Raw genomic sequence first — 57671 nt, 5'->3', positions numbered from 1 at the left:
CTCCCAATTACTCTGTTATCAAGGACGACCGCACACAAAGTTAGACTAGAGCCGGACTGGCCCAAGGAGGATTAAATATGTCGTCTGCATCGGGAAAGATCGAGTTGTGGCGCCGTATCGCTTTATTGTTTGGTATTTTGGTTGGAGTTGGTCTGTATTTTTATGTAACCCCGTCTATAGTCAGTGTTACTGCGGTGGATTGGGAACAAGAACAGGCTGGTGAACTGCAATCATTAACCGGTTATGTATCTGAGAAAGACAGACGGCTCAACCAATTGCCCCTGGACGACTATATAAAGGAAAAGACTGGCGGAAATGTAACCCTAGTTAATGCCGGGCAGTGGGATGCCTTTTTCCAGCAGGTGCAGTTGGCAAGTTTTGGCCAGTATGCCCGTTCCATCTATGGTGACAGGGTGAGCGAGCAGGATAAAGATGACTTTTGGAAACCACAGGTGCCGGTGCCGGTATTCTTTAAACCCGGGGAACTTCCTTTGGAACAATGGAGGCTATTCCCTCAGGCAGGTGAACAGGTATATATATGCAGCACTGCTGGAGGAAAGAATAACTATCTACTTCTGGAGTATGAAGATTATCAGTCATCGGTGACAGCCATGACCAAACCTTATCGCACGGCACCCGAATGGCTCTATCATCCATATCGTTCAATCGGTCTGGCAGTCATAGCAGTTGGATTGCTGCTTTATTTGTTCTTGCCTCGACGCAGAAACAAGCCTGAAGATATTGCTTATGCCGGAGGGCGACTGGTGGCGGGAGATATTGTGGCTTTAATTATCCTGATGACTTTTTACAGCCTGCCTTTTGTTGTTAACGGTGGTACTATTCAGTCGATCACTTCAATGTGGTTCGTTAGTGTATTCATGTGGTTCCTTGCACTGTTTGGCGTAGTGGTGCTGTATTACTCCGCCTGGTACGCGACGTACCGTATTGAGCTGACGCCAGATGCATTGTACCTAATTAACTATAAAGGGGTTCGGGAATGCCGCTTTGCTGAAATGGCCTCTGTCGAACAGGTTTCCTTAAGAAACCCGGGCTGGTTTCGTAAGCTGTTCATGGCCTTGGCCTTGCTTTCATTTATAGGGGGACGCAGTTCACCTCAACCGGTTGGAGCTGCTCTTTTAGCAGCCAGTGCAACTTATAGCGGGTTGGAAATTCGGGGTTGTGGTAAACCCCTATATATTTGGTTTACCGACCAATTGGGGAATGTAATTATACCCAATTTCAATCGTGTGCCGGAGGCCATCCGCTCAGCTGGTATACATATTAACCAAGAACCCAGGGAAATAGAAGGATTTACAATGTTTATGTAGTGTTAATAGAAGTTAATTTTGCAGAGGTTAATAACCTAAAGTTGTTAGGATGAATAAGTGAATTTTCAAAAAGGGAGGATTAAAATGCTTACTGGAATGATTACATTGGTTGCTTTGATGTTATTAGTGGCCGTTTTTCTGATCGCCACCTATAATAAGTTGGTTAAGCTGCGGCAAAGGGTTCAAAACGCCTGGTCTCAGGTGGATGTCCAGCTTAAAAGACGTTATGATTTAATACCTAATTTGGTTAATGCTGTCAAAGGGTATGTTCAGCACGAAAAAGATACATTGGAAAGAGTAACCCATGCAAGAAATATGGCCATACAGGCCAGTAATATTACAGAGCAATCCAATGCGGAAAATATTTTGACTGGTGCCTTAAAGTCCTTGTTTGCTGTGGCTGAAGCTTATCCTGACCTGAAGGCAAATACTAATTTTATCCAACTACAGTCTGAGTTGAGTGATACCGAAAACAAAATCTCGTTTGCCCGCCAGTTTTATAATGATACAGTGCAGATTTTTAATACCACAATTGAATTATTCCCGAATAATTTGGTTGCCAGTATGCTAGGTTTTATAATGGTTGATTATTTTACTCTCCAGGGGGAAGTTGAAGCCAGGGAGAATGTTAACGTTAGTTTTTAAAAGGGGCTGCAGATATTATGAAGAGAAACAACAGAAGCGAGTTGAAATATAAATGCGGCCTGTTTACGCTCATTTTGGCGTTGCTTCTGCCGTTGGTGTTTACTGATACAGCCCGGGCAGAGCGCAGTTTTGTTATGCAGCAGGTAGTAGTTGAAGCTGAAGTGCTGCCGGATGCTTCCATGCAAGTTACAGAAAAGCTAACAGTTGATTTTTCCGGCCACTGGAACGGCTTTTTTATCAGTATCCCCCGGGGTGACACACCGGTCAGTGATGTGGTGGTGTATGAGAATGGCCGGCCTTATACCTTCAATCAAGGGAGCAGTTATGGTCTTCCCGGCACTTACATCGTAAAAAATGAAAACAGTAAAACGACTATTGATTGGAGCATCGACGCTTCTGACGAAGTCCGTTCATTTGACATCTCCTACCGTGTTATCAATGCAGTTAAGGTGCACAGTGATGCAGCCGAACTTTACCGCAAATTCATAGGTTCAGACAATTCCCAAAGGGTTCGTGAAGTGCAGGTGAACCTGAATCTGCCACCGGGTGCCGCAAATTACGAACAGGGCAAAGACATTCTAATCTGGGGTCACGGACCGCTGCAGGGTGAAGTAAACTTTACGGGTTCCGATGCGATTACCTGGCAGGTCAATAATCTCCCCGCCTATACTTTTGTGGAAGGACGGGTAGTCATGCCTCCGGCATTATTTCCTGAAGCGCCGGCTGATGCATACACCGGCCAAGTAGCACTTTCGGACATACTGGCTGAAGAACATAGCTGGGCACAAGAGGCTAACCGTGAACGTATGCTGGCGCGGGCGGAAGTAGGCGGGGCCGTGGCTATTGTACTGATGGCCCTGGGGAGTATATACCTCTTATGGCGCAAATACGGGCGCGGCTATTCTACCCAATTCAACGGCCTATACTACCGCGAGTTGCCCGGTCAATACAGCCCAGCGGAATTAAGTTCGCTCTGGAATTACAGAAAGATAAAACCACGTGATTTTACCGCTACGATACTGGATTTAGCCCGGCGCAGATTTCTGGCCATTGAGGAAGAAAGACAAGAAGTACGCAAAATATTGGGCACCAGGGAATTCAAGAGCTATCGGCTCACTTTCCTTCCTGCGCCTGAACCGGCCTCTCTCAGAAAGCCCGAGGAAGCGGTATTGCGTCCCCATGAACAAGATCTACTGGATTATCTTCAGCATACCATTGCTAACGGGCGCGGGTTTATTTATTTAAATGACATAGAAAAATACGCCAAGAAAAACGGTCAGGGCTTTTATGGTTTTTGGCAGCAGTGGACGGCAGGCTTAAACGAGCAGGGAGAGAGGTTGAACTATTTTGATTTCAACGGCAATATGCCGTTGATAACCTTACTGACTGGATTACTATTGTTCATAGGGGGAGCGGCTATCGTCTCCGAAAAGATTATATTAGGTGCGGCATTAATGCTCGCCGGGGCAATTATTGGTCTTGTTCCACGGTCCTTTAAGAAACGCTCGACCACCGGGCAGGAAGACTACGTGCGCTGGCAGGCTTTCCGGCTCTTTCTGCAGCATTTTTCACAAATGGAACGCCATGAAATACCGAGCCTAATCATATGGGAACATTATCTGGTTTATGCAGTAACCCTGGGGGTGGCACGGGAAGTAATCAATCAGCTGGAATTGGTCTTCCCTAATATGCAGGACGGTGATTACCATTTTGGCTATGGCTGGTTAAACTATTGCGCCTGGAACAGCTTTCATGATCTAAATGATTCTTTTAATGGCATTGGAACTGTGGTAGAACGCTCACTTAAGACGGCTCACGCGGCGGTTAGCAAGTCATCATCAGGTTCCGGCGGTGGAGGTGGATTTTCCTCCGGTGGCGGTGGTGGCGGCGGCGGTTCAAGTTATGGTGGTCGGTAGAAGCAGAGGGGAGGAAGGACCATGCTTTGTCCGAATTGCGGGGTAGACTCAGATAAAAGCGCTATTTATTGTATCAATTGCGGAAGCGCAATGCCGCAAGCAGAGGAAAAGAAAAAGTCTAGCCGAGAGGAATTAATCGGTTTTTCAACCCGTATTAATGATCCGGCTTTTACCCAATATATAAAAAATACTAAACGCTGGTCGTTTTTATTTGCGTCGATCATAGCTCTGGTAGCTATTATAGGCTTTTCTATTTATGGCGAAACCAGCACAGAAATGGATAATCCGGAGGCGTTCTTTATCGGGTTGAGCATCGGGGGTATGTTCCTTGCCATTGCACTGTTACAGAGCATCGGTAGAAACAGGAGCACTACCTGGGACGGTATAGTGGTGGATAAACAAATCGAAAACAAAAGACGCAAGCGCCATACCAGCAATAACGAGTATTACTGGCAGCAGTATACTTTATTCACTGTAAGCATCAAGCAGGATAACGGTAAAATATACACTACAAGTGCCGAGGATGACGATACGGTTTATAACTACTTCCGAATTGATGATAAGGTGCGGCATCATGGTGGATTAAATTCAATTGAAAAATATGATAAATCAAACGACGATATTATCTTTTGCAACGCCTGCGCCAGTTTAAACGATATCCAGGATGACTATTGTTTCCGGTGCAAGTGTCCGCTTCTAAAATAGCTCGCTTTTATATTGACCAGCTTGCGTAATGCTATCAGTGGTTTTCTAATTAACCAGATTTGGGGCATCAAACACCTTATCTAAGTTATGGCGTGAAGGAAAGAAAAAATATACTTACAAGTCATTTTCCGATCATGTAACAATTAAGCATTTAAGGTTATGGCTCAACCCGCATGGTGATATGGGTGGCTTTTTCGGCTATTCTGAGTCAAACGGCGGTTGCGCAGGCGGGCAAAGAGGGAGATACCGTTATTATTCTGGGGTGCGGCCCGGTGGGTTTATACGCGCTTACTTATACAATCTTGTAACTGAGGGGAAAATTGATTCAGGGGACGTAATAACTCATGTGCTGCCGTTAGATCAGGCCAAACACGGGTACAAAATTCTTGACAACAAATTGGACGGCTGTATTAAGGTAGTGCTTTAAGCCACAGTTGCACTAGATGTATAAAGGTCTTGAAAGTAAAGACTGCCGAAGCATGAGCTTGACAGTCTTTACTTGGCCACAAGAGTTGGTAATTTTAAATCCCTTCGTTCTAGCATTTAGGCTATTCACCTAGACAGGCCGAGCGGACTTTTTCATTTTTCCCTGCCCGTATTGGGACATTAAATAAAATTCGTTGAAAAATCTCCATGAAAAATATTGAACAATTTGCCCCAGGACACATACCGTGTCTATTTGAATGACCAGCGTTTTTATCTTGTTTTGATGATAATTGCCACCATGCGAAATTTTTAATATAATTAATCTTGTATTTTGCATAATGTCACGAATTTACCGGGAAAGGAAGGATAACCAGCCTGTGAAAATTACCGAGCAAAATGTGGAACAAGTGGCTTTGTTTAGCCGCCTTGAATTGACAGAGGAAGATAAAGCTGTCTATACAGAGTCTCTTAATACCATACTGGACTATCTGGACATGTTAGATAAATTAGATACCAATAATATAGAGCCTGCCGCCCATGTCCTGTCATTTAAAAACGTTTTTCGTGAAGACAAGCTGCAGTCTAGCCTGGCTAAAGAGCTGGTCTTAGTTAATGCCCCAGAAGAAGAAGCGGGGTGTTTTAAAGTACCCCGTATTGTTTAAGCAGGAGGTTTCTAATGCGACTATACAATTTATCAGTTTTTCAGCTTAGTGAACTCATGGAGAAAAAAGAGATCAGCTCCGAAGAACTAACTAATGCTTATCTTGAACGCATCAGCCAGGTTGAAAGTGAAACTAAAGTCTTTGTAACGCTTAGCAAAGAAACAGCTTTAACTCAGGCCAGGAATGTTGATCAGAAACGGGCGCGGGGGGAAGAGCTTTCTCCCCTGGCTGGAATTCCTATGGCCATGGACGACAATATTTGTACGGAGGGAATCAAAACTACCTGTGCTTCTAAAATACTGTATAACTTCATCCCGCCTTATGATGCTACAGTTGCTGAAAGGTTAAAGGGTGCCGGTGCCATACTGATGGGCAAATGTAATATAGACGAGTTTGGTATGGGTTCTTCAACCGAGAATTCAGCATTTTATCCTACCCAAAATCCCTTTGACGCTGAAGCAGCACAAGGCTGTATCAGCGGTGGTTCAGCAGCTGCTGTTGCCGTAGGTGAAGCGGCTTTCACTTTGGGCTCAGACACAAGTGGCTTTATCCGTCAGTCGGCAGCTTCTTGTGGAGTCATAGGACTCAAGCCTACTTACGGTCATGTTTCCAGGTTTGGCCTGATATCTACTGCCTCTTCTCTCGATCAGATTGGACCCATTACTCAGGATATGACGGATTTGGCGCTGGTTTTAAATACTATCTGTGGCCACGATGTTAAGGATGCTACATCAGCTTCAGTAGATGTCCCGGATTTTACTAAAAGTTTGGTTAATGAAGTTAAAGGGCTTAGAATTGGCTTGCCCAAAGAATATGAATCAGGTGTAGAACCTCAGGTAGCAGCCAAGCTTCAGGAAGCGATTAGTAAGCTCGAGGAGTTGGGGGCCATTTGTGAGGAGGTTGCCATGCCTCATACCGAGTATGCAGCGCCTGCTCATTACATAATTTCTTCTGCTGAAGCTAGTTCCAACCTTGCCCGTTTTGACGGGGTCAGGCATGGCTTAAGGGTGGAAGCCGAAGACGTGTCGAGCATGTTCAAAAAAACCCGCAGCCAGGGCTTTGGCGCTGAGGTCAAAAAAAGAATTATGCTGGGCACTCATGTATTGAGTACCGGTAATTATGATACCTATTATGTTAAGGCCTTAAAGGTTCGCAGTCTGATCAAGCAGGATTTTGACCGGGCCTTTGAGAAATTTGACTGCCTTTTAACTCCTACTAACCCTACAACTGCTGGCAAAACAGGTAAAAATCCAAACGATTCTTTAGCTATGCATCTGTCCGGTGTCTGTACCTTGCCGGTAAACCTAGCTGGTCTTCCCGCCCTGTCCCTACCTTTTGGCATGGTGGATGGGATGCCTGTAGGACTACAGCTTATCGCCCGGCACTTTGAGGAGGAGACCTTGTTGAGGGTAGGCTATACCTTGGAGCAAAGTACAAACCAAACCAGGCCAAAACCCGGCTTATTCCTCAAATATAATATTCATAGGGGGTAAAGATGAATAGATACGAAGCAGTTATCGGCTTAGAGGTGCATGTTGAGTTAAAGACGGATACAAAATTATTTTGCGGCTGCTCTACGGAATTCGGGAAGGAGCCTAATACTCAGGTTTGCCCAGTCTGCCTCGGGCTGCCAGGTGCTGTAGGCGTTTTAAATAAAAAAGTAGTTGAGCTAGCTACTAAAGCAGGCCTGGCTTTAAACTGCGCCATAGGTACTTATACCTGGTTTGACAGGAAGAATTATTATTACCCTGACTTACCCAAGGGGTTTCAGATTTCCCAGGTATTTCGGCCTATTGCTTATCAGGGCCACCTTGACATAGATGTAAATGGTGCGACTAAACGAGTAAACATTACCAGGGCTCATATTGAAGAAGACCCAGGGAAACTAGTCCATTCTGGTGGTTCGATTACTACCTCACGATATTCATGTGTGGACTATAATCGGTCCGGTATGCCGCTTATCGAAATTGTATCGGAACCTGAGATGCACTCTGGCGAAGAGGCTAAAGCTTACCTGGAGAAGTTAAAGGCTATCTTGGAATGCATTGGTGTTTCCGATGTAAAGATGGAGCAGGGTTCTCTGCGCTGTGACGCCAACGTCTCAGTGCGCCCAGTGGGCACCACGACCCTGGGCACTAAAACAGAAATTAAGAATATGAACTCTTTCCGTTCTGTGCAGTATGCTATTGAATATGAAGTGGAGAGACAAATAGATGTACTGGAAGACGGGGGAAGAGTTATCCAAGAAACTCGCGGTTGGGATGAAAACAGGGGAATTACCGTATCCATGCGCAATAAGGAAAACCCTGATTACCGGTGTTTTATCGAGCCAGAACTTACTCCTATCGAACTAACGGAGGAATGGATTGAAGAGGTTAAGGCCTCCATCCCTGAATTACCCGACGCGCGAAGGAAACGTCTGGTTGAGGAACATGGGCTGCCGGAATACGATGCCGGGGTAATTACCAGTTCTTTAGCTTTGGCGGAGTTTTTTGATGCCACACTGAAGGAGTTTCCCGATGCTAAATCGATTAGCAACTGGATCATGGGAGAGCTATTAAGGCTCTTGAATGCCCGCAATATGGAACTAAGTGAAGCTAAAATTACTCCCAGCAGTCTGGCTGCTCTACTGAAATTGATTGAAAAAGGTTCAATCAGCAACAAGATGGCCAAGGAAGTAGTTGAGATTATGTTTGATGAGGGCAAAGAGCCGGACCAAATAATTAAAGAAAAGGGCATGTCACAGATATCTGACGAGGGGCAGTTAGCCCAAATTATCGCTGAAGTTATTGCAAAGAATCCCAAATCCGTTGCGGATTATCAAGCAGGTAAAAAGCAGGCTATCGGCTTTTTAGTTGGTCAAATTATGAAAGCAACCAAGGGTCGGGCAAATCCCGGTTTGGTTAATACCATGCTTCGAGACAAGCTGGCTGAAGAAGCATGAGCTTAAAAAAACATAAGCACCAAATTTTTAAACCACCTTGGATGCGTCAGTATCTTCACAGGTGGTTTTTTATTTGCAAATGGCTGCACACCTACCGATTTCTGAGTATGATTATCAATATCTAATTGAGCTAATTGCTCTGAAAAATGATTGAATAATTTAAAAATTTTATATTTTTGAAAGGATATTTGAAGTTATATGTAGAATTAACCAATAAGCTAATCAGACCGAGATGTATATTAAATTGCCGGCTGATTCATTAATTTCAAAATATGATTAACGACCATTTACTGAACTGCTGTCATTCAATTAGGCCCGATCACTACCGGGCAGGAAATGATATACATGTCTAACAGCAAGAATTATTTTATGGCTCTGTACTGCAAGTTTGTGATTAGTATTAATATTTTAGCTGTTGGGTCAAAATAATATAAAAATGGAGGGAGAAAAATGCCCTGGTTATTGTTTGATTACCCTAGATGAGGCACGGTGAAAAAAGCCAAGAATTGGCTTGCTCAAAATGAGATCGCCTATCAAACTCGTCATATTGTTGATGAGCACCCCACTCGGGAGGAAATTATTGATTTACATAAGAAGAGTGGTTTAGAATTAAAAAAATTATTTAATACCAGTGGAGCAAAATACAAGGAACTGGGCTTAAAAAATATAATAAAAACCGCCAGTGCGGATGAATTGTACGATATTCTTGCTTCCGATGGCCTGCTGGTTAAGCGCCCCATCATTACTGACGGTGAAAAGGTGCTGTTTGGTTTTAATGAAAAGGATTGGGAAAGGGTGTTTGCTAAATCCGGGCAATAAGCGGTTACCATATGTCCATTTTGCCGGATGGTGTAAGCAACTACATGCCGAATCAGTTCTTATCAACGATGCAGTAAACTTTATTTAATTCTATTAAATGTATGACAGCAAATAATATGGAAAGGGGCGTGATAAAAATGATGGAGATAAAACCAAAAATTTACTGGGTCGGAATAAAGGATTGGGAACTAAGAAGATTTCACGGGGAGGAGTATTCAACCCATCGAGGCTCCACCTATAATTCATACTTAATTAAAGACAAAAAAATAGCTCTGGTTGATACGGTATGGACACCATTTCATGAAGGTTTTATACAACAATTAGACCGGGAAATCGGCCTAAAAAATATAAATCTCATTGTTATTAATCACACTGAGCAAGATCATGCGGGCAGCCTATTGTACTTGATGGAGAAGATACCGAATGTCCCCATTTACTGTACAAAAAATGGAGCCGCTATGATTAAAGGCCACTTCCATAAGGATTGGAACTTTAACATTGTAAAAACCGGTGACAGTGTAGAACTGGGGGATTATAAACTGGTTTTTGTGGAAATGCCGATGCTGCATTGGCCTGATTCAATGGCTACCTATGTGGCAGGTGCTAATGTTTTGTTATCAAATGACGCTTTCGGCCAGCACTATGCCGCACCACAGCTGTATAACGATCAGGTAGACCAGGGTGAACTATTCCAAGAAGCCATAAAGTACTATGCCAATATACTGACACCCTTTAGTGATTTAGTGAAAAGGAAGCTTAAAGAGGTTAAGGAGCTGAATATTACTATTGATATGATTGCCCCCAGCCACGGGATTATTTGGCGGGACAACCCTATGCAAATTGTGGAGAAGTACGATCTTTGGGCTAGTGGTTATCATGAAGGAACGGTAGCAATATTATATGACACTATGTGGGGAGCTACTAAGAAAATGGCCTTAGCTATCGCTAAAGGGTTAGAAAACAAAGGCATTGGCGTTAAGGTTTTTAATGTGGGCAGGATGGATAAAAATGATGTTATCACTGAAATATTTAAGGCTAAAGGAATTATCATGGGTAGTTCAACTATTAATAAAGGTATATTGAGTGACACGGCTTCTATTCTGGAAATGATTAAAGGACTTAGATTCAGAGACAAGATTGGCAGTGCTTTCGGTTCTTATGGCTGGAGCGGCGAATCTCCTAAGATAATTGAACAAAGACTAGCTGAAGCTGGTTTTGATATGATCATGGACCCGATAAAAATGAAATACGATCCTACACCAGAGGATCTTGTTGACTGTGAAACTTTTGGCGAACAGTTTGCCGTTAAAATGAAAGAGATTTTTTCCTAAGAATATCTGGAAGAGTAAAAACCGAAGGCGTTCGGTCAACTTGCCTCCGGTTTTTACTCTTCTTCTTCAGTGATTTTTTCCAAACCGATACTTTCAAGAATTTCGTTAATTAATTCTTTGGTCAGTATAATAACAAACACCTCCTTTCAGGTATTATAATATATTATCACGTACTGGTTGTCCTGTCAATTGCTAACAATCAAATAGCATAAATTAACTTTTTCTATGTTGTCGTTTCTTTTAGAGTTGTCAATTTAATTTATAAAAATTTCCCTTTAGCGGTTGATAGATAGTATAAACAACTCAAGAAAAAGCTAATGCTTTGTATTAGATGTAATATTTGGTATAATTGGTGTTAAACAGATAAGGAGTTTATTCTATATATGAATGGAGAGGTCAATAACAATAAACAAAAATTAACCGCTAAAACAATAGTTTTAATTGGCATTATTGTATTTACAGTTCTGTATTTTGCTGAAGTGATTAATACTTTAAAATATCTCTATGGGGTTATTTTCCCGTTATTAATGGGTGCCACAATTGCATACGTGCTTAATATATTGGTGTCAGGCTATGAAAAAGTATTTTTCCCCAATAGTTATAATGTAATCATCATTGGTATACGCCGGGGTGCATGTATTATATTGTCAGTTTTTACTATTATACTGCTGCTATTTTTTTTCCTGCGTATCGTTATCCCACAATTCAGTCAATCTATTGGTTTGCTGGCTGCCGGGTTCCCGGTGCTATACGATAATGTGTACGACTGGGCTAGTCAGCATGCTGATGAAATTCCAGTATTGCAGCAGAAGCTCGAAGGACTTAATATGGATGGGGCCGCAGCTTTAAAGAAAGTCGTGAATGTGCTCGGAGATTGGGCCTGGGGAACGGTTTCCTTTATGGGATCAGTATTTGGAGTAGCTATCAATGTAATACTGGCGTTTATATTTGCTATATATATCCTGTTTGGCAAGGAAGATCTCAATGATAAATTCGGCAAATTGTTGAAGGCTTATATGCGAACAGAGCGAAGAGAAAGATTATGTGAAGGCCTGCGCACAGCCGATGAAACATTTTCTAATTATATTATCGGCCAGTGCAAGGAAGCGATTATTTTAGGGCTGCTGTGCACCATTGGTATGCTGCTTTTTCGTTTTCCATATGCTACCATTATTGGACCTGTCATTGGTTTGACTGCCCTGGTTCCCATGGTTGGCGCTTATATAGGTGCAGCAATAGGGTTTTTGTTAATCGTCATTGTTGACCCGATAAAAGCATTATTTTTTATTTTATTTATTACGATTTTACAACAGGTGGAAGGTAATATAATTTACCCTAAAGTAGTTGGTGATAGTATTGGTTTGCCGGGAATATGGGTATTTGCTGCAATTACTGTTGGTGCCGGGTTGCTAGGCATTGCCGGCGTTTTACTGGGAGTACCTGTTGCTGCGACAGTATACAAACTGTTAGATAAATCTATCAATGAAAGACTGTGTTAAACCTTGGCACAGCAAGCAGAGATGATTACAATATGTATAACAAGCGAGGGGGGAATTGACATGGCAGGTATTAAGAGCATAGTTTGTATCTTCGACGATAATGAACCTATCGATTTTTGCGGGGGGTGCCGTGGAGGTTGGAAACCTTTTGGTGATCCCTCGAAAACTTTGCAGGAAAATGTAGCAGAACTGGCCGTCAAATTACATGATCTTTTTGGTGACCGGGTGGAGTGCCGGTATATTGACATCACGACAAGTGCCATGAAAAACTATCCCGAAATAGAAAAGACTATTCATCAAGTTTTTTTGCCGATGACGGTAATCGACGGTGTTCCCCGGTTGCACGGTTACCTGGACCAGGAACTGATCATTAATACGGTTAGGGAACATCTAAGTAAAGTTAAATAATCCAGTGGGTATTAAAATTTATTGTTTTGCTGGAAATGTCAATAATTAATAGGAGATTGGGTAATACCAGTAAGGAGGTTACCGGCATGGAAAATGGCAAATGTCTGGTTAACGTTTTCGGTGTTGACGGACATTTTAGTCTTGGCGGTTGATGCAATGGTGGTTGGAACACCTTTGGTGATCCGAAAAAATCATTGCGAGAAAATGTCCAAGTGCTGGAAGACAAACTAAAGGATGTTTTTGGTGAAAGGGTAGCATGCCAATTCATCGATATTAATTCCAGTGCCATGAAAAGTTATCCCCAAGTAGAAAAAACTATTCATCAAGTGCTTTTGCCTATGACGGTAATTAACGGTATACCACGGTCACACGGTTTCCTGGACCTCAATTTGATTATAGATACGGTAAAGCAAGAGTTGGATAAGTACAGGTCATAAAAGTAGTCTTAAATTTTTTTGTTGGGAACTCTTGGTTCATTCGGAGTGCTTTGGGAAGGGTGCTGAGACTTATCCAACGCTAAAGCCTGCTTGAATTGCACGTTCTCTTCTTTAAGGTTAGTGATTACTTTATTGAGCTCTTTCATTTTTTTCTTGAGCTTAAAAGATCTGATAATGCTAAGCAATAAAACAGTAACCGCTCCGATAATTGCCGAGACTAGAATAACTAAAGCTTGAGATATGTTCAATTCAAGGTGAAGAAATCTGACTTCCGCAGTATTGGCGTTTTGCACAGCGAATATAGTCACAATTACTGCAAAAAAAAGCGATAAAACAAATCTCCAATCCATTATTATCCCTCCCGTTTGACAAAATAGGTGGATGTACTAAATTATAAATTAGCAATATTATAACAATTATTTGGTTAACTGACAAATTATCTTGGTATTTAATATTACTATTGTATTATTCGTGAATGAATGAGCAAACTTCTTAAGATTAAATTATCTTCGGGGGTTTGCTTTTTTGCAGGGGGGTGCTATGACTATACAGGCTGTTTTAGAAAGGAATAGATGGAAAAGACGCGAATACTAGGTAATGTGATAAGTAAATGCTAATAAACATAAATAAGTGAACGGGGGGTACATAGGTGAGTATAAACATCGCCATAATTGGAGGCACCGGGGTATACGACCCCAATATACTGACAGATATCACCGAGGAGAAGGTGGACACACCCTATGGCAGTATCAAGGTAAAAGTGGGCAGTTATCAAGGCAAGCGGGTTGCCTTTATGGCCAGACATGGCGAAAACCATTCGGTGGCGCCGCATCTGATCAATTACCGGGCCAATATATGGGGTCTGCACCTGCTGGGCGTTAAAAATATTTTTGCCACTGCTGCGGTGGGTTCAATAAATACCGACATGAAGCCCAAGGATTTTGTTTTTATCGATCAATTTTTGGACTTTACTAAAAACAGGCCGCAAACCTTTGTGGAACAAGGGGTTATTCATTTGGATATGACCACCCCGTATTGCCCCAGGTTGCGCCAGGTGCTAATTGATGCCGCTGAGAAGATGGGTTTACCCTACCACCAAACCGGGACCTATGTATGTATGGAAGGACCGCGCTTTGAAACTCCGGCAGAAATTAGGATGCTGCGCCAGCTGGGCGGAGATGTGGTCGGCATGACTAGCGTGCCCGAGGTGGTGCTCGCCAGGGAAGCGGAAATGTGTTACGCCACGATAGTTATGGTTACTAATTTTGCTGCGGGCATTTCCTTGAACTCACTGTCGCACCAGGAAGTGGTGGGTGTGATGAATGAAAATGTGCAGAATTTTAGAGGCTTGGTTATGGAAGCTATTACTGCGGTTGATGAGCAAGCCGACTGCGGTTGCCAGCATCTGCCCGAGTCACCGTCTGCAGTAAAGTAGAATTTGTGCCATATTTGGAAAGGACCGGTATTGCGTCATATGGAGACGATGCGCTGGGTTGACGGCTGTCTGGAAATTTTGGATCAGACGTTGCTGCCAGGAAAAACTGAGTATATTAAATGTGAGCATTATACAACTATTTGTGATGCCATTCGACGGCTAAGTGTGCGCGGTGCGCCAGCTATCGGGGCTGCCGCTGCTTACGGGCTTGCCCTTGGCGCTGCGTCGCTATCACCTGCGGGAAAGGCTGAATTTGTTTCTGCGATTGAACAAATCGCCAGGGAATTATGTGACACCAGACCTACGGCGATAAATTTACAGTGGGCTGTAGATCGCATGCTCCAGCTACTGCATGAGCAGACCACTGATAGTGTTGAGGTATTAAAGGAAACACTGCTGGCAGCAGCCCATGCCATATACCGGGAAGACTTGGCGAGTAACCGGCGCATTGGAGAGTTTGGCGAAAAGTTGATTCCTCCCAACGTGTCTATTTTGACCCATTGCAATGCCGGAGCTTTGGCCACCGCAGGTTTTGGCACCGCCCTGGGTGTCATCAGGGCTGCCCACCAGGCCGGTAAAAACATCCATGTGTACGCCGATGAAACCAGACCTCTGCTTCAAGGCGCTCGTTTGACCGCCTGGGAATTGATGCAGGATAACATACCGGTGACACTGTTAACTGATAACATGGCCGGTTACTTGATGGCTTGCGGTAAAGTAGACTTGGTTATCGTGGGGGCGGACCGTATTACTGCCAATGGTGATGTGGCCAACAAAATAGGCACTTATAGCGTGGCAGTGCTGGCCAAAGAACACGGCCTTCCCTTTTACGTTGCTGCTCCCATGTCAACCTTTGACTTAAACTTAGCCGGAGGGCAGGAAATCCCTATTGAGAACAGAGATGAGCGGGAAGTAACCCATTTTGCCGGCCATCCGGTAGCACCGGCAGGTGTTAAGGTGTGGAATCCGGCCTTCGACGTTACTCCACATCCTTTGGTTACCGCCATTATAACGGACCGGGGAGTAGCCCGACCTCCTTATACGAAAACTCTGCCAGCTCTGGTAGATAAGTAATATTACACCTACATTTATGATATTAGGTTGTTATCTGTCAAATGCATTATTTTATACGCGTGGATTTGAACATATAGCCTTTTCGTGTAGTACTCATGCTACATATTTTAAGGAGCTGATCGTTTGTTAGATTACGTTATCAGGGACATTGATTTATATGAACAGGGACGTCTGAAGATAGACTGGGTACGGTCGCATATGCCTGTGTTAAATGTAATTCGGAAGGAATTTGAAAAAAATCGTCCTTTACAGGGGATCCGGGTGGCCATGAGCATTCACCTTGAGGCTAAAACAGCCTATTTGGCTGAAGTACTCAGCGCTGGAGGGGCAAAAGTGGCCATTACTGGCTCCAACCCCTTGTCTACCCAGGATGATGTGGCTGCAGCTCTGGCCCAAGAGGGTATTAATGTTTACGCCTGGTATGCTGCTACTGCGGAGGAATATAATAAACACCTGCGTCTTGTGCTGGGCAATCACCCCCAAGTGCTAATCGACGATGGGGGAGATTTAGCTCACTTGCTCCATACCGACCTGCGGGAGCAGGCCGGTGAGGTGTTAGGCGGAGCCGAAGAAACCACTACTGGGGTGCTGAGACTCAGGGCGTTGGAGAGAAACGGTCAACTGCTATTTCCCATGATCTCAGTGAACGATGCCTTGTGCAAGTATCTGTTTGATAATCGTTATGGAACTGGTGAGTCGGTCTGGTCCGGCATAATGCGCACTACTAACCTGGTGACGGCCGGCAAAACTGTGGTAGTAATCGGGTATGGCTGGTGCGGTAAGGGTGTGGCTATGCGGGCCAAAGGACTTGGGGCTAAGGTAATTATTTGTGAAATTGACCCGGTCAAAGCCATTGAAGCATTTATGGATGGCTTTCGGGTAATGCAAGCTGAGCAGGCAGCTGCAGAAGGGGATATTTTTATTACCGTGACGGGGTGTATGGATGTGCTGGTTACAAGGCATTACCAGCGCATGAAAGACGGAGCTATTCTGGCCAATGCCGGTCATTTTGATGTGGAAATAAATATTCCTGAATTGGAGCGGGTCTCAGTTTCACGACGTACTGTACGTAAAAACATTGAAGAATTTAAACAGTCGGATGGGCGCCGCCTGTATTTGCTGGCTGAGGGCAGGTTGGTGAACCTGGCGGCCGGAGATGGTCACCCCGCGGAAATTATGGACATGTCCTTTGCCTTACAGGCCCTTTCAGTTCTGTATATACTGCAGCATGGCCGGCAATTGAATAAAAAGGTATATAATGTACCGCCTGAAATAGATAACCGGGTTGCCGAGCTAAAATTATCTTCGCTGGGTATACAAATAGATCACCTGACCAGTGAACAATTTAAATATATTAATGATTGGCGTTGCGAGTAGCGAGGCCACTGCATAAGAAGAATTATAAACCAGGGGGGTTCCGACATGTCTAATGTCGCAGAAGATGTTAAGGTACAGCTTTTAAAGGTTGGTGCCCGCATGGCTGCAGCTGGTTTGGTGATGGGCACCTGGGGCAATCTATCAGCCCGACTTCCGGATAAAAACCTGTTTGTGATAACCCCCAGCGGTATATCCTATGACGTGCTGGTTAAGACGGATTTAGTGGTTGTAGATATTACGGGGCGCGTAATCGAGGGTGAACGGAAGCCATCCACGGAATTAATGCTGCATGCGGCCATATACAGCGCTTGCGCCCAAGCGGGTGCTATCGTGCATAGTCATAGCATTTATGCCAGCGCTTTGGCAGTGGCAGGGAAAACGCTACCCCCTATTTTGGAGGAGCAAGTGCAGTTTGTGGGTGGCACAGTATCGGTGGCTCGGTATGCCCGGGCGGGCACTGTTGATTTAGCTGCTGCAGTTGTAGATGCCTTAGGACAGAGCAAGGCTGTGCTGTTGGCTAATCATGGACTGGTGGGACTGGGTAGCACATTGGACGAAGCTTATCAGGTTTGCCTGGTGGTGGAAAAGACTGCTCAAGTATACATATTAGCGGAACTAATCGGTAAAGCAGCAATAATACAGCCAGGGGATGTGGCTGCAATAAGGAAATCCTACCAGACCGGTTACGGTCAGCAGGTATAACAGATAATAGATAGGGCGTATGACGAGGGATTTTGCTTGTTTGAGATAATTACTAGACGCAATTAAGGAGGTTAAGTATGGCTGATTTACTGATCAAATGTATGGCTGTTTTAACTATGGACAGCGAGGGTGACATAATTAACCATGGTGAAATTGCAGTGCGGGATAATCTAATCTACCACGTGGGTCCCAGCGGTTCGACACCGGCTGATTTTAAACCGGAACGGGTGCTGGATTATCCCAGGATGGTGGCTATGCCCGGCTTGGTCAATTGCCATACCCATGCAGCTATGACGCTGTTTCGGGGTTATGCCGATGACCTGCCTTTAATGCAGTGGCTTAATGATAAAATTTGGCCCCTGGAGGCGCTGTTGATCCCTGAGGATATTTTTCAGGGTACGTTATTGTGCTGCGCGGAAATGATCCGTGGTGGCACTACCACCCTGGCGGATATGTACGTGGAAATGGACCAGGTAGCCCGGGCTGTGGACGAAGCTGGCCTGCGAGCGGTACTCTGTCGGGGGATGATCGGCGCTGGACCAGATGGTGAAAGCGCACTGGCCGAAAGCGTAGAATTTATCCAAAAATGGCATTGTAGTGCCGGAGGGCGAATCACTACCATGCTTGGGCCTCATGCTCCTTATACCTGCCCGCCGGTGTACCTTAAACAGGTAATTGCCGCCGCGAAAGAAATGGGTGTGGGTATCCACATTCATCTAGCCGAAACAGTCGATGAGGTTAAAGAAATCAGTGACCAGTACGGAAAAACCCCCGTGGCTTTAATGGAAGAGGTTGGACTTTTTGAACTGCCCGTACTTGCAGCCCACTGTGTGCATCTCAGTGACACCGACATTGATATTTTGGCACGCCGGCAGGTGGGTATCGCTCATAACCCCCAGAGCAACATGAAGCTGGCCAGTGGAGTGGCACCGGTAAGTCGTTTGTTGCACTCGGGAGCGCTCGTCGGTCTGGGTACCGACGGTGCAGCCAGCAACAATAATGTGGACATGCTGGAGGAAATGCGGACCGCGGCTTTACTGCAAAAGCTGCACACCTGTGATACCAGTGTGCTCCCTGCGTATCAGGCCTTGCATATGGCTACTGCCGGCGGGGCCAGAGCGCTGGGTATGCAGGAGCAAATCGGACGGCTGGTGAGCGGTCTTAAGGCTGACATAATATTATTGGATATGCATCAGCCGCATCTTTATCCGCTGTTCGACATTTATGCCCAGATTGTCTATGCTGCCGCATCATCGGACGTGCATACGGTGCTCGTTGATGGCCGGGTGGTAATGGAGAACCGCCGTATTTTAACGCTGGATGAGGATGTGGTTATGGCAGAAGCTCAGCGCTGCGCTGATGCTCTGGTGCAGAGAAGCAACAGCTGAGGAGTTATCAAACAGGTACGTTCAAAAAACCGGGGTGCATATGCAGCGCTCCGGTTTGCTTGTTTTTAACATTTATTTTATATACCTAGCACTGCCCTCTTTTTTATAATATGCGCCTCAATACCGTCAACGGCGCTTTCCGGTGTGTCCGCGAGTGCTATTTTGCCGCCGGTCAGGCCTTCCAAGTCTTCGGTTAACAGTTTCACCAACTCCGGGCCGCCAGTTACTGGCGGGGTGGGGGCCAGGTGGGCATATAAGCCAAAGGCCAGAGCGAAAATAGCATCGATGGTAGCCTTTTGCTCCAGGTACTGTGGTGCGGTAACTGCCACCGGCAGGTCGGAAGTATCTACCCCCAGGGAATTGGCGATTTCTGTAACCAGCATAGATATACGCCCGGTGTCCGTGCAGGTGCCGAAGCTCAGTACGGGGGGGATGCCCAGTGCGTTGCAGATTTCCTGCAAACCGCTGCCGGCTAAAGCCACCGCGTCGGCATTGCACAAACCGGCCACTTCCAGAGCGTGGTTACCGCAGCCGCCGCTGAGCACAAGGATGTCTCGCTTGATTAGCTCTTTGACAACGTTCACCGTCATATAATCGTGGAGACCTGTTGCCGTTGTGGTGCAGTTGGTTACACCTTTAATTTTACCTGCTTTGATAACGTCAAGAAGCGGTTCCAGTTTGCCGCCCAGGGCATTTAACACTGCTTCGGTGGAAAAACCGGCTATAGCTTTTTGCACCCTGCTTGGTACCTGGGGGGTAATTGTCTTGGATTACTGCTTGGCGTTAGTGACAGCGAAACTTATAAGCATAGTACAGATATATACTTACAAGTGTGTCAATTTTTACATATTACTTGACATAGTTACTCTATTAATGTAAAATTGGCTGTAAAGTATTTTAGCTTTATACAGAAAGGTTCTATTGATGGATAAGGTAATTAGAATGACTCTGCTGTACGATTTTTACGGCCCGCTGTTAACGGAAAGGCAGCAAAAGTTTTTCGATTTGTATTATGGAAATGATTATTCCCTGGGTGAAATTGCCGAAAGCTATGGGGTCAGCCGGCAGGCGGTGCATGATATGCTAAAAAGGGCGGAGAATATTCTGGTTAATTACGAAAATAAATTAGGATTAATCGATAAATTTTTAGTACAGCGCAATAAACTGGCCGAGGTTGCCCGGTTGTTGAATGAGGCCGGCGAGCTTGCGCCTCAGCGGCTGGTCAAGGCTAGGAAGCTATTGCAGGAACTACTGGAGATGGACAGGGGGTAACATATATGATATTTTCCGGTTTAGCAGAAAAGCTCCAGGAGACCTTCAAAAAATTGCGGGGCAAGGGCCGACTTACCGAAGAGGATGTTGACCTGGCTTTAAAGGAAGTGCGCCGGGCGCTGATTGGCGCAGATGTTAACTTTTTGGTTGTTAAGGATTTTATAGCCAAGGTCAGGGAAAGGGCTGTCGGGCTAGATGTATTGCAAAGCCTCACCCCTGCTCAGCAAGTTATAAAAATAGTGCACGATGAATTAGCTGCTCTCATGGGGGGAACCCGGAGCAAAATCGAGCTTGCACCGGCCCCACCTACAGTGGTGATGATGGTAGGTCTGCAGGGGGGAGGTAAAACCACCACAACTGCAAAACTGGCCAACCACCTTCGCCGCCAGGGGCGCCGGCCTTTGCTCGTGGCTTGTGATATCTATCGCCCAGCAGCTATCAAACAGCTGCAGGTGCTGGGCGGGCAATTGGACATGCCGGTATTTAACATGGGTGATAATGTTGCCCCGCCGGATATTGCTCGGGCGGCTGTGGAGAAAGCCCGCCGGGAGGGTAATGACTTGGTTATCCTCGATACAGCCGGTCGGCTGCATATTGATGAAGAATTGATGACCGAATTGAAAGATATTGTGGCAAACGTTAACCCCAATGAAATATTGCTGGTAGTGGATTCCATGACTGGCCAGGATGCTGTTAACGTGGCTAAAGCCTTTAACGAGCGTTTATCTTTAACAGGGGTGATCCTTACCAAGTTGGACGGGGACACTCGTGGAGGGGCTGCGCTTTCAGTTAAAGCAGTGACAGGCTGTCCGATTAAATTTGTTGGTATGGGTGAGAAGTTAGATGCTTTGGAAGATTTTCACCCCGACCGGATGGCTGACCGTATCTTAGGTATGGGTGATATGCTGACTTTGATTGAAAAGGCTCAGGCTAATTTTGATCAAGAGCAGGTGGAAATACTCAATAAGCGCATCCGAAGTATGGAGTTTACACTGGATGATTTTGTCCAGCAGTTAAATCAAGTCAAAAAAATGGGTCCTCTTGATCAAATTTTGGGCATGATTCCCGGTTTGGGGGGGATGAAGAAACTAAAGGATTTGGAAGTGGACGATAAAGATCTGGTTTTTGTGGAGGCTATTATTAAATCCATGACCCCATGGGAAAGACAGAACCCCCAGGAGATAAACGGAAGCCGGCGCCGGCGTATTGCCCGGGGCAGCGGTACTAGTGTCCAAGAAGTAAACCGTCTGCTCAAACAGTTTGAACAGACAAAGAAAATGATGCGTCAGTTAGTAGAAATGGGCAAAGGTGCTAAAAAAGGCAAGCAAAATCTACTCGGTTTTGGTAAAAAGGGTTCGCCATTTAAATAATAATATTAATTTTACATCAGTTAAAGGAGGTGAATATTGTGGCTGTAAAGATCAGACTTAAGAGAATGGGGGCTAAGAAACAGCCGTTTTATCGGATCGTGGTAGCCGATGCCCGATCCCCCCGGGACGGTCGTTTTATAGAGGAAATTGGCTATTATGACCCGCTGAAGAACCCAGCTGTGATTAAAATTGATGAAGCCAAAGCGGCTGATTGGTTAAGTAAAGGGGCACAGCTTACCGATACCACTAAAGCGCTGTTTAATAAAGTTGGTATCAATAAAAAAATCGTTAGCGGCGAGGGTCAGTAAATGGACCAGCAGAGGAGGTCTATCCTATGAAGGAACTGGTGGAAACATTGGCCAAGGCCCTCGTCGACCATCCTGATATGGTGACCGTGGATATTATTGAAAGGGAAAAGTCTTGCGTGATTGAGTTGCGGGTTGCCCAGGATGATATGGGTAAAGTGATAGGTAAACAAGGTAAGATTGCCAGGGCCATTCGGACCGTTGTTAAAGCGGCAGCCACCAAAGAGCACAAAAAGGTCACCGTAGAGATTGTTTAATTAGGATAGGATACAAACAAAAGGGGGCATGGCGCCCTCTTTCTTATTATGGGATGATTGTTTTGCTTCTGTTTATGACATAATGACAATAACCTTTTTTATGTTTGAGGTGATGGTTGGTTGGGTGCGGAAGTTCAATATATAACCATTGGGAAAATAGTAAATACCCATGGACACCGGGGTGAGGTGAGGGTTATACCATTAACGGATTTCCCTGAGCGGTTTAGCGCTATGGATAAGGCGTTAGTGGAGCTTAATGGCCAAATAAAGCTGATGAATATTGAGAAAACCTATCCGCACAAAAAATTTATTATTATTAAGTTTGCGGGTATAAACGATATGAATACTGCGGAAACGCTAAAAAATGCAAGGCTGTTAATTCCCAGAGATGAGCAAATGCCGCTGCCTGAGGATACGTTTTATGTCTTTGATATCGTGGGTATGGAAGTGTTTACTGATGATAGGCGATATCTGGGGCAAGTGCAGGATGTGCTTCAAACCGGAGCAAATGACGTGTTTATTGTAGAAGGCGCAACGAAGCGACCGCTTTTAATACCGGCACTTAAACAAGTTGTACGTAATGTTGATATGGAGCAGAAAGAAATGACCGTTTGTTTACCGGAAGGGCTGGAAGAATTGTCATGAAAATAGATATGCTTACCTTATTTCCGGAAATGTTTTCCGGTCCCTTTGATAGCAGCATTATTAAGCGAGCTAGGGATAGGGGCCTTTTGGAAATAAGTTTTACTGATATTCGGGATTTTTCGGGTAATAAACATCATACCGTGGATGATACCCCGTATGGCGGCGGTGCTGGTATGGTGATGCAGGCACCGCCCATTATGCGGGCGCTGGAGCATGTGTGCAATCAAAGGGGTGATGCGCAGGCTAGGGTAATATTAATGTGCCCCACCGGCTTAACCTTTGATCAGAATTGGGCGCGGGACCTGGCCAGGGAGGAACACCTGGTAATTATCTGCGGTCATTATGAGGGTATCGACGAACGGGTGCGCGAGCTGGCCGTAACTGATGAATTATCCATAGGTGATTACGTGCTTACGGGTGGTGAACTACCGGCAATGGTGGTGGTGGACGCGGTCGCCAGGATGATACCCGGTGTGCTGGGTGAGCAGGCCTCTGCAGAGGAGGATTCCTTTTATCATGGGTTATTGGAATACCCGCAATATACCCGGCCTCGTGATTGCGAGGATTTGTCGGTGCCTGAAATTTTGATGAGTGGTCACCACGAAAAAATCAGGCTATGGCGCCGCCGACAGGCTTTACTCAAAACGCTGGAACGCCGCCCTGATCTGCTGCGAGAGGAGATGCTAAGCAGCGAAGATCGAGATATTTTGCGTGAAATAGTGGTCAGCATCCAGGGAGTTATCGAGGGTTAGGGCTGGTGAAATTTTATCCTGGCAGGCAGATTGTTTGTCCGGGTAGGAGTTTTAGGGGATCGACGTTGGGATTGAGTTCCCGCAGCTTTTCTACGGTGGTGCCTGTGGCTAAGGCAATAGTGTACAGGGTATCACCACGTGCCACTAACCAGAATACGCCCGAGGGACAAACCCTCTCCGGGGGCAGGCAAATTTTTTGGCCTGTTTGCAAGTTAGCGGGATCGATATCTGGATTGAGCTGCGTAAGTGTGGAAATGGTAGTACCCACAAAGGATGCTATTAAATATAGTGTATCCCCCGGCGTAACAATCCAATATCGACCGGAGGAACAGGGTACATGATCGTTAGAATCGGGCATAGCCTAATCACGCCCAGATGGCCGGTACTTCCGCCGGTGTAAAAAATATTGCTAATATCATTGATTTACTCTCCCTGCACAAGAAATATTGTCAGCCTGGTTTATATATATAATTTTATGAACAGTATTAATAAAAAGTACTAAAGTTTTATCTGTTTTAGCATGTCTATATTCCTTCAGATAAGGCCATGATAAAATTATTATGTTTATATGGAGGCCTTATCTTGAAACCATTACGTGCAGTGTTCATTATAGTAAGTTTGTATTATGCTTGTCTCTACTGCCCATTGTCAGCGCTGGCTGAGCAGCAGGCTGATCATATGGCCGGGGTGTGCTATGAATATATTGACCAGCATGGTAATCTGGTAACTCTTGCTTCCCGGAAGCCGGCTAGGGGCGACGAAATAATCAATAGCAAAGGTTATCACTATCAGGTGAGCGGTGTGCAAGGCAATACGGCTCAGGTTAAATTAATCGGCAAGGATAAAATTATACTATCGTATATGGATTATTATGAGCAAATTAAAGCCGCACCTGTTGTATCGAGCCAGGCATGGCAGGAACGCCCGGTTGGTATATATCATACCCATTCGGATGAATCGTATTTGCCCACCGACGGTAAAGCTTCCATACCTTTTAACGGGGGTATTTATCAAGTGGGGGATATTTTCAATAATACACTCCAAGAACAAAAAGTTAAGGTAGATTATAATAAAACGCCCCATTGTCCACACGATGCCAATGCCTATTACCGTTCTCGTAGGACAGCTGTAAAGTTGTTGGAACAGAACCCGGTGGCAATTTTTGATGTGCACAGGGATGGTATAGACGATCCCGAGTTCTATCGCCAGATTATATCAGAACAGGATGTTACTCAAATCCGCTTGGTGGTGGGCAGGCAGAATCCTAAAATGTCTGCTAACCTAGATTTTGCCAAGCGTTTAATGGCTTATGTTAACAAGAAAAACCCGGAATTAATAAAGGAAATATACCTGGCCTCGGGTAATTACAACCAGGATTTAATGCCTACGGCGTTGTTGATTGAAGCAGGCACTTACACCAATGAAAAACCGCAGGCGGAAAACGGGGTTGCTCTGTTAGCCAATGCTGTTCCTGAAATGCTTGGCTTAACACCGCCGCCCCGCCAGGAGGCCACAGAGTTGCCAAAAACCGGGCCTCAGGGGTGGGGAACCGTTCTTTTCATAGCTTTATTAGTTGTGTTAGGCGGCGTCATCTTTATCTTCATCAATAACTCGGAAGAAAAAGTAAAAAATTACCTGTTAAGTAAAATCGACCAATTGAGCAGACGAAGAGGATAATACTAAGAATTTTAAAGACATTAATAGGGGAAATATAGGGTTATTGCGCCTTCGGGTGAATTGTGGTATAATTTCTCTTGTTTATTACGGTGGTCCGCTATCCTGGAAATAAGGGGTATGAACATCTGGGGGGAAGGAGGTTACAGCTATGGATTTAATAAAAGTAATCGAACAAGATCAATATAAAGAAAATATTCCTGATTTTAGTCCTGGAGACACTGTCAAAGTACACGTCAAAGTTGTGGAAGGTAATCGGGAAAGAATCCAGGTGTTTGAGGGTGTAGTAATTAGGCGCCGTGGTGGCGGGCTAAGTGAGACATTTACTGTCCGCCGGGTATCATACGGAGTCGGTGTTGAAAGAACATTTCCTCTCCATTCACCGCGTATTGATAAAATTGAAGTTACCAGGCGAGGACGTGTTCGCAGAGCCAGGCTTTATTACCTGCGCAAATTGCGCGGCAAAGCTGCTCGAATTAAGGAAATTCGCCGCTAGGATTACAAGGGACTGGCTGATAAGACAGTCCCTTTTTAAATGAATTTATGTTGATTAATCGAGGGGATGGAGATGGGAAATTCAAGTCATGAGCAACCGGTAAAAATTAAAGTCAAGAGCAAGTCGGCAATAAGAGAAATTCTTGAGTCTATAGCCATAGCAATTTTATTGGCTATACTCATCAGGATGTTTGTGTTTCAGCCTTTTTATATCCCTTCTGAGTCAATGGTTCCCAGTTTGCAAGTGGGGGATAGAATAATTGTCAGTAAGCTAAATTACTATTTCAGTGAACCAAAACGGGGTGATGTCATGGTATTTAAGTTCCCCCTTGACCCCAGCAGGGATTTTGTCAAGCGAACCATTGGTATTGGTGGTGAAAGTATTGCAATTCGCGACAGTCGTTTGTATATTAATGGTCAGCAGGTGAAGGAGGATTACCTTCCTGAAGGTCTGACCTTTGCTGATTTTGGACCGGATGAGGTGCCCGTCGGCAGTTATTTTATGATGGGTGATAATCGTAATAACAGTGACGATAGCCGGGTTTGGGGGGCATTACCGGAAGAAAATATAATTGGTAAAGCAGTGTTGATTTACTGGCCTTTGAATCGCATTAGCTTATTATAATAACACTGTTAGGATAATTGTGCCCAAGTTTCCCGGAAACATGGTCTTAAGTATTAAAGTAATTGTTTACCGGGGATGCTACAGCTGTAACCAATTTTAAACCTGTAAATACCGACATTAAGCATAACTGTCCATGAAAGGAATAAGTTAGATCTTATATAAGGACTCGTGACAAGATGGATATTCAATGGTACCCGGGGCATATGGCCAAAGCACGCAAGCAGGTGCAGCAGAACCTACAAATGGTAGATGTTGTTATTGAACTACTGGATGCCCGCATACCTGCCAGCAGTCGTAATCCGGATATTAATGTAATTTTAAAAGATAAACCCAGACTGGTGGTGCTGAACAAGTCGGATCTGGCTGCTCCCGAGGCCACGGCTGCCTGGTTGGATTATTTTAACCGCAATGCCCTGCCGGCGGTGGCTGTAGATGCCCACCATGGTGCTGGAATAAAAAAAATGATAGCGCTTACTGAACAGCAAGCCAGGCCAGCGGTGCAAAAGTATATGTCCAGGGGGCGGTTAGCTCGGTTAGCCCGTTGTATGGTAGTGGGGGTGCCCAATGTGGGCAAATCCATGTTGATCAATAAGCTAGCCGGCAAAAAAGTGGCCCGTACGGGCAATCGCCCGGGGGTAACCAGGGGCGAGCAGTGGATAAAGTTGGGAAGCAAGCTGGAATTGCTGGATACACCCGGCATTCTTTGGCCTAAATTTGAAGACCCGGAAACAGCCTACAAATTGTCGGTTACCGGAGCAATTAAAGAACAAATCTACAATCCCGAGGAGATTTGTTTAAAGCTTGTTCAGTGGTTGCTGGAAAAGGCACCCGATGTACTGGCCAGCCGTTACAAATTAGATACCATACCGGGGGAGATCTGGGAAGTCATTGAAAAAATCGGTAAATACCGAGGCTTCTACTTATCCGGCGGAAAAATAGATAGTAATAAAGCAGCTGTTTTTGTGATCAAAGAGTTTCGTGAGGGTAGATTGGGGAAGTTCAGCCTTGAATTGCCATAAAAATATTTTGTTAAATGGCAGGGATTTCAAATCAAATCGCGAAAAAAATTATAAGCTATAATTTTATGTCGGAGTAATTGCGTGGTTATAAATTCCTTCACCGTGGCGCAAATTAAAGAGTTGGCTGGCCGCAATGGCGGACCCGACGATGAATTGCTGCAGGCTATGGCATTGGATAAGCGATCTGCTGTGCAAACGCTATACAAGCATTATGTAACTGTCGGGCGAAAGAAGGAGGCCGATTTTAGGCGCCTGGAAAAAATGATAGCCTATGAGCGTTCTTTGCAAGGCCCGTGTGATAATATTGTCGCAGGTGTGGACGAGGCAGGCCGGGGTCCGCTAGCTGGTCCGGTAGTAGCGGCAGCAGTAATACTGCCTGAGGTTTTTTTTCTGGAGGATCTAGATGATTCCAAAAAGCTAACTCCGGTTAAGCGGTCCAGGCTTGAGGTAAACATTAAAAAAACCTCGGATGCCTGGGCGGTGGGTATAGCTACTGTAAGTGAGATAGAACTCTATAATATCCACCAGGCTACCATGCTGGCCATGCTGCGGGCTGTAAACAATTTAGACATTCAACCTGAGCTTGTGCTGATAGATGGGAAGTTTATCATACCTGGAAGCAAGCTGGCGCAAAAGGCAGTGGTAGGCGGTGACGGTTTGTGTCCTTCAATTGCTGCTGCGTCAGTTGTAGCCAAGGTAACCAGGGACAGGTTAATGCAAATATATCATTTGTTATACCCTGAATATGGTTTTGATGTGCATAAAGGCTACGGTACCGTTGCCCATATGACCGCTTTATCGGTATTTGGCCCATGTCCGATACACCGGCGTGATTTTGCACCAATTAAACAATTAGCTAAAGATGTTTATTGACTTACTAGTGAAAATAACCTTTAATAAAGGCAAGTTAAAATCACAATAAATTTTTATGTGTATTTGTGAAATAAATGTCGAGTACCCTGTATTTTATGTCAAATTAAGTCATCCGTTTGGGAGCTTTGAAAAATTCACAGGTAAATAGCGTTGGCTCCCATTTTTCAATTAATTGTTTTTTTACTAATCTAATTTATATAGAAAGGGGGGAGGAAAATGTCAGATTGGGCAGGACTATTTATATTTTTCGTAGTGGCACTTATCTTTGGCGCAGGTGGTATTGCCACCAGTTTTCTTATTCAACCTAGACGGGATACCCCATTAAAAATGGAACCTTATGAATGCGGTATGCCGACCCAGGGACCCACATGGATACAGTTCAAAACCGCTTATTTCCTTTATGCATTACTTTTTGTCATATTTGACGTGGAAACTATTTATTTGTATGCCTGGGCGGTTAAATTCCAAAGCCTGGGATTGTTTGCTTTTATTGAAATGCTCATATTCGTCTTTATTTTAGTCGTTGGCTTGTGGTACGCCTGGAAGGAAGGTGCGTTGGAATGGCAGTAAACAAAGGGAAAAAAATAGAAACAGCCCAAAAAGACATATGGGCGCCGGAATATTTCGGGGATAACCCGGATTACAACAGTCCGCCTGAGCTAAAAAGGTTAGTTCACCTGGCCCCGGTGGAAAAGGTATTGAATTTGGCTCGGGCGCATTCTATTTGGCCGCTGGGTTTTGGTTTGGCTTGCTGCGCCATTGAAGGTTTAATGGCGGCTCAGGGTCCTCGTTATGACTTATCCCGTTTTGGTTACGAGGTCTTGCGTAATACTGCCCGCCAGGCCGATGTAATGCTTGTGTGCGGTACTGTAACTACCAAAGCGGCTGATTTCGTAGTGCGTTTGTGGGAACAGATGTCTGAGCCCAAATGGTGTATAGCTGTTGGCAGTTGTGCCATATCAGGTGGACCATTCGTGGATTCTTACTGTGTGGTGCCTGGTGTCAATAAACTAATACCTGTGGATGTTTATGTACCCGGCTGCCCGCCCAGGCCAGAAGCAGTGATAGAAGGATTCCTTATGTTAAGGGCTAAAATTCTAGATAATAAGGAATACCTGGAGAACTTCAAAGGCAGGGTGGTGACGGGTTAAGATGATAGAAAAAGCAACTGCGTTGGTAGAGGAGCTTAGTAAAAAGTTTGACTATGTGGAAGTGAACGAGCAGTCAACTGTCATTATTCCCGCTGATAAATTGCTGGAGTTTATGCAGGCATTAAGAGATGACTATGGGATGGATTTTTTAACCAACGAGACGGCGGCGGATTATCCCAGCGAAAACAAATTTGAAGTTATATATAATATCAGCTCTATCGAAAAGGGTTTTACTATTATGGTAAAGACTTCCGTGGATAGGGACAACCCGGAATTGCCTTCGGTCTTTCCTATCTGGGGTGGCGCGAACTGGCAGGAGCGGGAAATATATGACTTAATGGGTATCGTTTTTACCGGCCATCCCAATCTGGTGCGCATTCTGATGCCTTATGATTATGAAGGACACCCGCTGCGCAAGGATTTCCAATGGAAAGGTGGCAGGGAGTAACTCATGATAAGGACGCAAGAATATAATTTAAACTTTGGTCCACAGCACCCCAGTACACACGGTGTGTTTAGGATTGTCCTTACTCTGGATGGAGAAAGGGTCGTTAAAGCCGAGCCTATTTGCGGCTACCTGCATCGAGGTGTTGAAAAATTGGCGGAAGCCCGCACCTATACACAGGTCATTCCTTATACCGACCGCTTGGACTACCTGGCAGCCATGCTTCAAAACTGGGGCTATGTAATGGCCGTGGAAAAACTGATGCAGGTAGAGGTGCCTGAAAGAGCCGAATACATGCGAGTTATATGTGGTGAGCTTTCCCGCCTGGCCAGTCACTTGATTGCCATAGGCACATACTCATTGGATATTGGTGCTTTTACAGGATTCCTGCTAGCCTTCCGGGAACGCGAAACAACCATGGACCTGTTGGAGGAATTAACTGGTTCCCGGATGACCTTGAGTTATGCTCGTATTGGCGGTGTGGCAGATGATGCACCCGAGGGTTGGTTGGACAAAGTAGATAAATTCATGGATCAAATGCCGGCTTGTATTGATGAATATGATGGTTTAATTACCGGTAACGAAATATTTCAAGCCCGTACCATGCAGATAGGGGTACTTAAACCGGAAACGGCCATCAATTATAGCATCAGTGGGCCGTCTTTAAGGGGCAGCGGGGTTGACTATGACCTGCGCAAGGCCAAGCCTTACAGTGTTTATGACCGGTTTGATTTTGAAGTGCCGCTAGGCACTAACGGTGACTGCTTTGACCGGTTTGACTGCCGGATGAAGGAAATGCGCCAGATAGTAAGAATCGTCAAACAAGCTATTGAACAAATTAGGGAAATCGATGGTCCGGTACGCGGCAAAGTGCCTAAAGTGATTAAACCACCGGCGGGAGATGCTTATGCGGAAATTGAAACTTCCAAGGGCATTATCGGCTACTATGTGGTCAGTGATGGCAGTCCCAAGCCGTATCGTGTCCATGTGCGCAGGCCTTCCTTTATTAATCTAGGCTATCTGGATGAAATGCTGCGCGGCTATCTGGTAGCTGATGTGGTGGCAATCCTGGGTAGTCTCGACATAATGTTAGGTGAAGTGGATTGTTAACAAATTTGGGATCATAGGGGAGAAGAGGCATGGAAAATTTATTTGTAGGCATAGCCGATGGGCTAAGATCTTCTCTTGGTGGCCTACCCCCGGAACTTGGAGAGGCCATCGTAATGCTTGTAAAGCTTGTGGCTATCCTCGTCTTTATATTAGTTAATGCACTGTGGCTGGTGTACATGGAACGTAAGGTTGCCGGTTACATGCAGGCCCGTATTGGCCCCAACCGAGTCGGCCCTAAGGGACTTTTGCAAACAACGTGTGACATAGGTAAATTAATCTGCAAGGAGATTATTATCCATAAGGATACGGACAAAGTGGTATTCATGCTTGCTCCGGTGCTGGTTTTCGTACCTACTTTAATGGTGTTTGCAGTAATACCCTTCGGTAAAAATATGGCGGCCATTGATATGAATATCGGTTTGTTGTATCTTTTAGCTATTGCCTCAACATCTACCATAATTTTTTGGATGGCCGGCTGGGCATCCAACAATAAGTATTCATTAATCGGTAGTATGCGTTCGGTAGCTCAGATGGTTAGTTACGAATTGCCGATGGTTCTAGCTATCCTGGGTGTGATCATGATTACGGGAAGCTTGAATATGTCCGATATTATTGCGGCTCAGGAACACACCTGGTTTATATTCACCCAGCCAATCGCATTTTTGATATTCTTTATAGCATCTGTGTCGGAATGTAACCGTGCTCCGTTTGACTTAATCGAAGGTGAATCAGAGCTAGTTAACGGGTTTAACACTGAATATGGCGGTATGGCTTTTGCTATGTTCTATCTGGCTGAATACGCCAATATGTTGGTGTGTTGCGCCATGGTGACGATTTTGTTCTTGGGCGGCTGGCATGCTCCGTTTGGTTTAGATTTTATCCCGTCCTGGTTATGGTTTTTCATCAAGATGTATATCGTGATGTTTGTGATTATGCAGCTTCGCTGGACTTACCCCCGTATCAGGGTTGACCAGTTGATGGGTTTTGGCTGGAAGGTGCTGGTGCCCCTTTCCCTGGCCAATATCTTTGTAACCGGTATTGGAATGTACATTTACCGGGCGATAGGGTGGTGATGGCATGTTTGGTAAAGGATTAGTTAAAGGAATGCAGATTACCTTCAAAGAGTTTTGGTCACCCAAGGCCACTATTCAGTATCCGGAACATCAAAACCCGATCCCGGATCGTTATCATGGTCGGTTTACTTTGGATGTTGATAAGTGCATTGCCTGTGGGATGTGTGCCAATGCCTGCCCAAATAAGGTTATTAGTCTGCAAAAACAAAAGGTTGGCACGAAACAGTATCTTACTAATTATGTAATGAAAATTTATTACTGCTTGTTCTGCGGTTTGTGTGTGGAAAGCTGCCCCAAAGATGCACTGCATTTTTCAAAGGTTATCAATATGAATCAATATCATTTCAGTGACATCCCACTTGTCTTGGTTCAGCGTGAAGCACCTGCTGTTACTGCAGAATCCGAGGTTGCCGCCAGCAAGACTTCCGATAAGGAGGGTGAGTAACCGATGGAAACCAGTATATATAGCGTAATAGCTTTTTATTTACTGGCAATAACTATTGTAGGTAATGCTGCCCTGGTAGTGTTTGCAAAAAATATTGTACATTCGGTGTTATTCTTGGCCGTTACCTTTATATCCATGGCCGGGCTGTTTTTATTACTGGATGCCGATTTTATCGCTGCGATACAGGTACTCGTTTACGCCGGTGCTGTGTGTATTATGGTGGTCTTTGGTATTATGCTGATTCAAGCTCCTGATATGAAGGGTACTAACCTGTTTAACACTCAACTGTTTGCCGGTGGCGGTGTGGTTGCCCTGGTGTTTGCAATGTGCGCTATTCTTGCCGGTCGCACTGCCTGGACTGACCTGGTGGCAACGCAGGCTGTACCTGAAAACACTATCCAGGTTATCGGTACCTTATTGATGAGCAAATATGTTATTCCGTTTGAAGTAGTGGCTATTCTACTGCTGGTGGCGTTGGTTGGTGCCATTGTCATCGCCAGGGATGATGCCGGTACAGTTGCCGTGGATGAGGGGGTGAAGGCCAATGCTCACGATTAGCTTAACGCATTACGTTATACTATCGGCTCTTTTATTCAGTATCGGCCTGTTTGGGGTTATCACTAAGCGGAATGCTGTGGCTGTCTTGATTTGTATTGAGATTATGCTTAACGCGGTAAATATCAATTTGGTGGCCTTTAGCAAGTACATTACCCCAATAGATTTTACCGGACAAATATTTTCTCTGTTTGTCATCACTGTGGCCGCCGCTGAAGTAGGTATAGGGTTGGCCATTATCATAGCCATCTACCGCAATAAGCTGTCCGTAAATCTTGACGATTTCGACTTGCTTAAATGGTAGGACTTTTAAGAAGGTAGGTGCTTCTAAATAATGTATGTTGAATTTGCATTGCAGCATGCATGGTTGGTACCGCTTCTTCCCGCCCTTGCTTTTGTGGCGATAGTATTTCTCACCCGCCCATGGAAAATGCTTAGTGCTATCTTGGCGGTGGGATCAATGGCCTTGTCCTGTGTTATTGCTACACTGGCGGCGTACGGGATTTTTACCAACCCTGAGTATGCGGAAAAACCGTTAGTTTACGCCACGCGCTGGTTTTCCCTGGGAATGCCGGGGATGCCTGCTCTGCAAATAGACGTGGGCGTACAGTTAGACCCTGTATCGGCCATGATGATGGTCATGGTTTCGTTTATTTCGACATTCATATTTTTATACTCAATTGGTTATATGGATGGTGAAGATGGTTTCTCAGTATTTTTCTCGTACCTTTCACTGTTCGGCGCTTCGATGTTACTGCTGGTTATTTCCAGCAACCTGCTGCAAATGTTTGTAGCTTGGGAATTGGTGGGATTATGTTCCTACCTGTTAATCGGCTTTTACACGCATAAGATATCAGCTCGCGAGGCGGCCAAAAAAGCCTTTGTTACCTGCCGGGTTGCGGACTTCGGTCTGCTGCTGGGTATTTTATCGCTGCAAATAGTATTTGGCACGCTGAACCTGACTGAGTTGAGTGAAAGAATTGCTCATTTTGAGGAGTTTACAACCTTTGGCATCCTAACCATGATAGCCGTACTGGTATTTATCGGACCGATCGGTAAGTCAGGCCAGTTTCCGCTGCATGTGTGGTTGCCGGACGCTATGGAAGGCCCCACTCCGGTCAGCGCACTGATCCATGCTGCCACCATGGTTGTGGCCGGTGTCTATCTGGTTGGTCGCACCATGTTCCTGTTCCATGAAGTAGAATCGGCTATGCAGTTGGTAGCTGTTACCGGTGCCTTTACGGCCCTGTTTGCCGCTACATGTGCTCTAACGCAGCGTGAAATTAAAAAGATCCTGGCGTATTCCACAGTCAGCCAGCTGGGCTATATGATGCTGGCACTGGGCGTAGGTAGTCTGACCGCTAGTATGTTCCATATGTGGACCCACGCTTTCTTTAAAGCCCTGATGTTCCTTGGCGCAGGTAGTGTGCTGGTAGCTTTGCATCACAAAGCTGATGTGTGGGAAATGGGTGGACTGGTTAAGAAAATGCCTATCACCGCCTGGACGTTTGTCATTGGTGGTTTAGCCATTGCCGGTATTCCTCCTTTTGCCGGCTTTTGGAGCAAGGATGAAATTTTAGCGGCTACCTTTGCTGAAGGGCACTATGTGCTGTTCGCTATGGCGGCGTTTACTGCGTTTTTAACTGCGTTTTATATGTGGCGTATGATTTTCCTGGCCTTTTTTGGCAAAGAAAATCCGGACAACCATCCCAAGGAATCTCCTTGGACTATGACTGTGCCCCTGTTGGTGCTGGCTATCGGCGCCATTGGAGCCGGCTGGCTGGGTACCCCCTGGGGTAATGTGTGGGCTGAATGGATTTACTTTGGGCATCCACACCATGCCGATCCCAACTTTATTGTAATGGGATTGTCGGTAGTGCTGGCTGTCGCCGGTATCGGACTGGCCTACTCTATGTATTTAAAAGATACCGAAAAGGTAAAGGCCAAAGCTATGGCCGAACAGTACAGTACTGCCTACAGGGTTCTCGTTAATAAGTATTATATTGACGAGCTGTACCTGTGGTTCAACCACGCGCTGGTTGATGGTGCTGCCAAAATCTTTTACCTGTTTGATATCTATATCGTTGACGGTATCGTTAATGGTATCGGTGCATTCGCCAAGGTATCCGGAGAAGGTATGCGTGTGTTCCAAACCGGTCGGCTGCAGAACTATGTGCTGATATTCTTTATTGGCGTGCTGGTTGTGGCTGTATTAATGGCCTTTGTCGGCCCGTCTAACGCCGTTCCGGTTATAGGAGGTGTTAAGTAATGGACTTTCCGATCCTATTAACCATATTACTGGCACCGCTGGTTGCGTCTTTAATCATCATGTTTATTCCCAAGGATGAAAACATCCTGATTAAGAGTATTGCTGCAGTAGGTATGTTTGTTGCCCTGGCTTTGAGTCTGTATGCCTACTTTGCTTATAACAAGGATATCGGCGGTTTGCAGTTTGTTTTTGGACATGAACTACCCTGGATTAAGGATTTGGGCGTGACTTTCTTCCTGGCTGTGGATGGTATCAGCTTACCGATGCTGCTGTTGACCAACTTGATTGGTTTTTCAGCAATCTTTGCCTCCTGGAATGTCAATAATCGGCCCAAGGAGTTTTTTGTCCTGCTGTTAATGTTGATTGCCGGTGTTATGGGTACCTTTATCGCTCATGACCTGTTCATATTCCTGCTGTTCTATGAAGTGGTAGTTATCCCCATTTACGTCTTGGTGATTATCTGGGGTAGCTCCAAACGGGTTACTAAGGAATATGCAGGTATGAAACTGACGATGTACCTGTTAATCGGGAGCGGTTTCCTGCTGGTCGGTGTTATTGCTTTGTTTGTAAAGACAGCAGCAATAGCCGGTCACCCGGATATGAGTTTTACCGGTATGGCCATGGCGGCGCAGCAGTTAGGAGAGTTTGATCAGATTTGGCTCTTTGCGTTGATGCTGTTTGGTTTTGGCTCACTGATTTCTATGTGGCCATTCCACTCCTGGTCACCCGACGGCTATGCCGGCGCTCCTACTGCGGTTAGTATGATCCATGCTGGTGTACTGAAAAAAATCGGCGGTTATGGTTTAATAAAAATTGCCGTTTATATGCTGCCCTTGGGTGCATCTTTCTTTGCACCTTACATGGCCGTATTGGGTGTTATCGGTGTAGCCTACGCTGCGATGGGTGCTATGGCCCAAAAAGACCTTAAATATGTCGTTGGTTATTCCAGTGTAAGTCACATGGGTTATGTCATTCTAGCCGTAGCCTGCTTAAACGTTATTGGTATAAACGGTGCTGTGGCTAATATGTTTGCGCATGGTGTAATGGCTGCCCTGTTCTTCTCTATGATAGGTTTTATTTATGAAAAAACACATACCCGCTGGATTCCGGATATGGGCGGTCTAGCTCGTCAAACACCAAGGTTGGCTGTGGGCTTCATGCTGGCAGCGATGGCTTCTCTGGGCTTGCCCGGTTTAGTCAGCTTTATCCCTGAATTCACCATCTTTATTGCCAGTTTCGAAGTTTACGGCGGTGTGGCGGTTATAGGTATTGCGGGTATCATTATCACTGCTCTTTATGTGCTGCGTGCCGGTGCTAATACCCTGTTTGGCCCACCGCGTCCTGAATATGATCACCTGGAAGATATCAAGGGACCGGAAATGGTGCCTTTGGTGGTACTAGGTACCGTACTGGTAGTTGGAGGATGCCTCCCCTCCTTGTTATTTGACATGATTAACAGTGGTGTCGTGCCCCTGCATGCTGCGATAAGCGACGCGCTCCAGTTAGGGGGGAAGTTTTAAATGCCAACTGATATGTTTGTTTTAACGTTACCATTTGACCCTTCTGCCTTGACATTGGAAATGTTGATGGCCGGTTTAGCTACGCTGGTGCTCATAATGGGTATTATCGTGCCAAAAGGCTCCAGACATGGCCTTGGTTGGGTCAGCTTGCTGGGCATACTGGGCATTATGGCGGTAGCCGTATCGCTGTGGGGTGAAAAACGGGAACTGCTCAATGGTATGTACTTGCTGGACAATTATGCGCTGTTTTGGAAGATTACTTTCATGACAGCGGCGGCGCTGGTGATACTGGGCTGTATGCGCTTTGTTGATAAAATGGGCAATCAGGCCGAGTATTACAGCCTAACTTTATTTGCTACCCTGGGCATGATGGTTATGGCCTCGGCAGGAGATTTTATCACCTTCTATCTGGGCTTGGAATTAATGACCCTGTCCTTTGTCCTTTTGGTTTGCTTCCGTAAAACTGATAATAAATCAATTGAGTCAGGCATTAAGTATTTATTGCTGGCTGGAATGAGTTCGGCAGTGTTGCTATATGGTTTATCCATCATCTATGGCCTGACCGGCAGTATTACCATCCTGGAAATAGGCAGAATTATTGCTATGCAACCCCTATCGCCTGCTCTAGTGCTGGCTGTTGTTATGGTTATTGCCGGTCTTGGTTTCAAAGTATCGGCTGTACCCTTCCATATGTGGTCACCGGACGTTTATGAAGGGGCCCCGACTCCGGTTACAGCTTATCTGGCAGTGGGTTCCAAGGCTGCTTCTTTTGCGATTATTTTGCGGTTGTTTATTGCCGGGCTTCCTGGTATTTGGGAAAACTGGGCGTTTGTGTTGGCCATTCTTGCAGCTGTAACCATTATTGTCGGTAACCTGGTGGCTATTCCCCAAACGAATATCAAAAGAATGCTGGCATACTCCAGCATTGCTCAGGCAGGTTATATACTTGTAGGGTTGGTTGCTGCAACAGAAGCCGGTATCAAAGGTGTCATGTTCTACGCGTTCCTGTATGTATTTGCTACTATGGCAGCCTTCGTGGTGGCGGCTTACTACTACAACTACTCCGGCAGTGATGAATTAAAGGACTATGCAGGTTTAGCCCAGCGTTCTCCTTTACTGGCAGCAGTGATGTTAGTGGCGCTACTGAGTATGGCCGGCATACCTCCGCTGGCCGGTTTCGCAGGCAAGTTCTACTTGTTTAGTTCCATTGTAGGAGATTATCTATGGCTTGTATTTGTAGGTTTAATTATGAGCATGGTGTCGGTGTATTACTACCTTCGGGTGGCGCTGGTCATGTATCGTGATGATCCGCTTGACGCAACACCAATAAGCGTATCAAGTCCCGTAGCCGTAACGCTGGTTTTCGCTACGATTGCTACTCTGGTTATTGGTATTTGTCCTGGTCCGCTCTCCGAAGTAGTCAATGGCGCTGCACATTCATTCTTCTTGCATTAACATATTTATTAATAAAAAAGTCTCTCACCCAGACGTGAGGGGCTTTTTTTTTAACTGCAGTTAGTCTATAATTCGTGATATAATAATGTTACATTTGATAATTGGGGAGGATAATATGGAAAACAATACCTCGTATCTTGGCTCTGAGAAGTATATTGCATCAGATGAATTAATTAGTTCTGTAAACGTAGCGGCGGCGCTTAACCGGCCGCTTTTAATCAAGGGTGAACCTGGTACTGGTAAAACCATGCTGGCCATGAGTGTGGCTGAAAACTTGAAGATGAAGCTGATTATTTGGAACATTAAATCCACTACTAAGGCCCAGGACGGTTTATATGTTTACGACACCGTACAACGTTTGTACGACAGCCAATTTGGCGAGGGCAACGTTCGCGATATTAAACAATATATAAAGCTGGGCAAGCTGGGTGAAGCTTTTACTTCAGATAACCGGGTAGTGCTGCTGATTGACGAAATTGATAAAGCGGATATCGAGTTTCCCAATGACTTGCTTTGGGAATTGGACCAGATGAACTTTTATATCCCCGAGACGGGTGAAACAGTTTCCGCTAAGCAACGCCCTATCGTAGTCATTACCAGCAACGCTGAGAAGGAACTTCCTGATGCCTTCCTGCGCAGGTGTGTATTTCATTACATCGCCTTTCCTGACCAAGAAATGATGAAGCAAATTATAAAGGTACACTACCCGAATTTGGAAAATGAACTGGTACGCGCTGCGGTAAATGCTTTCTACAATATTCGAAACATACCCGGTCTGCAGAAAAAGCCAAGCACCAGTGAGTTATTGGACTGGGTTCAGGCTCTGGCCATTGGCGGCATTGATCCCCGTGTTATTGAAAGAGAGATGCCTATGCCAGGTGTGCTGTTGAAGAAGGATAACGATATGGAATTATGGAAGCGTAAGTTTGGCAGTGGTGCTGCTGATGCTAAGGCGGCAGCTAAGAAAAATATATCTGGTTACTGGCGGAGTTGATAAAATGTTTACCAGCCTATTTTATAGCTTGCGCCAACAGGGTGTAAACGTATCTCTAATCGAATGGTTAACCTTAATGGAGGCGCTGCAGCGTGGGCTTGCTAATAGCAGCTTAATTAGTTTTTACTTTTTAGCGCGCTCACTGCTGATTAAAAGCGAGTCCCAGTATGATGCCTACGACCGGGCTTTTTTAGAAATCTTTAAGGATATTGAAACGCCACCGGAAATTGTTGCCGAGGCATTGAAATGGCTCGAACATTCAGCCCCGCCAAAATTGATGGACCAAGCTGATAAAAGGCCGGATTTAAATTGGGACCTGGATGAATTAAAAAGAAAACTGGCGGAACGCTTGGCGCAGCAAACAGAAGAACACCACGGTGGCGGCAATTGGATAGGCACAGGAGGCACTTCGCCCTTCGGGCATTCCGGTTACAATCCGGCCGGTGTGCGTATTGGCGGCAGTTCGCTTAACCGTTCTGCAGTCAAAGTGGCGGCCGAGCGCCAATACCGGGATTTTCGAACGGATGAAACTTTAACTACCCGGCAATTTGAGGTGGCCTTACGAAAACTGCGCTTACTGAGTACCTCGGTAGACGGAGAGCGAGATGTTCTTGACCTTGATGCCACTGTGGATGCTACCGGGCGCAATGCCGGTATGCTTGAGCTGGTGTGGGCCAGGGAACGTAAAAATAAAATTAAGTTAATCTTGCTTATGGATTCCGGCGGTTCTATGAATCCTTACCAGAGGCTATGCAGCCAGTTATTTAATGCGGCAAATAAATCAACACATTTTCAAGATCTTCAGTTTTACTTCTTTCATAACTGCTGGTATGAAACTATTTATAACGATCCTTATTGTTCAGATCGCAATTCCACAGCGACCTATGATTTTTTACGCCAATATAGCTCTGACTACCGGCTGATTATTGTTGGGGACGCCAGTATGGCGGCCAGCGAGATTCTAATGCCCTACGGTGCATTGAGCTGGTGGGCAACTAATGAAGAACCCGGCCAGAAATGGATGCAGAGATTAGCCAATCATTTTGAACACGCTGTATGGTTAAATCCCATCCCCGAGAAGTATTGGGGCTTGGTGGAGGGGAGTTATACCATTAATTTGGTGCGTGAAGTGTTTCCCATGTTTGAGTTAACTATTGATGGCTTGAACGCGGCTGTTAAAAAACTAAAGGTTAAAAGATAGACTGAGATTGTTTTAGAGGTAGCCGTAAAGTTCAGCTAACAAATACTCCTCAAGCTTGAGAAAATTAGCGCAAGGAGAGCAGGTAATTAACGTGACCTTTCAGAGACGCGGCCTGGGTGTTTGGGGCGAAAATATTGCCGCTGACTATTTGCAGAAAATAGGTATGCAGATTATTGAACGCAATTACAGGTGCCGATTAGGTGAACTTGATATTATTGCACGGCAGGGAGCCTACCTGGTTTTTATTGAGGTGCGCACCCGAAGTAGTGCTATTTGCGGTTTGCCCCAGGAGAGCATTACTGCCTCTAAAATAAAAAAAGTGCGTCGACTGGCCCTGTCCTACCTGGCGCAAAAATCATTAGATAATGTTAATATCCGTTTTGATGTGGTAGCGGTATACTGTGCAGGGGAAACCACAGTCACCCACATAGAAAATGCATTTTAACCTGACTGACTTGATATAAGTATCCCACAAAAATTGGGGACAATCCTTGAAAGGTGTGTCCCCAAATTGCTTAAGTGGAAGTACAACGCCAACTAAGTCATGCATTTTGCAGGTCTAAAACAAGGGTATCAGGATAAAAGCAGCTGAAGCTATACAGGCTTTCAGCTGTTTTTTTATACGTTAGGTAATTATGCTTGCCATATTTATGGCAAGCGCTAAGAGTTAAATTGCTGAAAAGCGCGCGCAGAGGGAACCAAATGAATGAGCGCACTTTTCCTGTAACAAAGTCTATGCCATAGGTATAACTTCGGCATATTCATCTTTGTTAAAATCGCGGTCATATTCTATGTCGTTAAAAATATCCGGGTAAAGTTGCTGTAAGTATAGTAACATGGGTATCATGATTTGCTTGATCGATTCAGCTGTATTGGGCATATTAGTAGCTTCCAGTAATTCATGCCATTGTGTCAGGTTGTAGCGGTATACAATTCTGGTTTTGGTTGCACCCTGGCTAATTTCACTGGGAAACCGGAAAGGTGTTTCTGCGTCGAATACCCGTTGCGTTAATACTGATGGGGGCAATAAACCATCCTTTTCATAAACGGCGATGGCGATAAGCTCATTTTCAGTGCTAGAACCGGTTGCATCTTGCTGTTGATCTTCTTTGGGAGGAATTTGGACAAGTAATACTGGAGCACTCATTATATCACCTCATAGATAAGATTTAATATTGATAGCTTCTGTTATTCTTATTCCCTTAAAGCTAAGTAGTATTATAAGGTCAGAGAAATTTTCATTCAATGTATAGCTACTGGCAACGGTTACTTCCACTCTGGTTATTTTAGCCCGGGGTGATCCCTCATGGCACCATCAATATTTGTTGCCGATGCCTCCTCGTGACCGGCAAATATAGCTTCAATAATGCTTTCGGGAAGTTACGTACCTAGCCTGATAAGGCCAGTTTATACTTTCTCGCTTGGACAATCTTTTAGAAACTCCTTGCTCCCGGCCGGAAACAAAAACATATTTACAAACCAAGCTTTGCATCACCTCTGTTGGTTGAAAACTTTTTTATATCACTAAATTGATTATATACCTGATACACTCTATACTACAAATCAAATACAAGAGTTTGGAAAGGTTTAGGCAAAATATTTTTTGAAGAATTTTCTTAATCGGGTACTGAAGTTGATAATAAGTATTCCTTTAGCATTAGTGCTCAGAGTATCTTTTTTGAAAGAACCAATGGCTTTGACATTGGATTTCTTAAATGAAATAGCAGGGATTGGCAATGGTTTTGGCGAAAAAAACGGCGGAGGTATTTAAATATGTTAACCATTGTCAGAAGTTTGGCCTTAAATGGTCTTGAAAGTTATATCGTGCGGGTAGAGGTGGATGTGTCGAGTGGTCTGCCCGGTTTTGAGCTGGTTGGCCTGCCGGATGCGGCAGTGCGGGAAGCTAAGGATCGTGTGCGCGCGGCGATTAAAAACGCCGGGTTTGATTTTCCAGCTAGGCGGATCACGGTGAATCTGGCACCGGCTGACTTGAAGAAAGAGGGTCCGGTCTATGACCTGGCGATATCTCTGGGCATACTAGCTTCAACGGAGCAAATCGATTCCGGGCTGGTCAATGGTTACATATTTATCGGTGAATTGTCACTAGACGGCACTATCCAGGGGGTAAACGGTGTATTGCCCCGGGTTTCACTGCTGCCCCGCGATGGTTACGATCAGGTGATCGTGCCGTTGGAAAATGCCGACGAGGCAGCTTTAATTCAAGATATTAAAGTATATCCTACAGCTAATCTAAATCAATTAATCCGCCATTTGCAGGGTGAAGAGCCCATTACGCCTCATTTTGTGGATATCAATAAATTTTATACCGGCCATAACCTTAGCGGGGATATGGCCGAGGTGCGTGGCCAGCTGGCTGTTAAACGTGGTTTGGAAGTAGCGGCCGCAGGGGGCCATAATGTTCTGATGCTGGGTTCCCCTGGCTCAGGAAAAACCATGCTGGCCCGCCGGCTGCCGGGCATATTGCCTGAACTGTCATTGGATGAAGCGCTGGAAGTAACTAATTTATACAGCCTGGCAGGAATGCTGCAGTCCGGTCAGCCGTTGATTACTGAGCGTCCTTTCCGATCCCCTCATCATAACACCTCGACCTCAGCCATCGTTGGGGGCGGTAAATACCCTAAGCCTGGTGAAATTAGCCTGGCGCACCTGGGGGTGCTTTTTCTTGATGAGGTTGCCGAATTTAGAAGAGATGCCCTGGAAGCATTGCGCCAGCCCCTGGAGGACGGTGTGGTATCCATATCCAGGGTCCATGCTTCGATTACTTACCCCGCCAGAATCATGCTTATAGCTTCAATGAACCCCTGCCCGTGTGGTTTTTTGGGGGATGTTGAGCGGGAGTGCACGTGCACCCCCCTGCAGGTACAGCGCTATTTAAATCGCCTCTCCGGGCCTCTGCTGGACCGCTTTGATATTCATATTGATGTGCCCCGCCTCACCTTTAATGATTTGGAAAACTTTCAGCCGGGAGAGTCATCGGTAACTATACGCCAAAGGGTTAAGCTGGCCAGGGAAATTCAGTCAGCCCGTTTTGGCAAAGCTATGTGTAATGCCGATATGTCGCCCTTGCAATTGAAAAAGTACTGCCAACTTAATAGTGAATCCAGCGATTTATTACGGGCGGCTTTTACTAACCTAAAGCTGAGCGCCCGCGCTCATAATAAAATTATCAAGGTGGCCCGAACTTTGGCGGATCTTGCAGGTTGCCAGGAAATACAGGTGGAGCATGTGGCTGAAGCAGTTCAGTACCGGGGGATGGAAAGGAAATACTGGAATACCTGAGCCTTATTGACCAGTTTACTATGTAAATCAATCATTTAGTTTAGAGAGGATAAATGCTATTGCATTTACTAAAGTGCATCATTTCACAAACATTTGCAGACAGATATAAACTGATAGTAACAAAAAAAGAAGGCTCTCATGAAGGAACCTTCTTGTCAACAGACGAACTTTCAGCCGGCTTCTTTAAGCTAATAGCCTAATTTTGTTTAAATATGAATATTTAACCCAATTCTTTTAAGATTAATCCGGGGTTTTTCTCCAGGCAGAAGTTGACTTCCCAATCTGAAGAGAACAGTGCCACCAGCCGTCCTTCCCGGTCTCTGGCCAGCTTGCTGCGGCTGGGCCAGATTATGTCGGACAGTTTTTCCAAGTTGCACTCCACCCAACGGGCGCAGGTAAAGGGAAGTCTTTCTGTAGAAACATCTACTCCGTACTCTGAGTTAAGCCGTGCCACAACCACGTCGAATTGCAGTTCCCCAACCGCTGCCAGCACCGGTTCCTTGCGTAAGCTGTCTGTAAAGTAAAGGACCTGGGTTGCGCCTTCTTCTTCTAATTGCTCAATCCCTTTATTGAACTGCTTATATTTTGCGATATGCCGGTTATGCAGGAGGCAAAAGTGTTCAGGGGTGAAGCGGGGAATGTCCTCAAATCTAATCACTTTCCCATCACAAAGGGTATCGCCGATATTAAAGAGGCCGGGGTTAGCTAAGCCCACTACATCGCCGGGATAAGCTTCTTCCACGATTTCCCGTTCCCGGGCGAAGAACCGGTAAGCCCGGGTTATGCGCACTTTCCGCTTTAGACGGGAGTGGTAAAGCTGCATATCCTTTTCAAAACGTCCTGAGCACACCCGCAGGAAGGCTACCCGGTCCCGGTGCTGCGGGTCCATATTGGCCTGGATTTTAAAAATCTGACCGGTAAAGCCCGGGCTGGTTGGCTCAATCAAGCCGTCGCTGCTCATACGCGGGCCAGGTGCCGGGGCCAGGTCCAGGAGTGTCTGTAAAAATGGTTCCAGGCCAAAATTATTAATAGCGCTGCCGAAAAATACCGGGGTAATATTGCCGGTCAGAAAAGCTTCCTCGCTGAAAGAGGACCCTGCCGCCGCTAATAGTTCTATTTCATCCACTAACTGTTGATATTCGTCCTGGCCTACAAGAATAGCTAGCTGAGGATCATACAGGTCATGCACCTGCACTGGCGCCCGGTGTTGGCCGTGGTGAGTACGCTCAAAGAGCAGCACTTGCTGTTTAGCGAGGTCGTACACTCCTTTGAATGAAGGGCCATTGCCAATGGGCCAGTTCATTGGCACCGAACCAATTCCTAATTCCTGCTCGATTTCGTCCAGTAGTGCCAGTGGCTCACGGCCCGGGCGGTCTAGTTTGTTAATGAAGGTGAGAATAGGAGTACGCCGCAGCCGGCAAACTTGAAAGAGTTTACGGGTCTGGGGTTCAATGCCTTTGGCGCTGTCCAGTACCATCACTGCGCTATCGGTCACCATAAGGGTGCGGTAAGTATCTTCGCTGAAATCCTGGTGGCCGGGGGTGTCCAATAGATTGATCCTGTAGCCCCGGCAATCAAACTGCAGGGCTGCAGTTGTGATGGAAATACCGCGTTGCTGTTCCATCTCCATCCAGTCGGCGGTGGCATGATGCTGGTTCTTTCGGGCTCGTACCGAGCCGGCCAGCTCAACCGCGCCAGCGTAAAGCAGTAGTTTTTCCGTTAGTGTGGTTTTCCCTGCATCGGGGTGAGAAATAATAGCAAAGGTGCGCCTGCGGGCTACCTCATATTCCAGTTCATCGTCATTAACCTTGATAGTTGGTTGGGTCATTTTTGCCTCCCCAATGATTTGGTCGTAGTTGTTCAATAAAATAATGTAATGCGATACGATATATTTGTCAATAGTCTATCTCGGTTAGCTAAATAACATGATGCATTACAAATGAAGTGAAGAAAGGTTATAAGGCGGTGTGGTCATAATGTTTCGGATTTTAGCCTTTTCAATAATTATTTTACTGTATGGTCTGCTCACTTACTGGATCGGACTGCGCATGTGGCAGCTGGTGGGCAGATTTATCCCATACCTTCCCATAGCCTTGTTTTGGTTAATGTTCTGGTTGATCGCCTTTTCCTTTTTTGCAGGACATTTAAGTAAAAAATACCTTGCGCCCGGGATATCCCGTTGGTTAATCCTGCTAGGCGACTACTGGCTGGCTTTCATGTTTTATTGCCTTATTGTACTGGCTATATTGGAATTGTTTCTTTTAGCTGGTCAACGTTTGGCCTTTTTGCCCCGGGGAAGCTACGACCAATTTCCTGCTGCTCTCGTGCTTGGCTTAGGTGTACTATTAACCGTTTTGGTAATATTTAGTTATGGGTGGTGGAATGCCAGGCACCCGCAGGTCACCCACTATGATATTAGTATTCCCAAATCAGCCGGTCAGCTTAAGCAATTACACGTGGTGGCAGTGTCCGATCTGCACCTGGGCATTATAGTGGATAATTACCGATTAGCTGAATTAGTGGCAATGGTTAATGACTTGAAACCGGATATCATCCTATTGCCAGGTGATATAGTTGATGGAGACCCACTGCCTTATATTGAACAAAATATGGCTGAGACATGGCGTCGGCTGAAATCACGCTATGGCATTTATGCAGTGCTGGGAAACCATGAGTATATTGGCGGTCAATCCGCGACTATTATTAATAGGCTTGAACAAACAGGCATCAAGGTACTGCGCGATGCAGTGGTTCTGGTGGAAGGTAGCTTTTATCTTGTGGGGAGAGAAGATGTATATAGTAGCTTCTTTAATGGCAACGAGCGAAAAACGCTGGCCAGTATAATGGCTGGCATTGATCGGGACCCTAAAAAGCCTGCCATTGTGCTGGATCACCAGCCTGTACATTTAGACGAACCCTGGGAACAGGAAGTGGATTTACAAATCTCTGGGCACACGCACAGAGGCCAGCTGGCTCCGTTAAGCTTGATTACGGAGCATATCTTTGAGGTTGACTATGGATATTTGTGTAAAGGGCAGCTGCAAATTATTGTATCCTCAGGATTTGGTACATGGGGACCTCCTATAAGAGTGGGAAACCGGCCAGAAATTTTGGATATCCTGATCAAGTTTACCAGTTTAGACGGTGATTAAAGCCGGGTAACCTCATTTGCTTGCAGCTGTTTAGATAATGAAAATAAACAGGGTATGTTTTTATTAGTTGTTCTCGGAAATATGTTGCATATTTTTAAATCTAAAGGTATAATGAACAGAAGCTCGATAAAAATGCTTGGAGATTCGGTGTAGCTTTCTCTATTGTTAGGTAGCCTGGGGAAGAATAAACCTGTTAATCCCCGGCACGGGCAAACAAATAGAGGAGGTTTTTTTATGTTTGAAGACAAAACTTTAAATTGCAAGGATTGCGGAGCCGATTTTGTTTTTACTGCTTCTGAACAACAATTTTATGCTGACAAAGGCTTTGCTAATGAACCCGGCCGTTGCCCAGAGTGCCGCGCTGCACGCAAGGCTGCTAACAACCGGGGTGGCGGCAACAGCTATGGTCGTGAAAGACGCCAAATGTTTGATGCAGTCTGTTCGGCCTGTGGTAAAGAGACCCAGGTCCCATTCCAACCTCGCGGTGATAAACCTGTGTACTGCCGTGACTGCTACAGATCCCGTAATAGCTGGTAAAATGATAAATCTTAAAGCCAGGGCATTTGCTGCCCTGGTTTTATAATTTGCACCTGAGCTTGCCTTGTTGGCCAGTTTATTTCTTTAAATCATGAGTAAATATTCCTTCAAGTAACAATACTACCATCAAATACTCGGAAGGAGGAATATTAATGAAGTTTCCTAATCTCTTTAAAGAAGGTCAAATTGGCAGTATGCGCATTCGCAACCGGATTATAATGCCTCCTATGGGCACTAATCTGGCCAATGAAAATGGCGCTGTTACACCGGCAATGATACACTATTACCGGGCGCGGGCTAAGGGCGGCGTCGGGTTGATCATTACCGAGATAAACTGTGTGGATACGCCCCAGGGCAATGCTATTGCTAATGAATTGAGTATTGCTGACGATTCATATATTGCAGGTCATAACGAGCTGGTGGAAGCTGTGCAAGAACATGGTGCTAAGATTATCACCCAGCTGCATCATGCCGGTCGTCAAACCACTCTAGGAAATACTTTCGGCTTACAGCCGGTAGCCCCTTCAGCCATACCGGATCCGTATCTGCAGGTAAAGCCCAGGGAACTTACGCTGGGGGAAATAGAAAACATTATTGAAATGTTTATCAAAGCTGCTTCCCGTGCTCAAAATGCGGGTTATGACGGGGTGGAACTGCACGGAGCCCACGGTTACTTAATCGGCCAGTTTATGTCCCCCTTTAGCAATCGGCGCAACGATCTCTACGGTGGTGACCTGACCGGCCGGATGCGTTTCCCACTGGAAATTTTACGGGGTATTAAACGGGAGCTCGGCAGTGACTTTCCCGTCGTCTTTCGTATGAGCGCAGATGAATTTGTAGATGGCGGTGTGCATTTAGATGAGGCCAAGCTAATGGCCCGCATGCTTCAGGATGCCGGAGCGGATGCTTTGAACGTGTCCTCTGGAGTATATGCTTCCATGCCTACTATTTTGGAAACCATGGGTTATCCAGAGGGCTGGAGGGTATACCTGGCAAATAGTATTAAAAATGAAGTTGACATCCCTGTGATTGCCGTGGGTGTCATCCGCAGCCCCGAGGTGGCTGAAGGGATAATTTCTGATAACAGGGCGGACTTTGTGGCTCTCGGTCGCACCCTCATTGCTGACCCGGAATGGCCTGTAAAAGCGCTGGAAGGGCGGACCGAGGATATTAGAAAATGCATAACCTGCAATATCTCTTGCATTGGTGAACGGGTATTTAGAAACCTGCACATACGCTGCACAGTAAACCCGGTGGCCGGCCGGGAAATGGAATACCCGTATATAACTACCACCCTTTCCCCAATGCATTTTGCAGTGGTGGGAGGGGGACCAGCCGGCATGGAGGCAGCAAGGGTATTAGCTACAGCGGGACACCGTGTGTCGCTGCTGGAAAGGCAGCCCGAACTGGGCGGTCAGGTTCTGCTGGCTTGTGTGCCGCCGGGTAAAGATAAAATAAGGTGGTCTATTGACTACCTGAAAACCCAGATGCAGAAATTAGGGGTAGAAATACATCTAAACACAGAGGCTAATGCGGACATGCTGCAGGGTATGAATGTTGACGCGGTCCTGGTAGCCACCGGAGCGGCACCGGTCATTCCGAATATTCCTGGAGTTCATAATCCAACGGTTACAACGGCCTGGGATTTACTTGCCGGACGGTACGAAGTCGGTAACCGGGTAGTCGTGGTTGGCGGCGGTAATGTTGGCTGCGAGACAGCGCTTTACTTGAAGCAGCGTGGAAGAGATGTAACCATTGTGGAAATGACTGAAGAATTGGCAGTAGATGAAGAGCCAATTTCCAGGCAGGTGCTGCTGGAGGAGTTGCGTAAGAACGGTGTATGTGCGATTACCGGTCATAATGTGCGGGAAATCAAGCCGGATGGAGTAGTTGCCGTAGACCGCGAATGGCGGGAGCAATGGCTTCCCTGTACGCACGTGGTACTCTCTGTGGGTTCGGAGCCGCTTAACCGTTTGGCAGAGGAATTAAAGCAGAGGGGCATGCGGGTATTTATTATTGGTGATGCCAAGCAACCGCTCCGGTTAAATAACGCGATTAGTGACGGCTTTTTAACGGCTCACCGCATTATCCAGGCAGAGACACTAGATCAACCGTACCACCCGCTGCCTGTGCAGCAAACTTACCTGGAACGGGAACAGTTGCTGCAATAATTAGCTATACTAATAAACACATGCGCCTTGCGTATTTTAGCAAGGCGTTTTTTTACCATTATAGTGGAGGTTTAACTGTCTGCTGTTTCCATAACCCGGCTATATCCAGCGCAGCGGCAAATAGCAATCACCCCGTTTTTACCGGGTATTAGTTCTGTTCAAGATCAAGCAAAGGCCGGACCTCCGGCAATGCAAAGCTTAATGGGGGCCAGGTTAATTCAGCTGAGGCATCAACATGGATACTATTTAAGTCTATGAAGGATTCGGTACCCTGAATCCAGAATCCTTGGATTAAGCTATGCGAGCTTTGATGGATCTGCAAAAGGGCGAACGTTTGGTGTGGTTTTATCTCCCATGTGCCCTGGGCTTAAGTAAAATTAAAGCTCGGCTGGAGATACAATCCACTAGAAAAGTAGAACGGCGTATATAAGACTCTTAGCTAAATCAGCATACGAATAGAGGGGAATAAATAGCTAATTCAACGGGTAGGATGCATTACGATTGGTGCGGTTGAATTACATTGCTCCTGGAAAGGGCGAATATATATGGCCTTGTTAACGCAGTTGGGTAAAATTGCTGGTGACCATAATGTGTTTAGTTCGCGGGAAGAGAGGTTTTGTTACGCTTATGACGGCACTTATCACTTGCATCTGCCGGATGTAGTGGTAAAACCGCAAAGTGTGGAACAAATAGTTAAGATTATTAAGCTGGCCAACGATAGCGGCACCCCCGTATTCCCCCGAGGGGCGGGTACGGGTCTGAGCGGAGGCTCACTGCCTGTCCGGGGAGGTATTGCCCTGGTGCTCACCGACCTGGATAGGATACTGGAAATTGATGATGCTAATCAGGTGGCGGTGGTGGAACCGGGCGTAATCACCGGGCAGCTGCAGGCGATGGTAGAGGAACGAGGTATGTTTTACCCGCCTGACCCGGGCAGTTTGGAGGTTTGCACCATTGGAGGTAATATTGCTGAATGCGCTGGTGGGCCCCGCGGGGTTAAATACGGGGTAACCGGGGATTATGTTCTGGGCTTGGAACTGGTCACACCCACCGGAGACTTGATACACACCGGGGGCAAAACTATCAAAAACGTAACCGGTTACGATTTGACCCGGCTGATGGTGGGCTCTGAAGGCACTCTGGGTATCGTGACCAAAGCGATATTACGGTTAATTCCTCTGCCTAAGGCAGTTAAAACGGTACTGGCTGTGTTTAATGATTTGCTCCAGGCCAGCGAGGCTATTCTAGATGTTTTTCGCAGCGGTGTAACGCCGGCCACGATGGAAATTATGGATGCTGAGGCTATCAAATGCGTGATAGAACAAGCTGGTGCCCAACTGCCTCTTGACGCCGAGGCGATACTATTAATTGAAGTGGACGGCCTGCCCTCTGCTGTTGAAGAAGAACTTGCGGCAGTGGCCGAGTCCTGTCTGAGGCACCAAGCCCGCAGTGTGGAAACAGCCGGTACTGCGGAGGAGAGGAACCTGCTGTGGCAGGCCAGGCGAGCCATATCCCCGTCGCTGGTTAAGCTTAAGCCAACTAAAATTTCAGAGGACGCTACCGTGCCCAGGGCGCAGGTGCCGACCATGATCAGGCGCCTGCAACATATCAGGGAAAAATATAGTCTAAATTTGGTTATCTTTGGGCATGCCGGGGACGGCAATCTCCACCCCAATATTATTGCCGATGAGCGAGATGCTGGTGAGATGGCCCGGGTAGAAGCAGCTGTAGGTGAAATATTTCAGGCGGCTCTAGAACTTGGCGGTACGTTGAGCGGGGAGCATGGCATCGGCCTGATGAAAGCCCCTTATATGCTGGCGGAACTTGGCGCCCCCGGCCTGGCTTATATGCGCCGGATCAAGCAGAGCCTGGATCCCAATAACATTCTAAACCCGGGAAAAATTTTCTCGTCTTAGAAAGCGGACAGGGCAAAGGCGGTATAAATAGTTTATCAAGCTACTTCATAAATGCTACCTAACACATAACTAACCAACTTCATGACAAGGTAGTTGATCGAACATGTGCCCGGAAAATTGTAATCAACTAGATAACCTCAAAACAGCCCAGACAACGGTTACCGATAACGACCTGGTGGACTTATGCAGCCGGTGCGGTAAGTGCCGCTCGGTCTGTCCTGTTTTTACCGAGCTGCGCGCTGAGCCATATGTAGCCAGGGGCAAGGTCCAGCTTTACAAAGCACTGCTTAACGGCACACTGGAAGCAACGGAGAAATACCGGGAACTAATCTCGTTTTGTTTACTATGCGGCCGGTGCACCGAGAACTGTCCCAATGGCGTTGCTACTGAGCAAATAGTGCTCCGGGCTAGAAGTAAACTGGTCGACAGCAGCGGGCTGCCCTTTATAAAAAGAAATGTTTTTCAGCATTTGTTAAAAGACAATGGTCGGCTCAACCGGCTTGCCGGTTGGTTAAGCATCAGTCAACGCTGGGGACTGCGTAGTTTAGTGAGAAAAACCGGCTTACTGCCCAGCCCGCTTAAAAACATTGAGCAACTGATGCCCGACCTGGCCGCAAAGCCGTTGCGAAGTCAACTACCGGGCGTGCTCAACCCACCTGGCCGGGTTAAAATTAAAGTGGGCTATTTTACCGGATGCTTAAGCCAGTACGTTTTTACCGCAACCGGGAAAAATGTAGCCAGGGTACTATGCCAGTCCGGAGCGCAGGTAGTAATTCCGGAACAATACTGTTGTGGCATGCCCGCCTTAAGTGCGGGCGATAAGGCAAATTCGGCGGCCTTGGCCCGAATAAACGTTGCTGCTTTCCAGTCCGCAGCGGTTGAAGTACTCATCACGGATTGCGCAACCTGCGGCTCAACCTGGCAGAAATGGTACCCTGAACTGCTGGGTGAGGAGTTGCCTTTCAAAGTAATGGATATCAGCCAGTTCTTAGCCCAATGGAGCGGGTTATATACACAGCGTTTATCAGGTCAGGCATCTGCTTTGGTGACGTATCACGACCCCTGCCACCTGGCCAGGCACATGCGGGTGCGGGAAGAACCCAGAGTGCTGCTGCGCAGCATTCCTGGTGTAGAAATGGTGGAAATGCAAGAATCGGACAGTTGTTGTGGTGCCTCAGGATCTTTTCAGCTGGAACATCAGGAATTATCGACCCGGATAGGTGAGCGTAAAATAGAACATATTCTAGCTACTGGTGCACGGGTAGTGGCAACGGGCTGTCCTTCCTGCCGTTTGCAGCTGGCACGGTTGCTGCAAGTCAGAGATGCCGATATTGCGGTGGTGCATCCAATAGATTTGTTCAAGTGAGTTAAACTTAAGAGGCATTTGTTGCCATCTATCCGGCTGTTGTTTATAATGAATGGTATCTGGTATTAAGTATTGGAGTCAATATGCAAAAAAAAAGATGGTTAGTCAAAACAGCCGAGCCTGTAATGCAATTAATCCTGGCTAGGAAGCTAGGCGTTTCACCTTTGATGGCCCAGTTATTAATTAACCGTGGTATATATACTGTCAGGGAAGCACGGGAATTTTTAAATGTGTCAATTGCAGAACTGTACCCTCCGGAGTTGATGCGCGATTTGCCGGAAGCAGTGGAAATTATATCTAAAACCCTGGACCGGGCGGGCAAGATTTTAGTGAACGGTGATTATGATGTGGACGGAGTCACCGGAACAACTCTACTGGTGCATGTTTTGCGTCGCCTGGGGGGGCAGGTGGAGTATTATATACCGCATCGGCTCAGCGAAGGGTATGGGCTGCATACCCCGGTTCTGCAAAAAGCCCGGGCATCCGGTGTAGAGCTGGTCATCACCGTGGATTGCGGTATTAGCGCGGTTGCTGAAGTGGATGAGTCTAGCCGCAACGGCGGGCCTGTAATCATTATCACCGACCACCATGAACCACCTACCGAGCTGCCACTTGCTGCAGCAGTAATTAATCCCAAGCGCAAGGACTGTCGCTATCCTTTTAGTGATCTGGCCGGGGTGGGGGTAGCCTTTAAGCTGGTGCAGGCATTGCTGGATAAACGAGGCAATCCTTTTAGCTGGGAGGAATACCTGGACCTGGTATGTTTGGGTACTATTGCCGATATAGTACCACTGCAGGGGGAAAACCGTATCCTGGTTAAACACGGATTGCCGCATTTGGGTAATTCAGCACGGCCAGGTCTGCAGGCCCTCTGTCAGGTCTGTGGCATCCAGTCAGATAAAATCACTGCCTGGGATGTAGGCTTTATACTTGCTCCACGCATTAATGCGGCGGGACGTCTGGATGATGCCGGCCTGGTGGTTGAAATGCTGCTCAGTGATGACTACGACTCGGCTTTTACAAAAGCCCAGTTATTAAACAAAGCTAACCAGGAGCGTCAGAACCTGGAGGCAGTTACCTTAGCGGAGGCACTGGTTATGCTGGAACAAAACCCGGAGCTGGCCGGCCGGGATGTGCTGGTACTGGCTTCCGCTAATTGGCATCCGGGGGTAATTGGTATTGTGGCCTCCCGCCTGGTAGACCGCTTTTATAAGCCGGTGCTTATGATTGCCTGTGATAATGGGTTGGGTAAGGGCTCGGCCAGGAGTATCAAAGGATTTCATCTATATAATGCCCTGGAGTATTGCGCTGATTGCCTGGTCGGTTATGGTGGCCATGCCATGGCAGCCGGCTTCTCGCTGCAGGTGGAGCAGATCGACGCACTCCGCGAACAAATCAATACCTATGCCGCTGCCCACTTAAGCGAAGCGGATACTGAGCAGGTTATGGAACTTGATGCCCTGGTTTCCTTGCAGGATATTACATATGAACTAATTAATGAAATAGAACAGCTAGCCCCTTATGGTCACGGAAATCCGGGGCCGTTATTCGCTCTCAAGCGGGCCAAGGTAGTGAACTGCCGTGGTGTTGGTAAAAATAATGCGCACTTAAAAATGTTGCTAAGCGAGCAAAGTGTGGCCATGGATGGCATCGGCTTTAATCTGGGGCAATTTGCCGGTGAGCTGGCTGCGGCCAGGGAAGTAAGCGTGGCATTTACACCCGGCGTTAATACCTGGCAAGGCCGTCAAACATTACAGGTAAAAGTACAGGATGTGCATATTGAGCCCTGGCGGGAAGTTGTTGAACAGCAGGGAGGGCTGCAGCCGGAATACAGCCTACACAGTGCGGGGGATCTCATTTTAGTTCCGGAAACCATAACCTGCCTGCTGCAGCAGTTTATGCGCAGCCGGGGCTACCCGGTACCGCCTGAAATGAATGCTTTATGGCCAACAGTTGTAACCCGGGACGAAGTCCCGCCGGCCGATTCTGGTGATAAACTTATCCAGGCACCGGCGCTAATTACGCCGTCCGCTGGCCGGTCATGTCAGATACCGGCAGGCGTGCTCCGGGAGAAAAAACTGGTTCGCTTGAGCCAAACGCCGGGATGTACCCTGTTGGTGGTTAACTGTGCTGCTAACGCGTTGCAGGTATACAGGTACATTGAGGAGCATAATGCTCAGTTTACCGGCGCTGTAACTTATGCGCATGGTTATATGCCCCGTGATTATGTCAATGAGCTGCTTAATAAAATTAATCACCACATCAAGCTGGCCGTGGTTACTCCTATCTGCCTCAATGAAGCAGACGGAGTCTCTTTTGATAGGATTATACTGGTACGGCCACCTGCCGTGGCAGCGGACTGGCAGCTGCTTAAGTCACTGGCCAGTACCCGGCCTGCGCTTGAAATAGAATCACTTTATAGTTCAGAGGACTGGGAGGAAAACCGTAGCTGTCTTGAGGAATTGGCACCGGATAGAGATGTGCTGGCTCACTATTATGCGCTGCTGCGTTCTCTGGCGCTAGGCGATGTAGGCTCGTGCAGCAAGACTGCACTCCTGGAGCGAATGGCCGGAGCAGGTTACTTTATGCATACCTGTATTTCTCTGATTGTGGCGACAGCGGTTTTTGCCGACCTGGGATTGTTGCAATTTTATTGGCAAGAGGATATGCTAAAGTATAAATTATTACCTTTAAAAGGTAGAAAGATGAACCTGACTGCATCACCTACTTTTAACTGGGCTCATAGTATAAAGTCAAACGGTCTGCATTGGATAAATCTAAATGTAAAAGCAAGCGGGGCGTAGATTATGCCGATTGAAGATGTTATTCAAAAAGTAACCCAAAACAATCCTAACGCCGACCTGCAGCTGCTCAAACGGGCTTTTGCTTTTGCGAGTGAGGCCCATGTCGGGCAAAAGCGTAATTCAGGGCAGCCATATATTACGCATCCGGTATCCGTAGCCTATATTTTGGCTAGCTTAAAAATGGATATGGATGTGATTGTAGCCGGTCTGCTGCATGATACAGTGGAGGATACGGGAATTACCCTGGAGGATATCGAAAAGAATTTTGGCAGTGAGGTAGCTCAGCTGGTTGACGGGGTAACCAAGTTGAGCCGATTGGAATACCGCTCTAAAGAAGAGCGTCAGGTGGAAAACCTGCGGAAAATGTTGTTAGCTATGGCGCGGGATATCCGGGTGATTATCATTAAATTGGCTGATCGGCTCCATAACATGCGCACGCTGCAATACCAGCATGAGTATAAGCAGCGGGAAGTGTCGTTGGAAACGCTGGAGATATATGCACCCCTGGCCCATCGACTGGGCATATACCGGTTGAAGTGGGAGATGGAGGACCTGGCTTTTCGCTTTAGCAACCCGGAAAAATATTACGAGCTATCTAACCTTGTGGCCAGCACCCGTGAAAAACGGGAGGAAACTATTAATGCTATAGTAGAAATACTAAAAGAAAAAATGAAGGAAGTTAATATTAAAGCGGAAATCCAAGGACGGCCCAAAAACCTTTATAGTATCTACACGAAAATGCAGAAGCAGCAGCTTGAGTTTAACCAGATCTACGACGTCATGGCGGTCAGGGTGCTGGTAGATACGGTAAGGGATTGCTATGCTGTTTTGGGAACGGTACACACCCTGTGGGTGCCCATTCCCGGTCGCTTTAAAGATTATATTGCCATGCCCAAGTCCAACATGTACCAGTCCTTGCATACCACTGTGGTTAGCCCGCAGGGCGGTCCCCTGGAGATCCAAATTAGAACCTGGGAAATGCACCGGACTTCCGAGTATGGCATCGCTGCACACTGGCGTTACAAAGAAGGCGTGGGTAAGGAAGGAGATTTAGACCGCAAACTCAGCTGGCTGAGGCAAATATTAGACTGGCAAGAGGATCTCAAAGATGCCCGGGAATTTATGGAAGGGCTCAAGTTAGATCTTTTTGATGACGTGGTGTTTGTGTTTACCCCCAAGGGCGATGTAATGGAATTCCCTGCCGGCTCAACACCGTTGGACTTTGCCTACCGGGTGCACACCCAGGTGGGGCATAATTGCGTAGGGGCTAAGGTTAACGACAAAATTGTGCCTCTGGATTATGTGCTTAAAAACGGAGACCGGGTTGAGGTGCTTACATCCAAGCAGAGCCGCGGTCCCAGCCGGGATTGGCTGAAGATTGCTAAAACCTCCCAGGCCAAAACTAAGATTAGACAATGGTTTAAGAAAGAGCACCGGGAAGACAATATAGCCAGGGGCAAAGAGTCACTGGAGCGAGAGATAAAAAAATTTGGATTAGAACCCGAGGCTATTAAGAGCGATCAGTTGCTAGAGCAATGCAAGAAAATGAACCTGGCCAGTCTGGACGATCTATATGCTGCGGTGGGCGATGGCATTGTATCGGCTGCCAGCCTGGTCAATAAGCTGCGGGAGAAAGAGTCACGGGAGAATAGAAGAAAAATCATCAGTGACGGCCTCGAGGAACTGCTGCAGCTATCGGAAACGCGGTCATTATCCTCCTGGGGCAAGCCTACTCATGGTATCCGGGTGCGCGGTGTGGACAACGTATTGATCAGGCTGGCCCATTGCTGCAATCCGGTGCCCGGTGATGATATCGTTGGCTAC

Annotated in this window: 55 protein-coding genes and 1 pseudogene (2 of these 56 cut by a window edge); 51 read left to right on the top strand and 5 right to left on the bottom strand. The window is 46.2% G+C overall.

What is annotated here, in order from left to right; all coding sequences use genetic code 11:
• From SPSYN_RS01920 to SPSYN_RS01860, 13 genes are all read left to right on the top strand, one after another.
• A protein-coding gene (locus SPSYN_RS01920; RefSeq protein WP_161820808.1) for a zinc ribbon domain-containing protein crosses the window boundary here: on the top strand, positions 1 to 44 show its 3' portion. Its footprint begins 1012 nt before the window's first position; the window shows 44 of its 1056 coding nt (coding positions 1013–1056); its start codon lies off the left edge, out of view; it ends in the stop codon at positions 42 to 44.
• Between the two features lie 33 nt (positions 45 to 77).
• Positions 78 to 1328, top strand: a complete 1251-nt coding sequence (locus tag SPSYN_RS01915; RefSeq protein WP_161820807.1) for a hypothetical protein — start codon at positions 78 to 80, stop codon at positions 1326 to 1328.
• Between the two features lie 84 nt (positions 1329 to 1412).
• Complete coding sequence (locus SPSYN_RS01910) at positions 1413 to 1973, top strand: LemA family protein (protein WP_161820806.1); 561 nt, start codon at positions 1413 to 1415, stop codon at positions 1971 to 1973.
• Between the two features lie 17 nt (positions 1974 to 1990).
• Positions 1991 to 3889 carry a DUF2207 domain-containing protein gene (locus SPSYN_RS01905; RefSeq protein WP_161820805.1) on the top strand — a complete coding sequence of 633 codons (1899 nt, stop codon included), beginning with the start codon at positions 1991 to 1993 and terminating at the stop codon, positions 3887 to 3889.
• A gap of 21 nt (positions 3890 to 3910) precedes the next feature.
• On the top strand, positions 3911 to 4594 hold the full coding sequence (locus SPSYN_RS01900) for a zinc ribbon domain-containing protein (RefSeq protein WP_161820804.1): 684 nt from the start codon (positions 3911 to 3913) through the stop codon (positions 4592 to 4594).
• An 803-nt stretch (positions 4595 to 5397) separates the two neighbouring features.
• Complete coding sequence (gene gatC / locus SPSYN_RS01895) at positions 5398 to 5682, top strand: Asp-tRNA(Asn)/Glu-tRNA(Gln) amidotransferase subunit GatC (RefSeq protein WP_161820803.1); 285 nt, start codon at positions 5398 to 5400, stop codon at positions 5680 to 5682.
• 14 nt (positions 5683 to 5696) lie between these two features.
• Complete coding sequence (gatA, locus tag SPSYN_RS01890) at positions 5697 to 7175, top strand: Asp-tRNA(Asn)/Glu-tRNA(Gln) amidotransferase subunit GatA (protein WP_161820802.1); 1479 nt, start codon at positions 5697 to 5699, stop codon at positions 7173 to 7175.
• A 2-nt stretch (positions 7176 to 7177) separates the two neighbouring features.
• Positions 7178 to 8626: an Asp-tRNA(Asn)/Glu-tRNA(Gln) amidotransferase subunit GatB gene (gene gatB, locus SPSYN_RS01885; RefSeq protein ID WP_161820801.1), complete on the top strand. Its 1449-nt coding sequence runs from the start codon at positions 7178 to 7180 to the stop codon at positions 8624 to 8626.
• 450 nt (positions 8627 to 9076) lie between these two features.
• Entirely contained in the window at positions 9077 to 9445 is a 369-nt protein-coding gene (locus SPSYN_RS01880) for an arsenate reductase family protein (protein ID WP_161820800.1), read from the top strand.
• A gap of 137 nt (positions 9446 to 9582) precedes the next feature.
• Positions 9583 to 10776, top strand: a complete 1194-nt coding sequence (locus SPSYN_RS01875; protein ID WP_161820799.1) for an anaerobic nitric oxide reductase flavorubredoxin — start codon at positions 9583 to 9585, stop codon at positions 10774 to 10776.
• 383 nt (positions 10777 to 11159) lie between these two features.
• On the top strand, positions 11160 to 12275 hold the full coding sequence (locus SPSYN_RS01870; RefSeq protein ID WP_161820798.1) for an AI-2E family transporter: 1116 nt from the start codon (positions 11160 to 11162) through the stop codon (positions 12273 to 12275).
• A 60-nt stretch (positions 12276 to 12335) separates the two neighbouring features.
• Positions 12336 to 12683 carry a hypothetical protein gene (locus SPSYN_RS01865; RefSeq protein ID WP_161820797.1) on the top strand — a complete coding sequence of 116 codons (348 nt, stop codon included), beginning with the start codon at positions 12336 to 12338 and terminating at the stop codon, positions 12681 to 12683.
• 194 nt (positions 12684 to 12877) lie between these two features.
• Positions 12878 to 13120, top strand: coding sequence for a hypothetical protein (locus SPSYN_RS01860; RefSeq protein WP_161820796.1), 243 nt, complete (start codon positions 12878 to 12880; stop codon positions 13118 to 13120).
• Positions 13121 to 13128: 8 nt separating this feature from the next.
• On the opposite strand, the gene SPSYN_RS01855 is transcribed toward SPSYN_RS01860, so the two are convergent.
• On the bottom strand, positions 13129 to 13470 hold the full coding sequence (locus SPSYN_RS01855) for a LapA family protein (RefSeq protein ID WP_161820795.1): 342 nt from the start codon (positions 13468 to 13470) through the stop codon (positions 13129 to 13131).
• Positions 13471 to 13769: 299 nt separating this feature from the next.
• On the opposite strand from SPSYN_RS01855, the gene mtnP reads away from it, so the two are divergent.
• From mtnP to SPSYN_RS01830, 5 genes are all read left to right on the top strand, one after another.
• Positions 13770 to 14555, top strand: a complete 786-nt coding sequence (mtnP, locus tag SPSYN_RS01850) for an S-methyl-5'-thioadenosine phosphorylase (protein WP_161820794.1) — start codon at positions 13770 to 13772, stop codon at positions 14553 to 14555.
• 39 nt (positions 14556 to 14594) lie between these two features.
• Positions 14595 to 15629: an S-methyl-5-thioribose-1-phosphate isomerase gene (mtnA, locus tag SPSYN_RS01845; RefSeq protein WP_161820936.1), complete on the top strand. Its 1035-nt coding sequence runs from the start codon at positions 14595 to 14597 to the stop codon at positions 15627 to 15629.
• Positions 15630 to 15752: 123 nt separating this feature from the next.
• Positions 15753 to 17006: an adenosylhomocysteinase gene (locus SPSYN_RS01840; protein ID WP_161820793.1), complete on the top strand. Its 1254-nt coding sequence runs from the start codon at positions 15753 to 15755 to the stop codon at positions 17004 to 17006.
• Positions 17007 to 17051: 45 nt separating this feature from the next.
• Positions 17052 to 17708 carry a class II aldolase/adducin family protein gene (locus SPSYN_RS01835; RefSeq protein ID WP_161820792.1) on the top strand — a complete coding sequence of 219 codons (657 nt, stop codon included), beginning with the start codon at positions 17052 to 17054 and terminating at the stop codon, positions 17706 to 17708.
• A gap of 77 nt (positions 17709 to 17785) precedes the next feature.
• The gene (locus SPSYN_RS01830) at positions 17786 to 19096 is read left to right on the top strand and encodes an amidohydrolase (protein WP_161820791.1); all 1311 of its coding nucleotides are present in this window, start codon (positions 17786 to 17788) and stop codon (positions 19094 to 19096) included.
• A gap of 77 nt (positions 19097 to 19173) precedes the next feature.
• Here SPSYN_RS01830 and SPSYN_RS01825 read toward each other — a convergent pair.
• A pseudogene (locus SPSYN_RS01825) lies at positions 19174 to 19857 on the bottom strand (anaerobic carbon-monoxide dehydrogenase catalytic subunit); the annotation flags it as partial.
• Positions 19858 to 20020: 163 nt separating this feature from the next.
• Here SPSYN_RS01825 and ylxM point away from each other — a divergent pair.
• The 6 genes from ylxM to trmD all read left to right on the top strand — a co-directional run bounded on the left by ylxM (position 20021) and on the right by trmD (position 23697).
• Complete coding sequence (gene ylxM, locus SPSYN_RS01820; protein WP_161820790.1) at positions 20021 to 20368, top strand: YlxM family DNA-binding protein; 348 nt, start codon at positions 20021 to 20023, stop codon at positions 20366 to 20368.
• 5 nt (positions 20369 to 20373) lie between these two features.
• Positions 20374 to 21738 (top strand): signal recognition particle protein, encoded by a 1365-nt coding sequence (gene ffh, locus SPSYN_RS01815; RefSeq protein WP_202623702.1) that lies wholly within the window; start codon positions 20374 to 20376, stop codon positions 21736 to 21738.
• 38 nt (positions 21739 to 21776) lie between these two features.
• Positions 21777 to 22046, top strand: coding sequence for a 30S ribosomal protein S16 (gene rpsP / locus SPSYN_RS01810; RefSeq protein ID WP_161820789.1), 270 nt, complete (start codon positions 21777 to 21779; stop codon positions 22044 to 22046).
• Between the two features lie 26 nt (positions 22047 to 22072).
• Entirely contained in the window at positions 22073 to 22300 is a 228-nt protein-coding gene (locus SPSYN_RS01805) for a KH domain-containing protein (protein ID WP_161820788.1), read from the top strand.
• A 120-nt stretch (positions 22301 to 22420) separates the two neighbouring features.
• The gene (gene rimM / locus SPSYN_RS01800; RefSeq protein WP_161820787.1) at positions 22421 to 22945 is read left to right on the top strand and encodes a ribosome maturation factor RimM; all 525 of its coding nucleotides are present in this window, start codon (positions 22421 to 22423) and stop codon (positions 22943 to 22945) included.
• Positions 22942 to 23697, top strand: a complete 756-nt coding sequence (gene trmD, locus SPSYN_RS01795) for a tRNA (guanosine(37)-N1)-methyltransferase TrmD (RefSeq protein ID WP_161820786.1) — start codon at positions 22942 to 22944, stop codon at positions 23695 to 23697. The genes rimM and trmD overlap by 4 nt, the downstream gene beginning before the upstream one ends.
• A 13-nt stretch (positions 23698 to 23710) precedes the next feature.
• Here the strand turns inward: trmD and SPSYN_RS01790 are convergent, their stop codons facing one another.
• On the bottom strand, positions 23711 to 24055 hold the full coding sequence (locus SPSYN_RS01790; RefSeq protein WP_161820785.1) for a LysM peptidoglycan-binding domain-containing protein: 345 nt from the start codon (positions 24053 to 24055) through the stop codon (positions 23711 to 23713).
• 224 nt (positions 24056 to 24279) lie between these two features.
• On the opposite strand from SPSYN_RS01790, the gene spoIIP reads away from it, so the two are divergent.
• The 19 genes from spoIIP to SPSYN_RS01695 all read left to right on the top strand — a co-directional run bounded on the left by spoIIP (position 24280) and on the right by SPSYN_RS01695 (position 41046).
• Complete coding sequence (spoIIP, locus tag SPSYN_RS01785) at positions 24280 to 25374, top strand: stage II sporulation protein P (RefSeq protein ID WP_161820784.1); 1095 nt, start codon at positions 24280 to 24282, stop codon at positions 25372 to 25374.
• A 148-nt stretch (positions 25375 to 25522) separates the two neighbouring features.
• Positions 25523 to 25867 carry a 50S ribosomal protein L19 gene (gene rplS, locus SPSYN_RS01780; RefSeq protein ID WP_161820783.1) on the top strand — a complete coding sequence of 115 codons (345 nt, stop codon included), beginning with the start codon at positions 25523 to 25525 and terminating at the stop codon, positions 25865 to 25867.
• A gap of 72 nt (positions 25868 to 25939) precedes the next feature.
• Positions 25940 to 26491 carry a signal peptidase I gene (lepB, locus tag SPSYN_RS01775; protein WP_161820782.1) on the top strand — a complete coding sequence of 184 codons (552 nt, stop codon included), beginning with the start codon at positions 25940 to 25942 and terminating at the stop codon, positions 26489 to 26491.
• A 176-nt stretch (positions 26492 to 26667) separates the two neighbouring features.
• Complete coding sequence (gene ylqF / locus SPSYN_RS01770) at positions 26668 to 27510, top strand: ribosome biogenesis GTPase YlqF (RefSeq protein ID WP_161820781.1); 843 nt, start codon at positions 26668 to 26670, stop codon at positions 27508 to 27510.
• An 81-nt stretch (positions 27511 to 27591) separates the two neighbouring features.
• Positions 27592 to 28383 (top strand): ribonuclease HII, encoded by a 792-nt coding sequence (locus SPSYN_RS01765; RefSeq protein WP_161820780.1) that lies wholly within the window; start codon positions 27592 to 27594, stop codon positions 28381 to 28383.
• Positions 28384 to 28599: 216 nt separating this feature from the next.
• Entirely contained in the window at positions 28600 to 28953 is a 354-nt protein-coding gene (locus SPSYN_RS01760; protein ID WP_161820779.1) for an NADH-quinone oxidoreductase subunit A, read from the top strand.
• Positions 28944 to 29534 carry an NADH-quinone oxidoreductase subunit B gene (locus tag SPSYN_RS01755; protein WP_161820778.1) on the top strand — a complete coding sequence of 197 codons (591 nt, stop codon included), beginning with the start codon at positions 28944 to 28946 and terminating at the stop codon, positions 29532 to 29534. Before SPSYN_RS01760 ends, SPSYN_RS01755 begins: the two co-directional genes overlap by 10 nt.
• Before the next feature lies 1 nt (position 29535).
• Entirely contained in the window at positions 29536 to 29982 is a 447-nt protein-coding gene (locus SPSYN_RS01750) for an NADH-quinone oxidoreductase subunit C (protein WP_161820777.1), read from the top strand.
• A 3-nt stretch (positions 29983 to 29985) separates the two neighbouring features.
• Positions 29986 to 31089 carry an NADH-quinone oxidoreductase subunit D gene (locus tag SPSYN_RS01745; RefSeq protein WP_161820776.1) on the top strand — a complete coding sequence of 368 codons (1104 nt, stop codon included), beginning with the start codon at positions 29986 to 29988 and terminating at the stop codon, positions 31087 to 31089.
• Between the two features lie 29 nt (positions 31090 to 31118).
• Entirely contained in the window at positions 31119 to 32162 is a 1044-nt protein-coding gene (nuoH, locus tag SPSYN_RS01740; protein ID WP_161820775.1) for an NADH-quinone oxidoreductase subunit NuoH, read from the top strand.
• Positions 32163 to 32166: 4 nt separating this feature from the next.
• Positions 32167 to 32607 (top strand): NADH-quinone oxidoreductase subunit I, encoded by a 441-nt coding sequence (locus tag SPSYN_RS01735; protein WP_161820774.1) that lies wholly within the window; start codon positions 32167 to 32169, stop codon positions 32605 to 32607.
• A gap of 3 nt (positions 32608 to 32610) precedes the next feature.
• A complete protein-coding gene (locus SPSYN_RS01730) occupies positions 32611 to 33165 on the top strand; it encodes an NADH-quinone oxidoreductase subunit J family protein (protein ID WP_161820773.1) in 555 nt (184 codons plus the stop codon).
• The gene (gene nuoK, locus SPSYN_RS01725) at positions 33152 to 33466 is read left to right on the top strand and encodes an NADH-quinone oxidoreductase subunit NuoK (protein ID WP_161820772.1); all 315 of its coding nucleotides are present in this window, start codon (positions 33152 to 33154) and stop codon (positions 33464 to 33466) included. The genes SPSYN_RS01730 and nuoK overlap by 14 nt, the downstream gene beginning before the upstream one ends.
• 30 nt (positions 33467 to 33496) lie before the next feature.
• On the top strand, positions 33497 to 35431 hold the full coding sequence (gene nuoL, locus SPSYN_RS01720; protein WP_161820771.1) for an NADH-quinone oxidoreductase subunit L: 1935 nt from the start codon (positions 33497 to 33499) through the stop codon (positions 35429 to 35431).
• Positions 35431 to 36951 carry a complex I subunit 4 family protein gene (locus SPSYN_RS01715; RefSeq protein WP_161820770.1) on the top strand — a complete coding sequence of 507 codons (1521 nt, stop codon included), beginning with the start codon at positions 35431 to 35433 and terminating at the stop codon, positions 36949 to 36951. Before nuoL ends, SPSYN_RS01715 begins: the two co-directional genes overlap by 1 nt.
• Positions 36952 to 38406, top strand: coding sequence for an NADH-quinone oxidoreductase subunit N (locus SPSYN_RS01710; protein ID WP_161820769.1), 1455 nt, complete (start codon positions 36952 to 36954; stop codon positions 38404 to 38406).
• A 115-nt stretch (positions 38407 to 38521) separates the two neighbouring features.
• Complete coding sequence (locus SPSYN_RS01705; protein WP_161820768.1) at positions 38522 to 39400, top strand: AAA family ATPase; 879 nt, start codon at positions 38522 to 38524, stop codon at positions 39398 to 39400.
• A gap of 4 nt (positions 39401 to 39404) precedes the next feature.
• Positions 39405 to 40601, top strand: coding sequence for a vWA domain-containing protein (locus SPSYN_RS01700; RefSeq protein WP_161820767.1), 1197 nt, complete (start codon positions 39405 to 39407; stop codon positions 40599 to 40601).
• Between the two features lie 91 nt (positions 40602 to 40692).
• Positions 40693 to 41046, top strand: coding sequence for a YraN family protein (locus SPSYN_RS01695; RefSeq protein WP_161820766.1), 354 nt, complete (start codon positions 40693 to 40695; stop codon positions 41044 to 41046).
• A gap of 288 nt (positions 41047 to 41334) precedes the next feature.
• Here the strand turns inward: SPSYN_RS01695 and SPSYN_RS01690 are convergent, their stop codons facing one another.
• Positions 41335 to 41748, bottom strand: a complete 414-nt coding sequence (locus SPSYN_RS01690) for a hypothetical protein (protein ID WP_161820765.1) — start codon at positions 41746 to 41748, stop codon at positions 41335 to 41337.
• A 626-nt stretch (positions 41749 to 42374) separates the two neighbouring features.
• On the opposite strand from SPSYN_RS01690, the gene SPSYN_RS01685 reads away from it, so the two are divergent.
• Positions 42375 to 43901 carry a YifB family Mg chelatase-like AAA ATPase gene (locus tag SPSYN_RS01685; protein ID WP_161820764.1) on the top strand — a complete coding sequence of 509 codons (1527 nt, stop codon included), beginning with the start codon at positions 42375 to 42377 and terminating at the stop codon, positions 43899 to 43901.
• Between the two features lie 220 nt (positions 43902 to 44121).
• Here the strand turns inward: SPSYN_RS01685 and SPSYN_RS01680 are convergent, their stop codons facing one another.
• Positions 44122 to 45729: a peptide chain release factor 3 gene (locus tag SPSYN_RS01680; protein WP_161820763.1), complete on the bottom strand. Its 1608-nt coding sequence runs from the start codon at positions 45727 to 45729 to the stop codon at positions 44122 to 44124.
• 148 nt (positions 45730 to 45877) lie between these two features.
• On the opposite strand from SPSYN_RS01680, the gene SPSYN_RS01675 reads away from it, so the two are divergent.
• The 7 genes from SPSYN_RS01675 to SPSYN_RS01645 all read left to right on the top strand — a co-directional run.
• On the top strand, positions 45878 to 47053 hold the full coding sequence (locus SPSYN_RS01675; RefSeq protein WP_161820762.1) for a metallophosphoesterase: 1176 nt from the start codon (positions 45878 to 45880) through the stop codon (positions 47051 to 47053).
• A 234-nt stretch (positions 47054 to 47287) separates the two neighbouring features.
• The gene (locus SPSYN_RS01670; protein ID WP_161820761.1) at positions 47288 to 47590 is read left to right on the top strand and encodes a zinc-ribbon domain containing protein; all 303 of its coding nucleotides are present in this window, start codon (positions 47288 to 47290) and stop codon (positions 47588 to 47590) included.
• A gap of 152 nt (positions 47591 to 47742) precedes the next feature.
• Positions 47743 to 49761 (top strand): FAD-dependent oxidoreductase, encoded by a 2019-nt coding sequence (locus tag SPSYN_RS01665; RefSeq protein ID WP_161820760.1) that lies wholly within the window; start codon positions 47743 to 47745, stop codon positions 49759 to 49761.
• Positions 49762 to 50306: 545 nt separating this feature from the next.
• Positions 50307 to 51677 (top strand): FAD-binding oxidoreductase, encoded by a 1371-nt coding sequence (locus SPSYN_RS01660; protein WP_161820759.1) that lies wholly within the window; start codon positions 50307 to 50309, stop codon positions 51675 to 51677.
• A 103-nt stretch (positions 51678 to 51780) separates the two neighbouring features.
• Complete coding sequence (locus SPSYN_RS01655; RefSeq protein WP_161820758.1) at positions 51781 to 53043, top strand: (Fe-S)-binding protein; 1263 nt, start codon at positions 51781 to 51783, stop codon at positions 53041 to 53043.
• 83 nt (positions 53044 to 53126) lie between these two features.
• A complete protein-coding gene (gene recJ, locus SPSYN_RS01650; RefSeq protein WP_161820757.1) occupies positions 53127 to 55847 on the top strand; it encodes a single-stranded-DNA-specific exonuclease RecJ in 2721 nt (906 codons plus the stop codon).
• A 3-nt stretch (positions 55848 to 55850) separates the two neighbouring features.
• Positions 55851 to 57671, top strand: the 5' portion of a protein-coding gene (locus tag SPSYN_RS01645) for a RelA/SpoT family protein (protein ID WP_202623700.1). It continues 357 nt past the right edge of the window; the window shows 1821 of its 2178 coding nt (coding positions 1–1821); it begins with the start codon at positions 55851 to 55853; its stop codon lies off the right edge, out of view.

The sequence above is a fragment of the Sporotomaculum syntrophicum genome (assembly GCF_009932395.1).
Lineage (GTDB): Bacteria > Bacillota > Desulfotomaculia > Desulfotomaculales > Desulfallaceae > Sporotomaculum > Sporotomaculum syntrophicum.
Note: the sequence above shows the minus strand (reverse complement) of the source record. Positions and strands in the feature narration are given on the sequence as shown.

Excerpts from the sequence above, each read along its gene's own strand:
- nuoL (WP_161820771.1), top strand. The coding sequence starts at position 33,497 with ATGTATGTTGAATTTGCATTGCAGCATGCATGGTTGGTACCGCTTCTT.
- SPSYN_RS01855 (WP_161820795.1), bottom strand. The coding sequence starts at position 13,470 with ATGGATTGGAGATTTGTTTTATCGCTTTTTTTTGCAGTAATTGTGACT.
- nuoK (WP_161820772.1), top strand. The coding sequence starts at position 33,152 with ATGCTCACGATTAGCTTAACGCATTACGTTATACTATCGGCTCTTTTA.
- SPSYN_RS01805 (WP_161820788.1), top strand. The coding sequence starts at position 22,073 with ATGAAGGAACTGGTGGAAACATTGGCCAAGGCCCTCGTCGACCATCCT.
- SPSYN_RS01830 (WP_161820791.1), top strand. The coding sequence starts at position 17,786 with ATGGCTGATTTACTGATCAAATGTATGGCTGTTTTAACTATGGACAGC.
- SPSYN_RS01665 (WP_161820760.1), top strand. The coding sequence starts at position 47,743 with ATGAAGTTTCCTAATCTCTTTAAAGAAGGTCAAATTGGCAGTATGCGC.
- SPSYN_RS01900 (WP_161820804.1), top strand. The coding sequence starts at position 3,911 with ATGCTTTGTCCGAATTGCGGGGTAGACTCAGATAAAAGCGCTATTTAT.
- ylxM (WP_161820790.1), top strand. The coding sequence starts at position 20,021 with ATGGATAAGGTAATTAGAATGACTCTGCTGTACGATTTTTACGGCCCG.
- SPSYN_RS01730 (WP_161820773.1), top strand. The coding sequence starts at position 32,611 with ATGGAAACCAGTATATATAGCGTAATAGCTTTTTATTTACTGGCAATA.
- SPSYN_RS01870 (WP_161820798.1), top strand. The coding sequence starts at position 11,160 with ATGAATGGAGAGGTCAATAACAATAAACAAAAATTAACCGCTAAAACA.
- SPSYN_RS01905 (WP_161820805.1), top strand. The coding sequence starts at position 1,991 with ATGAAGAGAAACAACAGAAGCGAGTTGAAATATAAATGCGGCCTGTTT.
- SPSYN_RS01750 (WP_161820777.1), top strand. The coding sequence starts at position 29,536 with ATGATAGAAAAAGCAACTGCGTTGGTAGAGGAGCTTAGTAAAAAGTTT.
- SPSYN_RS01700 (WP_161820767.1), top strand. The coding sequence starts at position 39,405 with ATGTTTACCAGCCTATTTTATAGCTTGCGCCAACAGGGTGTAAACGTA.
- recJ (WP_161820757.1), top strand. The coding sequence starts at position 53,127 with ATGCAAAAAAAAAGATGGTTAGTCAAAACAGCCGAGCCTGTAATGCAA.
- ylqF (WP_161820781.1), top strand. The coding sequence starts at position 26,668 with ATGGATATTCAATGGTACCCGGGGCATATGGCCAAAGCACGCAAGCAG.
- ffh (WP_202623702.1), top strand. The coding sequence starts at position 20,374 with ATGATATTTTCCGGTTTAGCAGAAAAGCTCCAGGAGACCTTCAAAAAA.
- SPSYN_RS01910 (WP_161820806.1), top strand. The coding sequence starts at position 1,413 with ATGCTTACTGGAATGATTACATTGGTTGCTTTGATGTTATTAGTGGCC.
- SPSYN_RS01875 (WP_161820799.1), top strand. The coding sequence starts at position 9,583 with ATGATGGAGATAAAACCAAAAATTTACTGGGTCGGAATAAAGGATTGG.
- lepB (WP_161820782.1), top strand. The coding sequence starts at position 25,940 with ATGGGAAATTCAAGTCATGAGCAACCGGTAAAAATTAAAGTCAAGAGC.
- gatA (WP_161820802.1), top strand. The coding sequence starts at position 5,697 with ATGCGACTATACAATTTATCAGTTTTTCAGCTTAGTGAACTCATGGAG.
- SPSYN_RS01715 (WP_161820770.1), top strand. The coding sequence starts at position 35,431 with ATGGACTTTCCGATCCTATTAACCATATTACTGGCACCGCTGGTTGCG.
- SPSYN_RS01655 (WP_161820758.1), top strand. The coding sequence starts at position 51,781 with ATGTGCCCGGAAAATTGTAATCAACTAGATAACCTCAAAACAGCCCAG.
- nuoH (WP_161820775.1), top strand. The coding sequence starts at position 31,119 with ATGGAAAATTTATTTGTAGGCATAGCCGATGGGCTAAGATCTTCTCTT.
- SPSYN_RS01690 (WP_161820765.1), bottom strand. The coding sequence starts at position 41,748 with ATGAGTGCTCCAGTATTACTTGTCCAAATTCCTCCCAAAGAAGATCAA.
- SPSYN_RS01745 (WP_161820776.1), top strand. The coding sequence starts at position 29,986 with ATGATAAGGACGCAAGAATATAATTTAAACTTTGGTCCACAGCACCCC.
- SPSYN_RS01790 (WP_161820785.1), bottom strand. The coding sequence starts at position 24,055 with ATGCCCGATTCTAACGATCATGTACCCTGTTCCTCCGGTCGATATTGG.
- gatB (WP_161820801.1), top strand. The coding sequence starts at position 7,178 with ATGAATAGATACGAAGCAGTTATCGGCTTAGAGGTGCATGTTGAGTTA.
- trmD (WP_161820786.1), top strand. The coding sequence starts at position 22,942 with ATGAAAATAGATATGCTTACCTTATTTCCGGAAATGTTTTCCGGTCCC.
- SPSYN_RS01710 (WP_161820769.1), top strand. The coding sequence starts at position 36,952 with ATGCCAACTGATATGTTTGTTTTAACGTTACCATTTGACCCTTCTGCC.
- SPSYN_RS01680 (WP_161820763.1), bottom strand. The coding sequence starts at position 45,729 with ATGACCCAACCAACTATCAAGGTTAATGACGATGAACTGGAATATGAG.
- SPSYN_RS01865 (WP_161820797.1), top strand. The coding sequence starts at position 12,336 with ATGGCAGGTATTAAGAGCATAGTTTGTATCTTCGACGATAATGAACCT.
- SPSYN_RS01835 (WP_161820792.1), top strand. The coding sequence starts at position 17,052 with ATGTCTAATGTCGCAGAAGATGTTAAGGTACAGCTTTTAAAGGTTGGT.
- SPSYN_RS01915 (WP_161820807.1), top strand. The coding sequence starts at position 78 with ATGTCGTCTGCATCGGGAAAGATCGAGTTGTGGCGCCGTATCGCTTTA.
- rplS (WP_161820783.1), top strand. The coding sequence starts at position 25,523 with ATGGATTTAATAAAAGTAATCGAACAAGATCAATATAAAGAAAATATT.
- SPSYN_RS01735 (WP_161820774.1), top strand. The coding sequence starts at position 32,167 with ATGTTTGGTAAAGGATTAGTTAAAGGAATGCAGATTACCTTCAAAGAG.
- SPSYN_RS01670 (WP_161820761.1), top strand. The coding sequence starts at position 47,288 with ATGTTTGAAGACAAAACTTTAAATTGCAAGGATTGCGGAGCCGATTTT.
- SPSYN_RS01760 (WP_161820779.1), top strand. The coding sequence starts at position 28,600 with ATGTCAGATTGGGCAGGACTATTTATATTTTTCGTAGTGGCACTTATC.
- SPSYN_RS01705 (WP_161820768.1), top strand. The coding sequence starts at position 38,522 with ATGGAAAACAATACCTCGTATCTTGGCTCTGAGAAGTATATTGCATCA.
- SPSYN_RS01685 (WP_161820764.1), top strand. The coding sequence starts at position 42,375 with ATGTTAACCATTGTCAGAAGTTTGGCCTTAAATGGTCTTGAAAGTTAT.
- SPSYN_RS01660 (WP_161820759.1), top strand. The coding sequence starts at position 50,307 with ATGGCCTTGTTAACGCAGTTGGGTAAAATTGCTGGTGACCATAATGTG.
- SPSYN_RS01675 (WP_161820762.1), top strand. The coding sequence starts at position 45,878 with ATGTTTCGGATTTTAGCCTTTTCAATAATTATTTTACTGTATGGTCTG.
- mtnA (WP_161820936.1), top strand. The coding sequence starts at position 14,595 with ATGGAGACGATGCGCTGGGTTGACGGCTGTCTGGAAATTTTGGATCAG.
- SPSYN_RS01755 (WP_161820778.1), top strand. The coding sequence starts at position 28,944 with ATGGCAGTAAACAAAGGGAAAAAAATAGAAACAGCCCAAAAAGACATA.